At 59.8% G+C, this 55,160-nt stretch carries 50 protein-coding genes and 3 pseudogenes (2 of these 53 only partly in view); 34 read left to right on the forward strand and 19 right to left on the reverse strand.

The annotated features are described in order from the left end of the window. Both otnC and otnI read left to right on the forward strand, forming a co-directional pair. Positions 1-422, forward strand: the 3' portion of a protein-coding gene (gene otnC, locus PSEUDOMOFG3G_RS10255) for a 3-oxo-tetronate 4-phosphate decarboxylase (RefSeq protein ID WP_047225618.1). 217 nt of this gene lie to the left of the window's left edge; the window shows 422 of its 639 coding nt (coding positions 218-639); its start codon lies off the left edge, out of view; it ends in the stop codon at positions 420-422. Positions 423-427: 5 nt separating this feature from the next. Further along, positions 428-1,204 carry a 2-oxo-tetronate isomerase gene (gene otnI / locus PSEUDOMOFG3G_RS10260; RefSeq protein ID WP_076384251.1) on the forward strand — a complete coding sequence of 259 codons (777 nt, stop codon included), beginning with the start codon at positions 428-430 and terminating at the stop codon, positions 1,202-1,204. Positions 1,205-1,469: 265 nt separating this feature from the next. Here otnI and PSEUDOMOFG3G_RS10265 read toward each other — a convergent pair whose 3' ends face one another. Continuing rightward, complete coding sequence (locus tag PSEUDOMOFG3G_RS10265; RefSeq protein ID WP_139049855.1) at positions 1,470-2,534, reverse strand: hypothetical protein; 1,065 nt, start codon at positions 2,532-2,534, stop codon at positions 1,470-1,472. A 1,147-nt stretch (positions 2,535-3,681) separates the two neighbouring features. Here PSEUDOMOFG3G_RS10265 and PSEUDOMOFG3G_RS10270 point away from each other — a divergent pair. Then, positions 3,682-4,044 carry a DUF6124 family protein gene (locus PSEUDOMOFG3G_RS10270; RefSeq protein ID WP_139049856.1) on the forward strand — a complete coding sequence of 121 codons (363 nt, stop codon included), beginning with the start codon at positions 3,682-3,684 and terminating at the stop codon, positions 4,042-4,044. A gap of 153 nt (positions 4,045-4,197) precedes the next feature. Here PSEUDOMOFG3G_RS10270 and PSEUDOMOFG3G_RS10275 read toward each other — a convergent pair whose 3' ends face one another. The 3 genes from PSEUDOMOFG3G_RS10275 to PSEUDOMOFG3G_RS10285 form a co-directional block, all read right to left on the reverse strand. Beyond that, on the reverse strand, positions 4,198-5,421 hold the full coding sequence (locus PSEUDOMOFG3G_RS10275; protein ID WP_076384253.1) for a zinc-dependent alcohol dehydrogenase: 1,224 nt from the start codon (positions 5,419-5,421) through the stop codon (positions 4,198-4,200). A 99-nt stretch (positions 5,422-5,520) separates the two neighbouring features. After that, entirely contained in the window at positions 5,521-6,474 is a 954-nt protein-coding gene (locus tag PSEUDOMOFG3G_RS10280) for a sensor domain-containing diguanylate cyclase (protein ID WP_139049857.1), read from the reverse strand. A gap of 3 nt (positions 6,475-6,477) precedes the next feature. Continuing rightward, positions 6,478-7,488, reverse strand: a complete 1,011-nt coding sequence (locus tag PSEUDOMOFG3G_RS10285; protein WP_107323296.1) for a response regulator — start codon at positions 7,486-7,488, stop codon at positions 6,478-6,480. 115 nt (positions 7,489-7,603) lie between these two features. On the opposite strand from PSEUDOMOFG3G_RS10285, the gene PSEUDOMOFG3G_RS10290 reads away from it, so the two are divergent. From PSEUDOMOFG3G_RS10290 to PSEUDOMOFG3G_RS10305, 4 genes are all read left to right on the forward strand, one after another. Then, complete coding sequence (locus PSEUDOMOFG3G_RS10290) at positions 7,604-7,846, forward strand: hypothetical protein (RefSeq protein WP_107322806.1); 243 nt, start codon at positions 7,604-7,606, stop codon at positions 7,844-7,846. A gap of 288 nt (positions 7,847-8,134) precedes the next feature. Next, a complete protein-coding gene (locus PSEUDOMOFG3G_RS10295; protein WP_139049858.1) occupies positions 8,135-9,577 on the forward strand; it encodes a coniferyl aldehyde dehydrogenase in 1,443 nt (480 codons plus the stop codon). Between the two features lie 18 nt (positions 9,578-9,595). Further along, complete coding sequence (locus tag PSEUDOMOFG3G_RS10300) at positions 9,596-10,501, forward strand: alpha/beta hydrolase (RefSeq protein WP_076384261.1); 906 nt, start codon at positions 9,596-9,598, stop codon at positions 10,499-10,501. Between the two features lie 63 nt (positions 10,502-10,564). Next, positions 10,565-11,239, forward strand: a complete 675-nt coding sequence (locus PSEUDOMOFG3G_RS10305; protein WP_139049859.1) for a TetR/AcrR family transcriptional regulator — start codon at positions 10,565-10,567, stop codon at positions 11,237-11,239. Positions 11,240-11,246: 7 nt separating this feature from the next. Here PSEUDOMOFG3G_RS10305 and PSEUDOMOFG3G_RS10310 read toward each other — a convergent pair whose 3' ends face one another. Beyond that, a complete protein-coding gene (locus PSEUDOMOFG3G_RS10310) occupies positions 11,247-13,076 on the reverse strand; it encodes a sigma-54-dependent Fis family transcriptional regulator (protein WP_139049860.1) in 1,830 nt (609 codons plus the stop codon). 277 nt (positions 13,077-13,353) lie between these two features. On the opposite strand from PSEUDOMOFG3G_RS10310, the gene PSEUDOMOFG3G_RS10315 reads away from it, so the two are divergent. The 7 genes and pseudogenes from PSEUDOMOFG3G_RS10315 to PSEUDOMOFG3G_RS28365 all read left to right on the forward strand — a co-directional run. Next, positions 13,354-14,121 carry a coniferyl-alcohol dehydrogenase gene (locus PSEUDOMOFG3G_RS10315; protein ID WP_107322803.1) on the forward strand — a complete coding sequence of 256 codons (768 nt, stop codon included), beginning with the start codon at positions 13,354-13,356 and terminating at the stop codon, positions 14,119-14,121. Positions 14,122-14,215: 94 nt separating this feature from the next. After that, positions 14,216-15,862: a DUF1302 domain-containing protein gene (locus PSEUDOMOFG3G_RS10320; protein ID WP_076384270.1), complete on the forward strand. Its 1,647-nt coding sequence runs from the start codon at positions 14,216-14,218 to the stop codon at positions 15,860-15,862. Positions 15,863-15,880: 18 nt separating this feature from the next. After that, positions 15,881-17,242, forward strand: coding sequence for a DUF1329 domain-containing protein (locus PSEUDOMOFG3G_RS10325; protein ID WP_139049861.1), 1,362 nt, complete (start codon positions 15,881-15,883; stop codon positions 17,240-17,242). 86 nt (positions 17,243-17,328) lie between these two features. Then, positions 17,329-18,408, forward strand: coding sequence for a YCF48-related protein (locus PSEUDOMOFG3G_RS10330; RefSeq protein ID WP_076384274.1), 1,080 nt, complete (start codon positions 17,329-17,331; stop codon positions 18,406-18,408). Positions 18,409-18,528: 120 nt separating this feature from the next. Beyond that, positions 18,529-20,886: an RND family transporter gene (locus PSEUDOMOFG3G_RS10335; RefSeq protein WP_231990622.1), complete on the forward strand. Its 2,358-nt coding sequence runs from the start codon at positions 18,529-18,531 to the stop codon at positions 20,884-20,886. 308 nt (positions 20,887-21,194) lie between these two features. After that, positions 21,195-21,872 (forward strand): annotated as a pseudogene (locus tag PSEUDOMOFG3G_RS28360) (PAS domain-containing protein); the annotation flags it as partial. A gap of 111 nt (positions 21,873-21,983) precedes the next feature. Further along, positions 21,984-22,460, forward strand: a pseudogene (locus tag PSEUDOMOFG3G_RS28365) (methyl-accepting chemotaxis protein); the annotation flags it as partial. A gap of 24 nt (positions 22,461-22,484) precedes the next feature. Here the strand turns inward: PSEUDOMOFG3G_RS28365 and PSEUDOMOFG3G_RS10345 are convergent. Genes PSEUDOMOFG3G_RS10345 through napE form a run of 5 tightly spaced genes read right to left on the reverse strand, consistent with a single transcriptional unit; the run spans position 22,485 to position 26,553 of the window. Next, positions 22,485-23,081 carry a cytochrome c3 family protein gene (locus PSEUDOMOFG3G_RS10345; protein ID WP_013692861.1) on the reverse strand — a complete coding sequence of 199 codons (597 nt, stop codon included), beginning with the start codon at positions 23,079-23,081 and terminating at the stop codon, positions 22,485-22,487. 9 nt (positions 23,082-23,090) lie between these two features. Next, on the reverse strand, positions 23,091-23,576 hold the full coding sequence (locus PSEUDOMOFG3G_RS10350; protein WP_139049863.1) for a nitrate reductase cytochrome c-type subunit: 486 nt from the start codon (positions 23,574-23,576) through the stop codon (positions 23,091-23,093). A gap of 11 nt (positions 23,577-23,587) precedes the next feature. Further along, the gene (gene napA, locus PSEUDOMOFG3G_RS10355; protein ID WP_139049864.1) at positions 23,588-26,092 is read right to left on the reverse strand and encodes a nitrate reductase catalytic subunit NapA; all 2,505 of its coding nucleotides are present in this window, start codon (positions 26,090-26,092) and stop codon (positions 23,588-23,590) included. Beyond that, on the reverse strand, positions 26,089-26,349 hold the full coding sequence (locus PSEUDOMOFG3G_RS10360; protein WP_047225633.1) for a chaperone NapD: 261 nt from the start codon (positions 26,347-26,349) through the stop codon (positions 26,089-26,091). The genes napA and PSEUDOMOFG3G_RS10360 overlap by 4 nt, the downstream gene beginning before the upstream one ends. A gap of 36 nt (positions 26,350-26,385) precedes the next feature. Then, a complete protein-coding gene (gene napE, locus PSEUDOMOFG3G_RS10365; RefSeq protein ID WP_047225634.1) occupies positions 26,386-26,553 on the reverse strand; it encodes a periplasmic nitrate reductase, NapE protein in 168 nt (55 codons plus the stop codon). Positions 26,554-26,808: 255 nt separating this feature from the next. On the opposite strand from napE, the gene PSEUDOMOFG3G_RS10370 reads away from it, so the two are divergent. Both PSEUDOMOFG3G_RS10370 and PSEUDOMOFG3G_RS10375 read left to right on the forward strand, forming a co-directional pair. Continuing rightward, a complete protein-coding gene (locus PSEUDOMOFG3G_RS10370; protein WP_139050065.1) occupies positions 26,809-28,131 on the forward strand; it encodes an APC family permease in 1,323 nt (440 codons plus the stop codon). Positions 28,132-28,267: 136 nt separating this feature from the next. Further along, complete coding sequence (locus PSEUDOMOFG3G_RS10375; protein ID WP_139049865.1) at positions 28,268-29,047, forward strand: EAL domain-containing protein; 780 nt, start codon at positions 28,268-28,270, stop codon at positions 29,045-29,047. Positions 29,048-29,118: 71 nt separating this feature from the next. Here the strand turns inward: PSEUDOMOFG3G_RS10375 and PSEUDOMOFG3G_RS10380 are convergent, their stop codons facing one another. Next, entirely contained in the window at positions 29,119-30,321 is a 1,203-nt protein-coding gene (locus PSEUDOMOFG3G_RS10380; protein WP_076384288.1) for an MFS transporter, read from the reverse strand. Positions 30,322-30,466: 145 nt separating this feature from the next. Here PSEUDOMOFG3G_RS10380 and PSEUDOMOFG3G_RS10385 point away from each other — a divergent pair. Continuing rightward, positions 30,467-31,366: pseudogene (locus tag PSEUDOMOFG3G_RS10385) on the forward strand (LysR family transcriptional regulator); the annotation flags it as partial. Between the two features lie 122 nt (positions 31,367-31,488). Here PSEUDOMOFG3G_RS10385 and PSEUDOMOFG3G_RS10390 read toward each other — a convergent pair. After that, positions 31,489-32,481, reverse strand: a complete 993-nt coding sequence (locus PSEUDOMOFG3G_RS10390; RefSeq protein WP_047225638.1) for a DMT family transporter — start codon at positions 32,479-32,481, stop codon at positions 31,489-31,491. A gap of 91 nt (positions 32,482-32,572) precedes the next feature. Here PSEUDOMOFG3G_RS10390 and PSEUDOMOFG3G_RS10395 point away from each other — a divergent pair, with 91 nt between their 5' ends. Together PSEUDOMOFG3G_RS10395 and PSEUDOMOFG3G_RS10400 are read left to right on the forward strand one after the other, a co-directional pair. Next, complete coding sequence (locus PSEUDOMOFG3G_RS10395; RefSeq protein ID WP_076386626.1) at positions 32,573-33,481, forward strand: LysR substrate-binding domain-containing protein; 909 nt, start codon at positions 32,573-32,575, stop codon at positions 33,479-33,481. A gap of 149 nt (positions 33,482-33,630) precedes the next feature. Beyond that, positions 33,631-34,110, forward strand: coding sequence for a DUF488 family protein (locus PSEUDOMOFG3G_RS10400; protein ID WP_230682590.1), 480 nt, complete (start codon positions 33,631-33,633; stop codon positions 34,108-34,110). A gap of 6 nt (positions 34,111-34,116) precedes the next feature. Here the strand turns inward: PSEUDOMOFG3G_RS10400 and PSEUDOMOFG3G_RS10405 are convergent, their stop codons facing one another. Next, positions 34,117-35,064 (reverse strand): DMT family transporter, encoded by a 948-nt coding sequence (locus tag PSEUDOMOFG3G_RS10405; RefSeq protein WP_076384298.1) that lies wholly within the window; start codon positions 35,062-35,064, stop codon positions 34,117-34,119. 74 nt (positions 35,065-35,138) lie between these two features. Between PSEUDOMOFG3G_RS10405 and PSEUDOMOFG3G_RS10410 the strand changes: the two genes are divergently transcribed. Continuing rightward, positions 35,139-35,993, forward strand: a complete 855-nt coding sequence (locus tag PSEUDOMOFG3G_RS10410; RefSeq protein WP_139049867.1) for a LysR family transcriptional regulator — start codon at positions 35,139-35,141, stop codon at positions 35,991-35,993. An 87-nt stretch (positions 35,994-36,080) separates the two neighbouring features. Here PSEUDOMOFG3G_RS10410 and PSEUDOMOFG3G_RS10415 read toward each other — a convergent pair whose 3' ends face one another. The 4 genes from PSEUDOMOFG3G_RS10415 to PSEUDOMOFG3G_RS10430 form a co-directional block, all read right to left on the reverse strand. After that, entirely contained in the window at positions 36,081-37,046 is a 966-nt protein-coding gene (locus tag PSEUDOMOFG3G_RS10415; RefSeq protein WP_139050066.1) for an FAD:protein FMN transferase, read from the reverse strand. After that, the gene (locus tag PSEUDOMOFG3G_RS10420; RefSeq protein ID WP_139049868.1) at positions 37,036-39,216 is read right to left on the reverse strand and encodes a PepSY domain-containing protein; all 2,181 of its coding nucleotides are present in this window, start codon (positions 39,214-39,216) and stop codon (positions 37,036-37,038) included. Before PSEUDOMOFG3G_RS10420 ends, PSEUDOMOFG3G_RS10415 begins: the two co-directional genes overlap by 11 nt. A gap of 25 nt (positions 39,217-39,241) precedes the next feature. Continuing rightward, complete coding sequence (locus tag PSEUDOMOFG3G_RS10425; protein ID WP_139049869.1) at positions 39,242-39,718, reverse strand: DUF2271 domain-containing protein; 477 nt, start codon at positions 39,716-39,718, stop codon at positions 39,242-39,244. Positions 39,719-39,794: 76 nt separating this feature from the next. Beyond that, complete coding sequence (locus PSEUDOMOFG3G_RS10430; protein ID WP_139049870.1) at positions 39,795-40,118, reverse strand: PepSY domain-containing protein; 324 nt, start codon at positions 40,116-40,118, stop codon at positions 39,795-39,797. A 130-nt stretch (positions 40,119-40,248) separates the two neighbouring features. Here PSEUDOMOFG3G_RS10430 and PSEUDOMOFG3G_RS10435 point away from each other — a divergent pair, with 130 nt between their 5' ends. Beyond that, positions 40,249-40,908 (forward strand): response regulator transcription factor, encoded by a 660-nt coding sequence (locus PSEUDOMOFG3G_RS10435; RefSeq protein WP_139049871.1) that lies wholly within the window; start codon positions 40,249-40,251, stop codon positions 40,906-40,908. Beyond that, the gene (locus PSEUDOMOFG3G_RS10440) at positions 40,905-42,248 is read left to right on the forward strand and encodes an ATP-binding protein (RefSeq protein WP_139049872.1); all 1,344 of its coding nucleotides are present in this window, start codon (positions 40,905-40,907) and stop codon (positions 42,246-42,248) included. The genes PSEUDOMOFG3G_RS10435 and PSEUDOMOFG3G_RS10440 overlap by 4 nt, the downstream gene beginning before the upstream one ends. Before the next feature lie 75 nt (positions 42,249-42,323). On the opposite strand, the gene PSEUDOMOFG3G_RS10445 is transcribed toward PSEUDOMOFG3G_RS10440, so the two are convergent. Continuing rightward, positions 42,324-44,039: an amidase gene (locus tag PSEUDOMOFG3G_RS10445; protein WP_139049873.1), complete on the reverse strand. Its 1,716-nt coding sequence runs from the start codon at positions 44,037-44,039 to the stop codon at positions 42,324-42,326. Positions 44,040-44,305: 266 nt separating this feature from the next. Between PSEUDOMOFG3G_RS10445 and nhaA the strand changes: the two genes are divergently transcribed. Further along, a complete protein-coding gene (gene nhaA / locus PSEUDOMOFG3G_RS10450; RefSeq protein WP_139049874.1) occupies positions 44,306-45,499 on the forward strand; it encodes a Na+/H+ antiporter NhaA in 1,194 nt (397 codons plus the stop codon). A gap of 94 nt (positions 45,500-45,593) precedes the next feature. Here the strand turns inward: nhaA and arsB are convergent, their stop codons facing one another. Beyond that, positions 45,594-46,679 (reverse strand): ACR3 family arsenite efflux transporter, encoded by a 1,086-nt coding sequence (gene arsB / locus PSEUDOMOFG3G_RS10455; RefSeq protein WP_047225644.1) that lies wholly within the window; start codon positions 46,677-46,679, stop codon positions 45,594-45,596. Between the two features lie 234 nt (positions 46,680-46,913). On the opposite strand from arsB, the gene PSEUDOMOFG3G_RS10460 reads away from it, so the two are divergent. From PSEUDOMOFG3G_RS10460 to PSEUDOMOFG3G_RS10510, 11 genes are all read left to right on the forward strand, one after another. Continuing rightward, on the forward strand, positions 46,914-47,327 hold the full coding sequence (locus tag PSEUDOMOFG3G_RS10460; protein ID WP_047225645.1) for an arsenate reductase ArsC: 414 nt from the start codon (positions 46,914-46,916) through the stop codon (positions 47,325-47,327). An 8-nt stretch (positions 47,328-47,335) separates the two neighbouring features. Then, positions 47,336-47,707 (forward strand): metalloregulator ArsR/SmtB family transcription factor, encoded by a 372-nt coding sequence (locus tag PSEUDOMOFG3G_RS10465; protein ID WP_107322793.1) that lies wholly within the window; start codon positions 47,336-47,338, stop codon positions 47,705-47,707. Positions 47,708-47,772: 65 nt separating this feature from the next. Continuing rightward, positions 47,773-48,489: an arsenical resistance protein ArsH gene (gene arsH / locus PSEUDOMOFG3G_RS10470; RefSeq protein WP_139049875.1), complete on the forward strand. Its 717-nt coding sequence runs from the start codon at positions 47,773-47,775 to the stop codon at positions 48,487-48,489. Between the two features lie 68 nt (positions 48,490-48,557). Further along, complete coding sequence (locus tag PSEUDOMOFG3G_RS10475) at positions 48,558-49,562, forward strand: ArsJ-associated glyceraldehyde-3-phosphate dehydrogenase (protein ID WP_076384302.1); 1,005 nt, start codon at positions 48,558-48,560, stop codon at positions 49,560-49,562. A gap of 9 nt (positions 49,563-49,571) precedes the next feature. After that, complete coding sequence (gene arsJ / locus PSEUDOMOFG3G_RS10480; RefSeq protein ID WP_139049876.1) at positions 49,572-50,801, forward strand: organoarsenical effux MFS transporter ArsJ; 1,230 nt, start codon at positions 49,572-49,574, stop codon at positions 50,799-50,801. 69 nt (positions 50,802-50,870) lie between these two features. Beyond that, positions 50,871-51,548, forward strand: a complete 678-nt coding sequence (locus tag PSEUDOMOFG3G_RS10485) for a thermostable hemolysin (protein ID WP_139049877.1) — start codon at positions 50,871-50,873, stop codon at positions 51,546-51,548. Then, positions 51,538-53,019, forward strand: a complete 1,482-nt coding sequence (locus PSEUDOMOFG3G_RS10490; protein WP_139049878.1) for an AMP-binding protein — start codon at positions 51,538-51,540, stop codon at positions 53,017-53,019. The genes PSEUDOMOFG3G_RS10485 and PSEUDOMOFG3G_RS10490 overlap by 11 nt, the downstream gene beginning before the upstream one ends. Beyond that, positions 53,016-53,690: a TenA family transcriptional regulator gene (locus tag PSEUDOMOFG3G_RS10495; protein WP_047225652.1), complete on the forward strand. Its 675-nt coding sequence runs from the start codon at positions 53,016-53,018 to the stop codon at positions 53,688-53,690. Before PSEUDOMOFG3G_RS10490 ends, PSEUDOMOFG3G_RS10495 begins: the two co-directional genes overlap by 4 nt. After that, positions 53,677-54,486 (forward strand): SDR family oxidoreductase, encoded by an 810-nt coding sequence (locus PSEUDOMOFG3G_RS10500; protein ID WP_047225653.1) that lies wholly within the window; start codon positions 53,677-53,679, stop codon positions 54,484-54,486. Before PSEUDOMOFG3G_RS10495 ends, PSEUDOMOFG3G_RS10500 begins: the two co-directional genes overlap by 14 nt. Beyond that, positions 54,483-55,127, forward strand: a complete 645-nt coding sequence (locus PSEUDOMOFG3G_RS10505) for a tetratricopeptide repeat protein (protein WP_139049879.1) — start codon at positions 54,483-54,485, stop codon at positions 55,125-55,127. The genes PSEUDOMOFG3G_RS10500 and PSEUDOMOFG3G_RS10505 overlap by 4 nt, the downstream gene beginning before the upstream one ends. Before the next feature lie 11 nt (positions 55,128-55,138). Next, positions 55,139-55,160: the 5' portion of a response regulator gene (locus PSEUDOMOFG3G_RS10510; RefSeq protein ID WP_047225655.1), read on the forward strand. It continues 641 nt past the right edge of the window; the window shows 22 of its 663 coding nt (coding positions 1-22); it begins with the start codon at positions 55,139-55,141; its stop codon lies off the right edge, out of view.

A 55,160-nucleotide genomic window follows, 5' to 3' on the forward strand; every position in this document is an offset into this window, starting at 1 on the left:
AAGCATTCCTGCACCGTGCCGTCTATGAAGGCCGTGAAGATTCCGGTGCCATCGTGCACTTGCATTGCACGCACTCGGCGGCGGTCTCGTGCCTGGATTGCCTGGACGCGACGTCTTGCCTGCCACCGCTGACACCCTATTTCGTCATGCGTGTGGGGCGCTTGCCGCTGATTCCGTACCACCGGCCCGGTGATCCGCGGCTGGGTGAGGCGATTCGCGGGCTGGTCGGACAGCACAGTTCGGTGTTGCTGGCCAATCACGGGCCGGTCGTTTCGGGCAAGAGCCTGGAGGCGGCCACTTATGCCATCGAAGAACTCGAAGAAACCGCCAAGCTCTACCTGTTGCTGCGCCAGCAGCCGGTACGGGCGCTGGACGACGAACAAATCGAAGAACTGCGCCAGACCTTCGGCGCCCAATGGTGACTGCAATGCCACGTTTCGCTGCCAACCTCAGCATGATGTTCAACGACGCACCTTTCCTGGATCGCTTCGGCCGAGCCGCCAAGGCCGGCTTCAAGGGCGTGGAATACCTGTTCCCTTATGAGTTCGCACCGGCCGAACTGGCCGGACGTTTGGCCGAGCACGGGCTTAGCCAAGTGCTGTTCAACCTGCCACCGGGGGATTTTGCCGCGGGCGAGCGCGGCATCGCGGCGTTACCGGGGCGCGAGGCGGAATTTCGTGAAAGTGTCGACCGGGCCATCGAATACGCCCACGCCCTGGGCTGCCCCAAACTGCACGCAATGGCCGGACTGGTGAGTGACGAGAGCCAGCGTCCGCGCATGCGCGAGGTCTATCTGGAGAACCTGCGTTACGCCGCACGACGTTTGGCCGAGCACCAACTGACACTGCTGATCGAGCCGATCAACACCCGCTCGATTCCGGGTTACTTCATCAATCGCCAGACCGAGGGCCATGCAATTCTGGCCGAACTGGGCGAGCCGAATCTGCGTGTGCAACTGGACCTGTTCCATGCACAAATCATGGAAGGCGATCTGATTGCCGGTTTCCAGCGCTTCCAGGCCGGTGTCGGGCATATCCAGATTGCCGGCGTGCCGGATCGGCACGAACCGGACCTGGGAGAAGTGAACTACCCGTACCTGTTCAAACTGCTCGACGAGGCCGGCTACGATGGCTGGATCGGCTGCGAGTACAACCCTCGCGGCCTGACCGAGGATGGCCTGGGCTGGTTTGCGCCTTGGCGCTGAGCTGAGAGGGGGAGGGGCGTCCAGGCAGGGCGTGAGGGAATGCTACGAATGCAGACCCTCCCATGTTTACATGCATCGCTATTGACGCGCACCTCTGCGCCGATCTCTGGCTAGCTAACAAAAAAAGAGCTTGGCTGGAAGCGTGCGAGGCGCCTATCTAACGTGTGAGGGTAGGTTATGCAAGGTCTGATGTTCGTAATGTTAGTACGGAAGAGGCCTCGGCATCCTCTCTGCACGACATCTACTCGGCAATCTGGCTTATTATTCAAGGTGCCGAGACTGACGGGGCTGACTGTGGAGTATCTGTTATTACTTTAATGGCCTTTGAAACCTGCTCTAGGCCGCTAGGTGTTTTTATAAGTTGAAGAGTTGTTGGGCTTGAAAGGTATTCTGTTTTTAATCCAAGACTTGATGCCTCAGCACTAAGGCGCTCCTTGACGTAGGTTTCACATGCTTTCTCCAGCGGAGTGAAGTCCGTATTCGCCGCAGTCCCACTGGCAGCTCGTTCAGCTTTATCCCGAAAGGACGATGTTTGGAGTATATCCGTGCAAACGAACATTGAGTTTACACTCTCGGTGTTGTGGTTGGTTTGCTCGACCAGGCTGAGAATTGCTCCAGTTATTATCTTAACGTTTTGATCTGTCAAATTAGTTGAGTCTGATGAGCGGTTTTCCTCAACTTCAACATCACCTTGGGCCTTTACGCTTCCTCGCTGCGACGCTTTAAGATCCTTCTTTAAAGCATCAAGAGTAGCCTTTAACTCTTTGGCCTTCTCGGAGTTCTTGTCTTCAATCTCCATAAGGCTAGATTCCATATCCGTTATCTGCTGTTGCTTTTTTACAAGACTTGACGAGTATGACTCAGCAGTGGTTGTTAGCTTTATGTTTGGTGCTTTCAATACTCCGGTTAGTTGCTCAATCGCCATCAGGGCAATCGTATTCTGCTGATTCTTGGCCAGGAGAGTTTGATATGTATAAGGGGAGACCCCTTGGTTTGCATATGCTTGGCATATGCTGTAGAGCTGGTCGCGTAATAGTTGAATTGACTGGGTTCTCAAACCGATGCTGGCTGCATTTTCGGAGTATGCTGCGGCAAGGTTGACCCCGGCTTTGGTTTCACCGCTCAAGCTCGCTGCCAGGGCAGTAAGGGCGTCGGGGCTAGGTTCGGAACAGGTAATTCTTCGAGTGAGTTCTTTGTCTCCAAAAAGCTCTTTTCTTTCGGTGACGATGGCAAGTCGTTTGTCAGCTTCAAGCTCCTTGTAGTACGTGAACTGGTTGCAACCAGAGATTAGAGAGCAGAGAAGGAGCATCGAGAGCGGCGTAGAGTTCATGTGTTCGTCCTTGATTTTGCGAGGTTTGGAGCCTCGCGAGAGCTACTCGGGGAAGAGTGATGTCAATACGATGGCAAGTATTGTTGAATTTTTCATAAGCGCAAGCGAGGGGCAGTGAAAGCTCTCTGCATGAAAAAAGATGTCATAAACACGTCAGCATCCGTTATGACGAGTCTCCTGGAAGCCGTACATCATCTGACGCCATTACCTACGACCACCACAGAATCCCCCGCATCCATAGGCCACCGGTATCTTATCCCTCGTCACCGCTCGCGGTGACCGGGCGGAGCACCCTGCGGTGGTACTTAGGTGCCTCTCTTGAAGGAACAGGTCGCTCCGCCCGATGTTTGATGGCGCTGTACGCCGGGCCCCTAGGCTTTCTGCCGATGCCCAGTTCTCCGGTCTACTCCGGCGTGCAGTGGCCATCTTTTTAGCAAATCGGCTACTGTGCGAGGGTTCAGCCGACGGCATCAAGGTCGGCCTCTTTGCTGGAGACCCCGTACAGCTGCCTCCCTCCGCCAAGCATCCTTCCAAGCCCATCGAGAGCGGTCGAAGGCCGAAGCCAGTCGCCCAAGACAACCGCCTCCAACCTCAAACCCTCTGCCGAGAAAGCAGATCGTTGCTACGGTCAAATGTAGGCAAATTCCCAAAGCATCCGCCAGCGTATTATCTACGGCAGGATCTCGTTTAAGATCGATGATCCCGAAGCACCCCACAAAACACTGTATTTGCAATAATACAGCCCCAAAAAATAACGAAGAAAAATCGACCCGTTTAATTGCCGTAAACATATCCAGCGCGACACGTTTAAATACATTCCACATTACACCCCAAAGGCTACGAGACCTTGCGTCCTTGCTTACGCATGCGTCAGAATCCGCTGGCTTGTGCGCTTTGCCCCTGGCCTCTATCGTTTACCTGCCACTGCCCATCAGTGGTCGGGTTTAGTCGCCCATCAGGTTTGGTAAGGTGCTTGAACACCGTTCAGTCAGGTCATTTATATTCCTGCACTAAATGGTGGTTGTGCGCAGGGCGTCCTCGGGCGCGCCGGGTTTTACCAATTCCTACCGGTCGACTAACCTGCGTACAGCCGCCACCCTTCTTTTAGTCGAGAACGGTTGCAGCTCCAATGTAGGAATTGTTAACTATGTTCAAAGTAACTCCCAACCCCCCAGATATCGACTCGGTACTCTACGGCAACTCTCTCGACCCCGAAAAGTTGAAAGAGGCGGCAGACCGCGCGCTCAAGCACTACCTGAACCCCGGGGCAACGAAAACGCAGATACAGCCCCGCAAACCCAGCACGATCTTCACCATCGACGCAGCGGTGGATGACGAAACGTTGCTCGTTGAGGCGTGCGAATCCTTGGCATCCGCCAGTGTGATGGTCAGCGACCTCACCGATTTGACGGACGGCCCAAGACGCCAAACGATGCTGGTGCTGCAACGGGTCATCATGTTGGGTGAGTTAGCGGTCAATCGAGTACTGGATAACCACAAGCCTGGGTAGTCGCTAGGCAGGTAGCGAGGGAGCGCTTGCTCCCTTGCTACGCAAACGCCTTCAAACGTGACGCAAAAAACCTAAACCCTATTTACCTCGCCCCAGCGCCCAAGTTTTTCGCGCTCGGCATCAACTCCCATCCCAGGCGCCTGATCAGCGCGCCTACGTACTCAGCAGAACGGCCTGGTCATCATTGACCGGCAAGGCAATATCGGGCTCGCCGGGTGTCAGGATGACCTTGCGACAATCTTCCTGTTTTTTGTCGAATAGCTTGTAGCCCTCGGCGGCCTGTTCCAGGGACAGGCGATGGCTGATGATGACTTCAGGGCTAAGGCGACCGGTCTCGATATGGCCAAGCAGCTCGGGAAGATATCGCTGCACGTGGGTCTGGCCCATTTTGAAGGTCAGGCCTTTGTCGAATGCGTCGCCGAACAGGAAGCCGTGGATGAAACCGGCATACACGCCCGGTACGCTTACGACCCCACCGCGCCTGACCGCCGCAATGCATTGGCGTAACGCCTTGCCGCTGCTGCCTTCGAGTTTAAGCGTAGCCAGCACTGTTTCGGTGGTGCTGCCTTTGGCTTCAAAACCCACGGCATCCACCACGCCGTCCACGCCCCGCATGCCCTTGGTCTGGCGAATGATCGTGTCCGCCGGGTCGTCGTCTTCATCAAAATTGATGGGAATAACGCCATAGGTTTTCTGTGCATAGGCCAGACGATAGGGGTGATGATCGACCATGAAGATCTGGTCGGCGCCCAACATCCGCGCGCAGGCGGCGCTCAGTAAACCGACCGGCCCGGCGCCATAGATGGCAATACTCGAGCCGTTGCCGATCCCGGCGTTGGTCACCGCTTGAAAGGCGGTTGGCAAGATGTCCGAGAGGAACAGCACCTTCTCGTCCGAGAGGGTTCCCGGCACTTTGAAAGGCCCGGTGTTGGCCTTTGGTACCCTTACATACTCAGCTTGTCCGCCAGGGATACCGCCGTACAAATGACTGAAACCGAACAAAGCTGCCCCGGGCGGGATTGCCTTCTTGTTCAGAATCGCGCCACGACCCGTGTTGGTCGTTTCGCAAGCGGCGAACAAATCCATCTGACAGAAGAAACAGCTGCCGCAGGCGATAACGAAAGGCACCACCACTCGATCGCCGGGTTGAACGGCGGTCACCGCTGAACCGGCCTCTTCAACGATTCCCATGAACTCATGGCCGAAGATGTCGCCATGTTCGACAGCGGGAATTTTTCCGCGATAAAGGTGCAGATCGGAACCACAAATCGCCGTTGCCGTGACACGCAGAATGATGTCGTCACTGTCCTCCAGGACCGGGTCGGGGACCGTGTCGACTTTCACACTGTGTGCACCGTGGTAAGTGAGTGCTCTCATGACTTCCTGCCTCTGGGTCGCGTGGTGATATAGGGCAGAGGCGGGAGGCTGGATGGAAGTTCAGAGCATTAGCGCGGGCACGTGACTGGCGGTCATCATCTACTCATGCACCGTCACCCGATTGCGCCCGGTTTTTTTGGACGTATACAACGCCTGGTCGGCCCGGGCGATCAGTTCGGCGTGGCCGGTCGAGGGCTGGCTCAGGTCTGCCACTCCAAGGCTGATGGTGAAACGGATGCTCTGGTCGTTGTACAGCACCTGCAGTTCTTCGACGGCCTTGCGCAGGCGCTCGGCGAACATCCGGGCACCGGTCTGGTCGGTGTCCGACAGCACCACGCCGAACTCCTCGCCGCCATAACGCCCGGCCACGTCGGAGTCGCGTACGTGTTCGCGCAGAAGCCTGGCGACCTGTTCGATGACCTTGTCTCCGGCCTGATGGCCATAGGTGTCGTTGACTCGTTTGAAGTGGTCGATATCGAGCATCACCAGGCTCAAGGCATTGCCATAGCGCTGATGCCGCGCATAGGCAGCTTTCAGGTTCGCCTCCCAATGACCGCGGTTGTACAGCCCGGTCAGTCGATCGGTACTGGAGAGCTGCTGCAATTGCGCATTGGCGGCCTGTAGTTGATGCCGGTTGGTGGCGACGTCGGTGACGTCATAAATCACCAGGCAGATGTGACTGATCGTGTTGTCGGGCGAGCGCAGCGGTAACAGCGTGGTGTTCTGGTACATGAACTCTTCCTGGCCGGTGATCGGCTGGTAGCTCTTGAACCGCACCAGATAGGGACGCTGCTCCCAGACAGTGAACGCTGGGGTGCCCAGGGCCGCGACGCTTTCTACCTTGCGGCTGAACCACTGGCGATCGATTTCCGGGAACAGGCTGAAAAAATGCTGGTCGTGGGCGTCCTTTGGCTGCACCCCGGAGCGGTTCTCCATGAACGTGTTCCAGACCTGCACGCGGTAGTCGCGGTCCAGCACCACCACACCGACATCGATGCTCTGAACAATGGCCAGCAACCAGTGAAACTCGTTCAGATCAATGGAATCAGGCATGGCTCAGGTCATCAGGTAGGTGAGTTTTTGGGTCAGCCGCTCGATCGAGTCTTCCGTGAACAGTAACAATAGATCGAAACGAATATCGTGCCCTTCCAGGCTGTAGCTGATTTCCACCGCCAGGGTCTTTTTCCAGTGCTTGCGGTTGACTTGAATCAGCTCCTCGATGGCCGCGTGCTGGCCGAGAATCTGCGGATGCCCCTGAGAAAACACCACGTCGATCTGTTCGGCAATGCTGCTCAGGCAAGCGCCGATCAGAACACTGGAGAGGTCCAGCAGCATTTCCAGGTCCGAATAGTCGCTGCTTTGGCGTTGCATCAGTTGCGCTATGTCAGCAATTTCCGACTCGTGAAATATCAGCAGGGCTTCGCCGGCAATCCCGCTGCCAATAAAGCCCTGGCAGATGGCGGTGAGTTGTTCAGAGCTACCGGCATCGTTCAGCGCCATGTGCAGCTCACCCACCTCAAGGATATTCACGTTCGGTACCGGTAACTGCACAAACACACCCAGCACCTTGGCGATCAGGGCGGCGGCCTGGCCGATGGCAACGTTGACCGTCTCGCGAAACGCATCGTGAAAACTGATGGCCGTGTTCGTTGCCGGACGATTTTGCGGCGGCGTCTGGCCGGGTTTCGTCAGCAGGCCCAACTGGCTGAGCGTCTGGCGCAGTTCGTTTTCGTCGAAAGGTTTTTTCAGGAATGCCAATGCGCCCAGCTCAAGCACGCGGCGTACCGCCTGTTCCTGTACGTCACCGGAGATCACGATGACTTGCGTCTTCAAGCCTTCGGTGCGCAAGGCGCTCAACACCTGGTAACCATCCATCTCCGGCATGGTCAGGTCCAGCAGCACCACCTGGCCCAGCCCCTGGCGTATGGCGTCCATGGCCTGGCGACCATTGCTGGCCTCGGTGACCGAGACCGGCCAGTCCGCCGGCAGCGCCCGTAGCACCTGCTTACGGGCCATGTTGGAGTCGTCACATACCACTAAGGGAATCACTGACACTGGGGCGCCCATTTGAATTGAACGGCAGCCGAGGCCTTCAGGCAGGCCACGCATTGCATTGAACTAAAAACTGGACCAATAAGTCAGGCTAGTCAAATGCACTTCATCCATTTCGGGAGTCTGTCCAATGCGCAACTACACGGTGAATTACCTGTTCAACGACGCGCCTCGCACACACGCGTTCGAGCTCAAGCAGCTTCAACTGCCCGTCCATGAAGCCGCGATGCACCTGCTCCAGCTGCATTTTGGAGATGCAGAGAACGGCCTGATCATGCCCACCGCGGATGCGACGCCTGCGCAGATCCTGGAGCAGGCCGAGCGGGTAGGGCTGACGCAAATCAGGGTTGTCGATCAGCACATAATTGATTAATTAAAATAACCAGTTGTTCTGGTTTTTTGATCGTGAACCGTGTTTTACCGCCCATGAAAAACACCCACTACGGGTTTCCTTCTTTGCTGGTCTGAACCGGATATTATCGGTACTTCCGTTTGTTTATAGGGCTTATAGCCTCGCGTCTGGATATTTGTAAATTAAGAAACCTAGTGGTTTCCTTTCTGTTGTTTTTTGGCATACTCACCCAGCGAGTCGACATAGATGTCTGCTCGAAATGGTATTTAGTGCTGTCTAATAACAATATAACCAGCAGGAACCCACGCCATGCACAGTCCCGATCACGACGCTACGCCAGTCGGCGCCGAACAACTCACTGCCACGCTCGCACGGATGAAACAGGCCCACTTGGTTGACGGACCGGCCAGCCTGGAGCTGCGCCGCGACCGCCTCGATCGGGCCATTGCGCTACTGCTGGACAATCGTGACGCCATCGTCGCAGCGGTGTCGGCGGACTTCGGCAATCGTAGCCGCGAGCAGACGCTGCTTTCCGATATCGGCGGTTCGGTGGCAAGCCTCAAGCATTGCCGTGAGCATCTGGCCGAGTGGATGCAAGCGCAATCGCATCCGTCACCCTTCCCCGGCAGCGAGGCGCGGGTCGAGTACCAGCCGTTGGGCGTGGTGGGCGTGATCAGCCCCTGGAATTTTCCCATCGTACTGGCGTTCGGGCCTCTGGCGAGCATCTTCGCCGCCGGTAACCGGGCCATGCTCAAACCCTCGGAACTGACCCCACGCACCTCGGCATTGATGGGCGAATTGATCGCCCGATATTTTGACGAGAATGAACTCACCACGGTGCTGGGCGATGCCGAAGTCGGCGCGCTGTTCAGTGCCCAGCCGTTCGATCACCTGATCTTTACCGGTGGTACGGCGGTGGCTCGGCACATCATGCGTGCAGCCTCGGACAATCTGGTGCCGGTGACCCTGGAGCTGGGGGGCAAGTCGCCCGTGCTGGTGTCCCGTAGCGCCGATCTGGCGACGGTGGTGCAGCGGGTCATGACCGTGAAGACCTTCAACGCCGGGCAAATCTGCCTGGCCCCGGACTACGTGCTGCTGCCGGAAGAATGCCTGGAAGACTTCGTCGCCGAGGCGGTGCGCTTCGTCGGTGCCATGTACCCCTCCTTGCACAGCAACCCGGACTACACCTCCATCATCAACCCACGCAATTTTGACCGCCTGCAGGGTTATCTGGCCGATGCTCGCGCCAAAGGGGCGCGGCTGATCGAGATCAACCCGGCGCAGGAAGACCTGGGCGATCGCCAGACCCGCAAGATCGCTCCGACGCTAGTGCTGGATGCCACTGAACAGATGCAGGTGCTGCGCGAGGAAATCTTCGGCCCGCTGTTGCCGATCAAGACCTATCGCGATTTCGCCACGGCGATTGACTACGTCAACGGTCAACCTCGGCCCCTTGCCGCTTATTACTTCGGCGAGGACGCCGGTGAGCGCCAGCAGGTGCTGGAGCGCACGACTTCGGGCGGTGTGGTGATCAATGATGTCATGAGTCATGTGGTGTTCGAGGCGCTGCCGTTTGGCGGTGTCGGTCACTCGGGTATGGGGGCGTATCACGGTGTCTACGGTTTCCGTACGTTCAGCCATGCCAAGGCGGTGGTGGTGCAGAGCCCGCTCGGTGAGTCCAACCTGGCAATGCGCGCGCCTTACGGCGCAATGATCCATGGTTTGCTGGATCAATTGCTGACTGCCCACTGAGTCTTCAGGAGTTTGATCATGAACGTGTTGTCGACTCTCAAGGCCAAGCTGCTGCGTGCCTTTGCCAAGCGCATGAAAGCCAAGTTCACCTATGACGCGGCGCAGTATCCGTTGCGCCTGTTCGAGGAGAAGCTCATCCCCACGGCGTGGGGCCCGGCACGGGCCTTGTTCTATTGGCCCCAGGCGCCGTCCAGCGAACCTTTGCCCGTGTACCTGAACCTGCATGGCGGCGGTTTTGTGGCCGGGGTGCCGGAGCATGACGACAGCTATTGCCGGCGGTTGGCCCACAACCTGGGTTGCCTGGTGGTCAATCTGGATTATGTCCTGGCCCCCGAGTTTCCCTTTCCCGCCGGCTTGCGACAGAGCTTCGCGGTGCTTGAGTGGCTGGCCGACCAGGCCGCGACCCTGGGCATCGACCCACAACGCATCGCAGTCGGTGGGCACAGCGCCGGCGGTAACCTGGCCACCGGCGTGGCCAATCTGGCGCGGGAGCACCAACGGCTGCGGGTGGTGCATCAGGTCATCGACTATGCGGCCGTGGACTTAGCCGCGGATCCCGAACTCAAGCGCTCGACCTCTGACAAACCCTTGCTCGGCCCGGGCCTGATGCGCTTCTTCAATCGCTGTTACCTGAGCGATCCGGCGCATGCCCGCGACCCTCTGGCATCGCCGTTACTGGCGACGGTCGAGCAATTGCAGGGCATGCCCCCCGCGACGGTGATCACTGCCGAGTACGATATCCTGCTCGCCGAGGGGCAGGCCTACGCGCAGAAACTGCGTCAGGCCGGTGTGGCGGTGACCGAGAGAATGTTCACCGGGTGCGACCATATGTTCACTCACCTGGGACCGGATGCTTCGGCACAGCAGGCGTGGCAGCTCATCGAAGACTCCCTGCGCGAGGCGTTTTCGAGCAGGCTGCACTAAGCTGGGCACCTTTGTGAAACCACCATCAGGACACGCGCACCATGCTGTTCAACAGGACCCGTAATGCCTGAAACCGTAATGCCTGAAACCACCGGGCTGCCCACCCGGCGCGGTCGTCCGCCGGTGCGCAGCCGTCAGGAGCAGATGGCCTCGCTGTTGGATGCGGCGGCGCAGGCGCTTGGCAGCGGCAATTTTGCCAACGTCACCATGGATGCCATCGCCCGCGCCGCCGGGATCTCCAAGAAGACCCTGTACCTGTTGGTGGCGAGCAAGGAAGCGTTGCTCTCGCAACTGGTGGCCAGGGACTTGTCCACCCTTGAACTGCTGTTGGAAAGCGGTATTGATTGCGCCGAGGACCTGCTCAGCGAGTTGCGCATGTACCTGACGTTATGGGCGCGCCTGACCCTGTCGCCGTTGGCGCTGGGGCTCTACCTGTTGGCTGCCCAGGGACGCGAAACGGCGCCGGGCCTTGCCAGGATCTGGTATCAGGAAGGTGCCGGGCGCTGCCTGAGCTTGTTGCGCGGCTGGCTGGGCAAGGCCGCCGGCAAGGGATTGTTGGCACACGAAGATGTCGAGTCAGCGGTGGAGCTGATCGACTCGCTGTTGATTTCCCAGCCGCTCAAGCTGTTCACCCTTGGGGTCCAACAGGCCTGGTCCGACGAGCAGATCGAGCAGCGGGTCGAGGTGACCTTGGGCCTGTTCGGCCGCTGCTTTATCCATCGACCATCTACGCCATGAGATGCGCCTATTCGCTGGTCGAGCGACGCGACAGGCGATAGGACAACTGAGCACGGGTCAGACCCAGACGGCGGGCCGCTTCAGAGACGTTGCCTTTCACTTCGCCCAGGCAGTGGTCAATGATGGTGTCCTCGATCTCTTGCAACGACAGCCGGCTCGGATCCTTGCCGCCGAACAGTTCCAGACTCGCACCACTGCCGGTACTGGCTGCGGCGCTCGTTGCATGGCGGGCCGGCGGCGGGTCGTTGGGGCTCGCAGCCAGTTGGCCACGGGTGCCGATGGAGAACATGGGCTGGGCCAGGCGTTCACCACTGGTAAACAAGTGCGCCAGGTCGATGGCGCCGCCGTCCGGGGCGCTGATCACGCCGCGCTCCACCAGGTTCTGTAACTCGCGGATATTGCCCGGGAAGTCATAGGCCAGCAGCGTATCGGCCGTGCGCGGCGTGAAGCCGCTGATCTGCCGACCATGGCGCTGGGTGAAGCGATGCAGGAAGTGGGTCATCAGCAGCGGGATGTCTTCCTTGCGTTCGCGCAGCGGCGGCAGATGGATCGGAAATACATTCAAGCGAAAGAACAGATCTTCACGAAACTCGCCACGTTGCGCGGCGGCGCGAAGGTCGACGTTGGTCGCGGCGACCACCCGCACATCGACCTTCAACGTGCGGCTGCCACCGACTCGCTCGACTTCGCCCTCCTGCAAGGCGCGCAGCAGCTTGCCCTGGGCCACCAGGCTGAGGGTGGCGATCTCGTCAAGGAACAGGGTGCCGCCATCGGCGCGCTCGAAGCGCCCGGCGCGCGATTGAGTGGCACCGGTGTAGGCACCGCGCTCGACGCCGAACAGCTCCGACTCCATCAGGTTTTCCGGGATGGCAGCGCAGTTGATGGCGACGAAGGGTTCATCGTGGCGCGGGCTGATGCGGTGCAGCATCCGCGCAAACATTTCCTTGCCGACGCCGGACTCGCCGGTGAACAGCACCGTTGCCTGGGTCGGCGCGACCCGTCGCAACATGTGGCAGGCGGCGTTGAAGGCCGAGGAAATCCCCACCATGTCGCTGTCTTGTGCGGGAGTCGGATCAACCAGCAAGCTCGTCGGCAGGGCGCCTTTATCGCTGCGGCTATGGGCTGTCACGCTGCGTCCGCCGGTGCTGACGAAAGGTTCGGCGTTCAGGTCGGCCAGGTCCGCTTCGGCGTCGTCCCATTCCTCCGCGGGTTTTCCTATCAGCCGGCAAATGCTGGAACCGGTGGAGCGGCATTCGACCTCGCGGTAGAGAATCAGCCGGCCGACCATTGCCGAGGTGTACCCGGTGGCATAGCCGGTCTGCATCCAGCAGGCCGGTTCGGTGCCGATGCCGTATTGGGCGATGTGCTCATCGTCCTCACTGGAGTGATGCCAGAGGAATTCGCCGTAATAGGTGCCCAGGTTCATGTCGAATTCGAAATGCACCGGCTCGACCTTCACCGCGCCTTCGATCGCATGAATGATCGGGCCGGCGGCGAACAGCGCCAGGATGTCGGCCTCGGGGAAGCGCTCCTTGATCAGGGCGGCGTCGCGGGCGCCGCAATGGTAACCGGTGCGCAACATGATGCCTCGGGCGCGGGCCAGGCCCATGCTTTCAATCAGTTCTCGGCGTAGCGCGCCGATGCCGCTGTTGTGGATCAGCAGCATGCGCGCGCCGTTCAACCAGATGCGACCGTCGCCCGGGCTGAACATCAGGCATTCAGTCAGATCCTGCAGGGTAGGCGGCGCCCCTGGTGGCAGCTGCTCGCTGGCACCCCGCACGGGTTTGTTTGGCGTTGCGCGAGAGAGTTCGGCCAGGGAAATCAGCTTGTTCGCCATCACAAATCCTTAAACGGGATAATCATAATCCGCATAGTGCAGCATGAAATTGCTGAAATCATCACTTTTTTCACACGCCTGAATCCCCCCTCCAGATACCCACATGCCTCTGTTTGCGCTGGATGCCGCGTGCTTGAGCGGTTGCCTTGCGATTACTCAGAGATGGCATATCGCTTGCTACAACTAGTTACCGAGATTAACTAATTCGGCAATAACAATATGGCTTGGCTGTCGCCGCCTTCGAGCAGGCAGTACAAGCAAGAATCGGGAAGCCCGTATGAAGTTGACCAACAAGAGGATAGTCGTGACCGGGGTTTCCTCGGGCATCGGCGCCGAAACCGCGAGGATCCTGCGTGCCCACGGGGCCATCGTCATCGGCATGGATCGCAATGAGCCCAACCTGAGCCTGGACGATTTCATCCAGGCTGATCTCAGCCACCCGGATGTCATCGATGCGGCCGTGCAGCAGTTGCCGCAGGCGCTCGACGGCCTGTGCAACATTGCAGGAGTCCCCGGTACCGCCGATCCGCAAGCGGTTGCCCAAGTCAATTACCTGGGGGTGCGCCATCTCTGTGGGGCAGTGCTACCGCGCATTGTTGCCGGAGGCAGCATCGTCAACGTCGCCTCGATTCTGGGTGCGCAATGGCCGCAGCGCCTGGACCTGCACAAGGCCCTGGCCGATACCCAAAGCTTTGCCCATGGCCAGGCCTGGCTGGCCGAGCATCCGGTGCCTCGGCAGAGCTGCTACCAGTATTTCAAAGAGGCCTTGATCGTCTGGAATTACCAGCAGTCCCAACCCTGGTTCCTGCAGACCTCTGTGCGCATGAACTGCGTGGCGCCGGGCCCGGTGTTCACGCCCATCCTGGGTGATTTCGTCAGCATGCTCGGTCAAGAGCGCGTCGAGGCTGACGCTCATCGTATGAAGCGCCCGGCCTACGCCGATGAAGTGGCGGCTGCCATCGCCTTTCTGTGTGCCGACGAATCGCGCTGGATCAATGGCGTCAATCTGCCGGTCGATGGTGGCCTGGCGTCCACCTACATCTGAACGAGGAGCCCTGGGCGAGTGACCACCGGCCGACTACGAGCGAACGGCCAGTTCAAAAAACATGCTTCCAACAACAAGAACAATGAGGAACACCATGCACAACTCTCGATGCTATCCAGGCTTCAAGCGTTCAGCCCTGGCACTCTCGGTCTGCCTGGCCGGCTGGGCCTCCCAGCCCCAGGCTGCGCAAATAGACTTGGGCGACAGTCAATGGCGCCTGCGCTGGGATAACACCCTCAAATACAGCCAGGCGTGGCGTCTGCAAGGGGCCGACGACAATCTGGTCAACGCGCCGACGGCGGGGGGCCTGTACCCCTCGATCCAGAGTCAGGGCGACAAGAATTTCAGCAGCGGCCTGGTCTCCAACCGCCTGGACCTGTTCAGTGAGATGGACCTGAGCCGGGAAAACTATGGCCTGCGCCTCAGCGGCGCGGCCTGGTACGACGATATCTACAACAAGAACACCGACAGCAGCGAGCAACGGCACTTTCTCGACGATACCCGCGAACTGCACGGGCGCGACGCCGAATTGCTTGATGCCTTCGTGTTTGTGCGGGGTGATGTCGGCGAGTCGAGCCAGGGCACCGTGCGGCTGGGCCGGCATAGCCTGATTTATGGCGAAAGCCTGTTCTACGGGGGCAACGGCATTGCCAATGCCCAGGGGCCGAGCGATATCGTCAAGCTGCTCAGCGTACCCGGCACCCAGTTCAAGGAAATCCTGCGTCCGGTCAATCAGGTGTCCGGGCAGTTGCAGATCAACCCGCAGTTGTCTGTGGGTGCCTACTATCAGTTCGAATGGGAGCGTTCCAACCTGCCGGGGGCGGGCAGCTACCTGAGTGACAACGATGGTATCGGCGAAGGTTCCGGCGACTGGACCCAGGTGTTTGGCAACACCACCGTGCATGCCTCCGATATCGAGGCCAGGAACTCCGGCCAAGGCGGCATGCAACTGCGCTACAAGCCCGAAGGCACCGAACTGGAACTGGGCTTCTACGCTGCCAAGTATCACGACAAGGCGCCGAGCGCGCTCTATGCCTATCTGGACGGTGCAGCGGCCGCGGCCACCGGGCTGCCGATCCTGGGGTCCTATCGCCAGGTTTACGCCGAAGACATCAAAACCCTCGGCGCCAGCTTCTCCACGGCTTATGGCCCGTTCAATTTCGCCGGCGAAACCTCGGTGCGCTGGGACGCACCGCTGGTGAGCAACCTGCAGGTGGTGACACCTGCCATGGCGGCGGACAACAACGGCGATGCGCTCTACGCCAAGGGCAAGACCGCCCACGTCAACCTCTCGACCATCTATCTGCTGTCGCCCGGCCCGCTGTGGGATGGTGGTTCGGTGCTCGCCGAACTGGCCTGGAACCGCACCCTCAGCGTCACCGACAACCGCGCGGCGTTGGACGCCAACACCACCCGGGACGCCACAGCGCTGCGCGTGCTGGCCGAACCGGCTTATTTCCAGGTGGCCGACGGTCTCGACCTGAGCGTACCGATGGGTTTTGGCGTGGTCCTCGATGGGCGCTCCTCAGCGGTCAGCAAGGCCGGGTTCGGCAATACCCACGCCGGCGACTGGAGTGTCGGCGTCAAAGCCACTTACCTGCAACGCTGGGACTTCGGCATCAACTACGTGAACTTCTTCGGCAAGAAGGAGGCAGGGCTGCGCGAGGACGGCAACTTCAGCTACGGGCAATCGCTGGCCGACCGTGACTTTGTCTCCATGTACGTGAAAACCACATTCTAATAAGAGGTTTCATTCGTTATGCACAGTAACCTTTCCTTGCGTATTTCGGCCTTGGCCATTGCCTTGCTCAGTGCCGGCCTGGTGCACGCGGCCGTTTCCCCGGAGCAGGCCGCACGCCTGAACTCGGACCTCACCCCCCTTGGCGCCGAGCGCGCCGGCAACAAAGACGGCAGCATTCCGGAATGGACAGGTGGCTACACCACAGCACTGTCCGGCTACAAGAATGGCGATAAACGCGCTGATCCGTTCGCCGCCGACAAGCCACTGTACTCGGTCAGCGCGTCCAACATGGCGCAGTACGCCGACCAATTGGCCGAAGGCACCAAAGCCCTGTTGCAGAAGTATCCCGCTTACCGTCTGGACGTCTATCCCACCCGGCGCAGTGCCGCAGCGCCTCAGTGGGTGTATGACAACACCCTGAAAAACGCTACCCGCGCGAACCTTGAGGTGACCACCGAAAAGGTCAGCGGCGCCTATGGCGGGATCCCATTTCCATTGCCGCAAAACGGCGCCGAGGTGCTGTGGAACTATCGCCTGTCCTGGCAAGGCGGAGACACCTTCTATTCACCTTTTGACACCTGGCTGATGACCGCAGGCGGCAAGAAAATCCAGGCCACCCGCGCGCGCTTCTGGTACCAGCAACCCTACTACTTCAAAGACGGCAGCCTGGAAACCTTCGCGGGCAAGTTTCTGATCGGCAAACTGGCCACGGAACAACCGTCCTCCAAGGCCGGCGAGGGCCTGATGACCCACTGGGACATGGACCCCGGCAAACGTGCCGCCTGGCAGTACCTGGTCGGCCAGCGCCGGGTGCGTCGTGCGCCGAACGTTGCCTACGATACGCCGGACTTCGTCACCTCGGGCGTCGGTTTCTTCGACGAGGCCTTCATGATCTTCGGTCCGACCGACCGCCACGACCTCAAGCTGGTTGGCAAGAAAGAGTTGCTGGTGCCCTACAACAACAACCGCGCGGCAGCAGCGAGCAGCGACGAGTTGCTCAAGCCAGGCTTCCTCAACCCGGATCTGGTGCGGTGGGAGAAGCATCGGGTGTGGGTCGTGAGCGCGACACTCAAGGATGGCAAACGTCATGTGGTGCCCAAGCGCACCTATTACGTGGACGAGGACTCCTGGCAAGTGCTGCTGCTCGACGGCTATGACGCCCAAGGCAAGTTGGGGCGGCATAACTATTCGCTGACGTTGCTGGCGCCTGAAATGCCCGCGCTGACCGCTCAGATGATGTGGGGCAGCTACAACCTGGAGACCGGCGCCTACTTCCTGAACTCCTCGGCCAACGACCTGGATGTGCAGTACCAGAGCTATCCGCGTCCGCCGTCCGCGTTCTTCACCCCTGACGCCATGGCCAGCGACAGTATGCGCTAAGCGATTGTGCAAGGCGCCGGAGCCCAGGCATCGGCGCGTTGTGCGATCAGCGGTTGGATAATTCTTATGCGGCGGTTGGAGCGGACATGATCGGTAATTTTTCACTCATGCGGGCGCTACCGGTGGCCTTGCTGCTGGCTGCGTTATCAGTGTCAGGCTGGGCGACGGCCAGCCCGGGCATAGCACTACTCAACCAGCCGGCCTTGCAAAGTGCCAAGGCACCCCGTGCGGTGCTGCTGGCGGTAACCCGGGCGGGCGATCGGCTGGTGGCGGTCGGCGAACGCGGCATCGTGCTGCTCTCTGATGACTCCGGCCAGAGCTGGCGCCAGGCCCGTGTGCCGGTCAGCGTCAGCCTGACGGCGGTGCAGTTCGTGGATGCCGAACGGGGCTGGGCTGTCGGTCATCTGGGCGTGATTCTTCACAGCACCGACGGTGGCGAAACCTGGGTCAAGCAACTCGATGGTGTCGCAGCGGCGCACCTGGCGCTGGTTTCGGCTCAACAAGGCAACGACGCCAAGCGGCTCAAGGATGCCGAGTGGCTGGTCGCCGATGGCCCGGACAAGCCGTTTCTCGACCTGTATTTCAGCGACCGTCGCAACGGCTATGTGGTCGGCGCCTATGGCCTGATTCTGCGTACCGCTGACGGTGGCGACAGTTGGCAGCCGTGGATGCAGCAGGTGGATAACCCCGAGGGCCTCAACCTGTACGGCATTCGCCCGGCGGGCAGTGCGCTGTTCATCGTCGGCGAACGCGGTCTGCTGCTGCGTTCAACTGACAACGGGAGCCGCTTCGAGGCCCTCGATTCACCCTATGACGGCAGTTTTTTCGGTGTGCAGGGCAGTTCGGCCGGGGAGTTGCTGGCCTTCGGTCTGCGCGGCAATGCTTATTGGTCGGGCGACCAGGGTGTCAGTTGGCGGCGGATCGAGACGGGGCTGGAAGTGGCCTTGTCGGCCGGCACTCGCTCGCCTGATGGCGCGTTGATCCTGGCCAGCCAGGCCGGCGATCTGCTGCTCAGCCTCGATCGAGGCCGCAGCTTGCGGCACTTGAAAGGACCGACCGGCACCTCGCTCGCCGGGCTGGTGGCCGCCCCGGACGGCAGCTTGATTGGTGTCGGCCTCAGTGGCGTGACCCGCCTCAAGCATGACCTTTACTCGGCGCAACGTTGAAACACTTGCCAGAGCCCTATGCGGCCGTATTCGGAGTCCGATGTGAACGACCATAATCCCGCCCTCGAACAGCAAGTGGTAATCGCCCGTCTGGAGGATTTCGATCCGCGTTCCGGAAACATGGGCGAGCGGGCGATTTTCAATCATCGCCCCTGGGTGATTCTGCTCTGCCTGCTGACCACCCTGGTGCTGGGTTACCAGGCCAGCAAGATCGGTCTCAATGCCAGTTTCGAAAAAACCATTCCGACGTCGCACCCTTACGTCGCCAATTTCCTTGAGCGACGCAGCGAATTGAGCGGCCTGGGTAACTCAGTGCGCATTGCCGTGGCGGTCAAGGACGGCAACATCTTCGACAAGGATTACCTCGACGTTCTCGCCAGGCTCAACGACGAGATCTATTTGCTGCCGGGTGTCGACAAGCCTTATATGAAGTCGCTCTGGACGCCGACCACGCGCTGGACGGCCGTGACAGAGGAGGGCCTTGATGGCGGCACGGTGATCCCGGACACCTATGACGGTTCCGCCGCCAGTCTGGAGCAGGTGCGCACCAACGTTGCCCGCTCCGGCGAGATCGGCCAACTGGTGGCGGGCAACTTTCAGTCCAGCGTGATATTCGTGCCGCTGCTGGAAATCAATCCCGTGACCGGCAAGGCGCTGGATGCCGGCGAATTTTCCCGGCAGCTGGAAGCTTTGCGCGACAAATACCAGAGCGATCGAATCCAGATCCACATCACTGGGTTCACCAAGATCATCGGCGACCTGATTGCCGGACTGGTCCAGGTCATGCTGTTTTTCGTGGTTGCCGTGCTGGTGACGGTCGTGGTGCTCTACTGGTACACCCGTTGTGCCCGCAGCACCGCGCTGGTGGTGCTCTGCTCCCTGGTGGCGGTGCTCTGGCAGGTCGGGCTGCTCGCCAGCCTTGGTTACGACCTGGATCCCTATTCGGCGTTGGTGCCTTTTCTGGTGTTCGCCATCGGCATGAGCCACGGCGCGCAGAAGATGAACGGCATCATGCAGGACATCGGTCGTGGCACGCACCGGGTGGTCGCCGCGCGTTATACCTTCCGCCGCTTGTTTGCCGCCGGCATGACCGCGTTGCTTTGTGATGCGGTGGGGTTCGCGGTGCTGATGGTGATCAAGATCCGCGTGATCCAGGACCTGGCGATTACCGCCAGCATCGGAGTGGCGGTGCTGATCTTCACCAACCTGATCCTGCTGCCGATTCTGCTCAGCTATATCGGTGTCGGCGCCAAGGCGGCCGAGCGCAGCTTGCGGGCCGAAACCGCTGAGTTGAAAGCAAACGTCAAGCATCCGCTCTGGAGTTTCCTCGACCTGTTCACCCGGCGCTCCTGGGCTTACGGCGCTTGCCTGGTGGGCCTGGCGCTGGCGGTCGGCGGTTTCGCCGTCAGCCTGCACCTGAAAATCGGCGATCTGGACCCAGGCGCTCCGGAGCTGCGTCCAGACTCGCGCTACAACCGCGATGCGGCTTTCATGACGCAGAACTACGCGGCCAGTTCGGACATTTTCGTGGTCATGGTCAAAACCCCGGAAGACCAGTGCACCCGCTATCCGACCCTGGCGGCGGTGGATGCTTTGGCCTGGCAACTGGAGCAATTGCCGGGCGTCGAGTCGACCAACTCCATGGCGGCCCTGAGCAAGATCGCCGCCGCCGGGTATAACGAGGGCAACTTCAAATGGTACGAGTTGATTCCCAATGACGGGGCCCTCGGCGCGGTACAGACCCGTGCGCCGCGTGAGCTGTTCAACCAGGGCTGTTCGCTGCTCTCGCTTTACGTCTACCTGGCCGACCACAAGGCTGACACTCTGGAGCGGGTGGTGCAGACCAGCGAAGCCTTTATCGCCCAGCAGCAACTGCCGGACGTGAAGTTCATGCTCGCTGCGGGGAGCGCCGGCATCGAGGCGGCGACCAACATTGTGGTAAAGAAGGCCATGCGCGAGATGCTGTTCTGGGTCTACGGTGCCGTGATCCTGCTTTGCTGGGTGACCTTCCGTTCCTGGCGCGCGGTACTCGCCGCGGTGCTGCCGCTGATGCTCACCTCGATCCTCTGCGAGGCGCTGATGGTGGGTCTGGGCATGGGCGTGAAGGTGGCGACCTTGCCGGTGATCGCCCTCGGGGTGGGCATTGGGGTCGACTACGCGCTGTATGTGCTGAGCGTGATCCTGACCCACATGCGCGCCGGCGCCACGCTGTCCGAGGCCTATTACCGCGCGCTGCTGTTCACCGGCAAGGTGGTTCTGCTGACCGGCGTCACCCTGGCTATCGCCGTGGCGACCTGGGCTTTCTCGCCGATCAAGTTCCAGGCCGACATGGGCATCCTGCTGGCCTTCATGTTCTTGGTGAACATGCTCGGCGCGCTGATCCTGTTGCCTGCACTGGCGTACTTCCTGTTGCCACAAAGGCTGTTCGCAAAAAAGCCTGAGGCCGCCGGCGTGTTGCAGCCGGTCGGGGAGGGCTGACTGACGGTCCGCTGGCAACCGAAGGGCCAGACCAGGCAAGCCAATGCGGCTTGCCTGGTCTGGCCATTTCCACGATCCGATGGAGACAAGTCAAAACGGTTTTTCTGCCGTTTATCTGGCGTCAAAACATAATCTTTCACGCCGTATTTAGCCTTCAGCCAACTCGCCGATACCCTCAATAAGGTCCGATCGATTTGTGGGTTCGCCGAGGGTACGTCATGTTTAATTCAACGCTGAAAAGTGAATTGATGGCTAGGACAGCCGAATTGGCAACGTACAAAGGATTGGTGGGTGCTCTGGAGCGGTCGATGGCCGTTGTGGAGTTCAGCCCAGATGGCAAGGTACTGCGCGCCAATGAGAATTTCTTGCATACGATGGGGCATCGGGCAGATCAACTGGCCGGTATGTCTCATCGGGATTTCTGCACGCCCGCGCTGGTCAGCAGCGCCGAGTATCGTCAGTTCTGGGACCGCCTGCGGTCCGGTCAATTCGTGTCCGGCACTTTTCAGCGAGTCAATGGCAAGGGTGGGAATGTCTGGCTGGAGGCCAGCTATAACCCGGTAGTGGACGAACAAGGCCGCGTTGTAAAAGTGGTCAAATATGCACTCGACGTCACCGCGCGGGTAGCAAACGAGGCGCAAACCCAAGGCAAGCTGGCCGCACTCGATCGCGCTATGGCGGTGATCGAATTCGATCTGAACGGCAACATCCTGACCGCTAACGACAACTTCCTCAGTGTCATGAATTACTCGCTGGCGGAACTCAAAGGCAAGCACCACCGGCTGTTCTGCGAGCAGGAGCTGGTGAGCAGCTCCGAATACAGCGATTTCTGGCGTCGCCTCAATAGCGGTGAATTTTTCAGTGGTCAATTCAAACGTCTGGGCAAGCACGGCAAGGTTGTCTGGTTGGAGGCCAGTTACAACCCGGTCTACGATGCCGAAGGCAAGCTGAGCAAAATCATCAAGTTCGCCAGTGACATCAGCGAACGAGTCGAGAAATTCGAAGAGGATTCGCGCGGCGCTTCCCGTGCCTACCACATCTCTGCCGAGACCGAGAAAGTCGCTGAACAGGGCTCGCAAGTGATTCAGCAGACGGCCAAGGAAATGCGCCAGATCGCTGACAATATCGGAGCCTCTGCACGATTGGTCGGCCAGTTGGGCGCGCGTTCTGAAGAGATCACGGCCATCGTCAATACCATTCGCGGCATCGCCGACCAGACCAACCTGCTTGCCCTTAACGCGGCCATCGAAGCGGCGCGGGCCGGCGATCAAGGGAGAGGGTTTGCGGTGGTCGCCGATGAAGTCCGGCAACTGGCCGGGCGCACCAGCCGTTCGACGGCCGAGATTGCCGAGATGATCGGCCTGATTCTGTCTGAAACCCGTGACGCCGTCGCCAGCATGACGGTGACCCAGGAGGGCGCCCTGCGTGGCGTAACCCTGGCCGATCAGGCCGGATCGGTTATTCTGCAGATCAGAACCGGTACCAGTGACGCACTCGAAGCGGTGAGCATGTTTGCCTCCAAACTCGATGAGTCCGAGGTCATCCCGAAAACGGCCATCGGCTGGGTAGGTTGAAGCGTATGGGCGGCCCGAACCTCCTCACCAGCCTTTGACGCCGCTCATATCAGGCAACTTGTGGGCGATGCCCTTGTGGCAATCGATGCAGGTTGCCTCGCCATTGGCCAGTGAGGTCGAGTGCATGCTCGAGGCGCGCTTGCTTTGCCGGGTGAAGTCCATGAATTCGAAGTTGTGACAATTGCGGCATTCTCGCGAGTCGTTGGCCTTGAGTCGGGCCCATTCGTGCTCGGCCAGTTCACGTCGCAGGGCGAGGAACTTGTCGCGGGTGTCGATGGTACCGAAAATCTTGCCCCAGACCTCCTTGGAGGCCTGCATCTTGCGCGCGATCTTATGGGTCCACTCGTGTGGCACGTGACAGTCCGGACAACTGGCGCGTACGCCGGAGCGGTTGGTGTAGTGGATCGTGTCCTTGAGCTCGACAAACACGTTGTCACGCATTTCATGGCAGGACACGCAGAACGTCTCGGTATTGGTCGCCTCCAGGGCAGTGTTGAAGCCGCCCCAGAAAACGATCCCGGCGATAAAGCCCCCAAGCGTCAGGAAACCCAGGCTGTAATACAGGCTCGGACGACGCAGGACGCCCCAGTAGTCCTTGAGCAAGGCGAACAGTGCTTTCATGTTGCCTCCTCAAGGTTTCTTCGTGGCGTTGGCGTTGTCTTGCAGCAGTTTGTCGATTGTCTCGAAATTGTTTCCCACCAAAGGCTTCACGTCCGCCTGCGGTACATGGCACTGGTTGCAGAAGTACCGACGTGGTGAGACGGCCGCCAGCGCTTGGCCATCGCGGTCCATGTAGTGGGTGATGCTGATCATCGTTGCCTGGGTCCGTGCGCTGTTGGCACGGCTGTGACAGGACAGGCACTTGTTGCCGTTCGCGTCGACCTGATAGCCACGGATGGTGTGGGGAATGGTCGGCGGCTGATCCGGGTAATTACGCTCGCGTTTGAGGTCTTTGTTTTCTTCATCGGTAATGGGCGGGGCGGGCATGTTCTGGGACAGAGTGCCGCCGGGGCGACGCCCATCCGGAGCTGGCGCGTCGAGCGGGTAGTTGATTTCAGCCGCGATCACCACGCCAATCGCGGCAAGCAGAAACAAGGGCAGCATTCGAAAAAACATCAGGGTTCTCCTCAGGCCACGCTGACCAACTCGATGCGTATCGCGCACTTTTTGTAGTCGGTTTGCTTGGAGATCGGGTCGGTGGCATCGAGCGTGACCTTGTTGATCAGCTTGTTGGCGTCGAAAAACGGCACGAATACCAATCCTTGAGGCGGCTTGTTGCGCCCGCGGGTTTCGATGCGCGCACGGATCTCACCGCGTCGGCTGATCAGCTTCACTTCACTGCCGCGCCGTGCTTTCAAGGCCTTGGCATCCTCGGGATGCATGTACACCAGCGCATCCGGCACGGCTTTGTAGAGTTCTTCGACTCGCTGGGTCATGCTGCCCGTGTGCCAGTGTTCAAGAACGCGCCCGGTGCTCAGCCAGAACGGGTAGTCCGCATCCGGTGCCTCGGCCGGCGGTTCGTAGGGGAGGGCGAAAATGATCGCCTTCTTGTCCGGATAGCCATAGAACTGCACCTCGCTGCCTTTCTCCACATAGGGGTCCAGCCCCTCGCGATAACGCCAGCGGGTTTCCTTGCCATCCACCACCGGCCAGCGCAGGCCCCGTTCACTGTGGTAACGGTCAAACGCGGCAAGGTCATGTCCATGGCCGCGACCGAATTGGGCGTACTCCTCGAACAGCCCCTTCTGCGGGTAAAACCCAAAGGCCTTGGCTTCATCGTTTTTGTAGCCGGCTTCCAACTGCTCGACGGGGAACTGGTCCACCTGGCCATTTTTGAACAGCACCTCGAAGAGGGTCTTGCCCTTGAGCTCAGGTGCCTTGGCGAGCAATTCGGCGGGCCAGGTTTCATCGGTGGTGAAGCGCTTGGAAAATTCCATCAACTGCCACAGGTCCGACCGGGCGTCTCCCGGTGCCGTCACCAACTGATGCCAGAATTGCGTGCGTCGTTCAGCGTTACCGAAGGCGCCTTCCTTCTCCACCCACATGGCGCTGGGCAGAATCAGGTCGGCGGCCTGGGCGGAAACGGTGGGGTAGACGTCGGAGACAATCATGAAATTGTCCGGGTTGCGCCAACCCGGCAGGACTTCCTGCATGATGTTCGGTCCGGCCTGCATGTTGTTGCTGGCCTGGGTCCAGCACACGTTGAGCACACCGTCCTTGAGCATGCGGCTCTGTTCCACCGCGTGGAAGCCGGGCTTTTCCTGGATGGTGCCGGCGGGCAGCTTCCAGATTTTCTCGGCGGTGGCGCGATGCTTGGGATTGGTGACCACCAGGTCGGCCGGTAGTCGGTGGGAAAAAGTCCCCACTTCACGTGCCGTGCCACAGGCCGACGGTTGACCGGTCAACGAGAACGGGCTATTGCCCGGCTCACTGATCTTGCCGGTAAGCAGGTGGATGTTGTAGATCAGGTTGTTGGCCCAGACGCCACGCGTGTGCTGGTTGAACCCCATGGTCCAGAACGACACGACCTTACGCTTGGGGTCGGCATACAACTGCGCCAGGCTTTTCAGTCGCTCAGGTGCAACCCCCGTCTCCCTGGCGGTTCGCTCCAGCGTGTAAGGCTTGACGAAGGCGGCGTACGCCTCGAAGTCAATATCCGTCCAGGTGTTGGCCTTGCCGGCATTCTTCGCGCTGGTTTCCCGTGGGTCGTCAGGACGCAGGCCGTAGCCGATGTCGTCGGCACCCCGGGCAAAGCGAGTGTGCTTGCTGATGAAATCCTGGTTCACCGCGCCGCTTTCAATGATGTGGTTGGCGATGTAGTTAAGAATCAGCAGGTCGGTTTGCGGCTTGAACACCATGGGGATGTCGGCCAACTCGAAACTGCGATGTTCGAAGGTGGACAGCACCGCCACTTTCACATGGGGCTGGCTCAGGCGGCGATCGGTGACCCGGCTCCAGAGCACCGGGTGCATCTCGGCCATGTTCGAGCCCCAGAGCACGAAGGCATCGGTGGCTTCGATGTCGTCATAACAACCCATGGGTTCATCGGCGCCAAAGGTGCGCATGAAACCCATCACCGCCGAGGCCATACAATGGCGGGCGTTGGGGTCGATGTTGTTGGTGCGAAAGCCGGCCTTCATCAGTTTGTTGGCGGCGTAGCCTTCCCAGACCGTCCACTGTCCGGAGCCGAACATACCGACCGATTCCGGCCCCTTGCTTTTCAGGGCCTGCTTGAACTTCAGCTCCATGATGTCGAAGGCTTGCTCCCAACTGACCGGCTGGAATTCGCCCTGCTTGTCGTATTGACCGTTCTTCATGCGCAACAGCGGCTGGGTCAGGCGATCGACGCCATACATGATCTTTGAAAGAAAATAGCCTTTCACGCAGTTGAGCCCACGATTGACTTCGGCCTTCACGTCGCCATGGGTGGCGACCACCCGGTTATCCCGGGTCGCGACCATCACGCTGCACCCGGTGCCACAGAACCGGCAAGGCGCCTTGTTCCAGTCCAGGGTGACCATGTCCGCTTCGGTCACCAGGTTGCTGGCAGAGGTTACGATCGGCAGGCCCGCAGCGGCGGCTGCAATGGCGGCGGCCTGGGTCTTGACGAATGCACGGCGGGTCATGCTCATTCGATGTCTCCTTCGGGCTCGAGGAGTTCGTGATAGATCAACGCCGCGTTGAGTACGCCGGGCAGGTTGTTGATCTGGTCGATGCGTTGCAGGATCTGGTCTTCATGCACGGCTTCAAGCACTACCACCAGTTTTCCGGCGGCACTTTCCTGATGCAACTCCAGGCCATCGAGCAGGCGCAGGTTGGCCTTGACCGCGTCGAACATCTCCGGTCGGGCAAGTACGACAAGACTGGCGATATGCAGGGTTTCGTCCATGAACGGGCTCCAATAGCCTCAAGAAAAAGCCACCGGTCAGTGGGGAGGGCCAGGAGGGCCATACAGCATCTGGAAAAACCAGACGAGGAAACCGTAGCCGCCGACGATGGCGACCGACAGCAGCGGAAAGAGGAACACGACAAGGAAGAGGAACAGCCGGGTTTCCTTGCGGCGTTCAGGTTTGCGTTCTTCAGCCAACGACATTGGGGCTTCTCCAGCCGAACCTGCGTTGATACTAGATCACGATTGCTGGACTGGCCTGTTTGCCCGATTTTGCTTTCGACCAACGGTCCCACCAAGGGCCAGTAAATGACTCTGACGATTGACCCGGACGGCGCGATGATGGGGAACATTTCTGAACTTTCACTGGGCAAATACTTCCACTACTCAGAGAGTCATACCACTGCCTGGCGCAACGCGAGGTACCTAACACGTGCATGTTTGAAGCAGAGCCAGAATATGAAAGTAACGCCCCCTAAATCCCGGACCTCCTTGCGCCGGGCGGTGACAGGACCGATGCTGTTTCTTTTCATTCTTGGCGATGTACTCGGCGCCGGTGTTTATGCGCTCGCCGGCACGATCGCGGGGGAGGTGGGCGGCGCGATCTGGGTGCCGTTGCTGGTCGCATTATTCTTCGCAATGCTGACGGCCGGTTCGTATGCGGAGCTGGTCACCAAATACCCCCATGCGGGAGCGGCGTCGGTGTATGCCGAGAAGGCATTCAAGTCACCGCTTATTTCGTTTTTGGTCGGGTTCTGCATGCTGGCTGCGGCTGTCACAAGCGCTGCCGGTCTTTCGCTGGCTTTCGCGGGTGATTATCTGGGCGCATTTGTTCAGGTCTCACCGCACGTCGCGGCCCTGGTGTTTCTGGTGGTCATAGCGCTCTTGAATGCCAGGGGAATAAAAGAATCTCTGGGGGCGAATCTAGTGATGACGCTCATAGAGCTGTCAGGCCTGATTCTGGTCGTTGTGGCCGCCGCCTGGTTTTTCCGTTCCGGTGATGCTCACCTGGAAGCCGCGTTGCAATTCAAGCCGGGGGTCAGTCCGATGCTGGCGGTGTTGGGGGCGGCATTGCTGGCCTTCTATTCGTTTGTCGGCTTTGAAACATCCGCCAATCTGGCTGAGGAAATACGTGATGTTCGAAAGGTCTATCCGCGCGCCTTATTTGCGGCATTGTTGACCGCCGGGGTCGTCTACATGGCCGTTGGTGTCGCAGCCTCTTCAGTGCTGCCGATGGAGCAACTGGTAGCAACGTCGGCTCCGTTGCTGGAAGTCGTCCGGGCATCGGGATTGAACATTCCACCTCGCGTGTTTGCCTTTATCGCGCTCATTGCCGTGGCCAACGGAGCGTTGCTGACTCTGATCATGGCCAGTCGACTCGCCTATGGAATGGCGTGTCTGGGGCTGTTGCCGGAGGCCTTGGCGCAGGTACTGCCCAACAGACGTACGCCTTGGGTCGCTATCATCGCCACGACCCTTGTATCTATTGCGTTGACACTGACCGGCACCCTTGCTGCATTGGCCCAGACAGTTGTTCTGCTGTTGCTTTTCGTATTCCTCAGCACAAATCTGGCGGTATTGGTGTTAAGGCGTGACACGGTTGAGGAAGCGCATTTTCGGGTGCCTACCTGGGTGCCCGTTCTGGCTATCGTTTCGTGTTTGATATTGCTCAGTCAGCAAAGCCTGGAAACCTGGCTTCGCGGTGCAGCCTTGATGGTTGTCGGAATATTGCTTTACGCCTGCACGCGTATCGCGATGCCCGTGGCGATAAAGCCTGGCTAGCGGGCTGGAGGAGTCCCGTCGGTAATCATGGACTCAAACGTCCTCCAGAAAGCTCGGACTGTGCCGATTCAAACGGTGTCGACTACAGTTCCTTGCATGTGCAGGGGATGCCCCGTTAAGCAACGGAATATTGATCATGACCCAAGACTCCTCCGATCCAGCCTTCAAATCCCTCGGTTGCGCCGAATGCCGCAACCATGAGGCGCTGGGGTTCGACTTCACAATGGCCTTTCAACCCATCTTCAATGTACGAACGCGCACCGCGTTCGCTTATGAGGCGTTGGTGCGGGGCGTCAATGGCGAATCGGCAGGCTACATTCTTGGACTGGTCAATGACGGTAACCGCTACCGGTTCGACCAGGCGTGTCGCGTGAAGGCGATCGAGGAAGCCGCCCGGCTGGGCATTCTGAACATTGCCGATTGCCTGCTCAGCATCAATTTCCTGCCCAATGCCGTGTACAGGCCCGAGACCTGTATCCGGGCAACCCTGGAAGCCGCACGTAATACAAACTTCCCGCCAAACCGACTCATGTTCGAAGTGACGGAAGGCGAGAAAGTGGTAGATCCTGAGCACCTCAAGTCGATTTTCGTGGAGTACGAGCGCCAGGGTTTCACCACCGCCATTGACGATTTCGGCTCCGGTTACTCAGGGCTCAATCTGCTGGCCATGTTTCAGCCGCAAGTGCTGAAGATTGATATGGCGTTGACTCGCACGATTGATCAAGACACCGTCAAGCAAGCGATTGTCGAGGGTATCGTCCTGGTCGCCAAACGCCTGGGCATTACCGTCATAGCCGAGGGCATTGAGACGCGTGGGGAAAGCGCCGCGCTCCTGGAGTTGGGTATCGATCTGATGCAGGGATACCTGTTCGCAAGACCCGAGGTCGGTCGCCTCCCGCCTGGCAGTTTTGACTGAGGCGTACGGGCCGTTCAAGGGCTGTTCCGAAGACCGCTTTTTTGTTCGCTGGGTGAGATGGCAGAGACTTTTCACGATTTTTGTCGGCCGTGGTTGAGCCAGCGGGAAGCGCCCAATATATAAAAGGCTCCTCCCGCGATAATAAAGAGCGCGAGCATGTAGAAAATGCTGTGGGGCGGTTGCGTGGCCAGGACCACGCCGCAGAGCAACGGCCCGGCTGCGGCCCCCAGGTTGCCGAGGTTCTGCGCGGCGTAGTACATGCCGCGCAGATGGTTGGGCGCGATGTTGTCGATGAACATGTATTCCGCGGGGAATACGATTATTTCCCCGACAGTGAATACAGCCATGGACATCACCCAGAACATCACCGAGTTGGACAGGGCGAAACCGGCCAAGCCCATGAGGAACATTCCCAGCCCGGCCAGCAGCCAAAGATTCAGATGCCGATGGGATATTTTCTTGCCGATGGAATATTGCAGGCTGATCACCATCAGCGCATTGGTCGTGACGATAGCGCTGATGATTCGGTAGGTGTCCTCCGGCGTGGTTGTAACCACCAGATACTGCGAGAGATAGGCGGTGAACTGGCCGAAGACCACGGCGCTGAGCAGGCCGCCGAGGGTGAAACACACCAACCGGTAATCCTGGAGCAGAACCTTGCCCACCGCCAGGAAAGGCACAGGCGTCTGGCCTGCGTCGACGGGGGCGGAATGTCTGTCGCCCCAAACGAAGTAAATGAGAAAGAAGCCGGCACCGAGCCCGGCAGACAATAGAAAGGGCAAGCTGATCCCTAGCTTGGCTATCCCCGCCCCGAGAAACGGTCCGACGGCATAGCCGATGTTGGTCAGCGTATATTTGATTGAGAACACTTCGCTGCGTTCGGCGGCGGGGAGCAAGCTGCCAAATCCCGCTTTGACCGCAATATCGATGACGGCATATGCCAGATTGATCAGCACCAGGCAGATGAAAAAAAGCCAGAGTTCGCGGGTCACGACTGCCCCAAGGAACCCCAGGCTGAACAACCCACTGAACCCCAGAATGAGTCGGTAGCTGGAGAGCCTGTCCACCAGGAAACCGCCATAGAGGCTCAATAGCGATCCAATGATCAGTGTGCTGCCGATGACCACTCCGATATCCGCCACACCCATGGCGAAGTTTTCGGACAGATAGATAACCAGATAGGGCAGCGTGATCGCTCGGCTCAACGTCAGTATCGAAGACGCGCAAAGCAGCAGGTTGACGGTCGTGGGGTAGTTTCTAAGGGTAGCGAGCATCCTTGCCTCTTTGTTCAATCGATCATTGCCAGGGGCGCAGCGTGGCGCAATACGCTCGCGGCAAGTTTACTGAGGAATCCAGTTCTGATTTATGATGGATTTTCCATTGCAGGTTGAACTCAATTCATCAATAACAGGACGCCTAATGTTTTCCTCCGAGCGATTGAAGGGGATCGATGTCTTTGTCTGCGTCGCCGAATCCGGCAGCTTCAAGGCCGCCGCAGAGCGGATGAGCCTCACGGGCTCGGCCATCAGCAAAAGCGTCGCCCGTCTGGAGAGCCGTCTTGGCGCTCGATTGTTCGATCGCACCACCCGGCGGGTATCGCTGACGGACGCTGGGACGGCGTTCTATCGCACCTGCACGGGGGTGCTTGCAGACCTTGAAGAGGCCGAGCTGTCGCTGCGTGCTGAAGACGCCGAGCCACAGGGTAGGGTCCGGCTTGACCTTCCGGCAGCCTTTGGTCGTTCGCAAGTGATGCCCATCATCTTGCGGTGTATCCAGGACTATCCGCGGCTGGTGCCGCACATCTCGTTCACGGATCGTTTCATCGACCCTCTCCAGGAAGGCGTGGATATCGTCGTCACCATTGGCGGCTCACAGGTTTGGCCTGACGCGCTGGGGCATCGTTACCTGGGTCGTGAATGGCATGTCTTCTGTGCCTCACCCATGTACTTGGCCAAGCATGGCATCCCCATGACCGATCGCGATCTGGAACATCACCAGTGCATCGCCTACGGCTGGCCGGACGGCAAGCTCAGTCCGTGGAATTTTGCCGGTGAGCGTCCCGGCGAGACGGTAAGAAAACAGGTGTCGCCAGCGTTGGTCGTGGGGGACGGTGAAGGGCTGGTTGCTGCGGTATCGGCCGGGTGCGGGATTGCACAGTTACCTTCATGGTTGATCCAGCGGCAGCTTGAGGAGGGCACGTTGATTGAGGTGCTTGCCCATCTGGCAACCGACGGAATGGTGATCAACCTTGCCTGGCAGAAAAGCCGTGAGAAGCTTCCCAAGGTCAGTGCCTTGCTGGAAGCACTTGCGGCCAATTTGTGTCAGCCGGTAGAAGGCAAGCCGCGCCACGGCCATCGGCCTGAAGTCAATTCCCGCAAGGCCGTGGACGTATAGTCCAGCAGATCATGGCAGCAGCGAAACGATGATCAGTGAAAGATGCATCACCGGGTGCGCCTGGCGATGTTCTCCTCGTGTCGGGCGCGGTCGGTCGATTCGCTGGATGTCAGGATGATACGAACGGCCACAACCACGCCGACAAGAACACCGGCTAGCCCTGAGGTTTCCCAAAGAGTGGGCAGTCGCTGATGAAACATCAGGCCCAGTATCGTCGCGAAGAGTGACTCCAGGGATATCAGTTGCCCGCTAAGCACCATGGGCAGGCGACGGGACGCGGCATTCCACGCCCAGGCCCCGACGACCGATGACATCAGCGCGATAAAGAGCCCCCAGGCATACAACGGCCCAGCCACGGAAACACTGAAGCCCAGACTTGGCAGTTTCAGAAGATCAAGCACCAGTACGGCGGGTAAGGCGATCAAGGTGCCCAGCCCGGCGCCTGCCATCATCAAGCCGGTCCAGGCCCCTGATGCGTTGACGGCAAGTTTTTCCAGGCCCCTTTGATTCAACGCGGCGAATACGAGCCAGAGGATCACTGCGCTGATTGAAAAGAACAGCCCCTTGCGCCAGGCACTGTCGCCAGTTGGGAGGTGATTGAGACTGCCGACGTTCAACAGCAACAGCCCGCCTGTCATCAACGCCAGTGGTATCACGAGCTTGCGCCATTCGAGGGTTCTGCTCGTGGCGTTGCCGAGCACGGCCTGCAGAAGCGGCACCATGCCAATAAGTGCAGGGGTCAGTACCGGCCCTCCGTAAATCACTCCGGCGGCAATGCAAGTGCTATAGCCGAGGTACCCGATAATTCCCAGGCTTGCGCCAAGAAGCTGCTGTTCGCGGCTCAGGCGTCGAAGTCGAGCTCGATAGAACACCATGACGCCCATACCCAGCGTCCCGGCGATCAGAAACCGAACGATCATCAAGTCGTAGATCGAATAGGCACCGGTGACGTAGGGCGCTACGAAATTCAAGGCCCAACTCAGAGTGGCGACGACGGCGAGGGCCACGCCTGCGGTGGTGTTTGAGTCATTCCTGAGCATCGGTCTATCCATGAGATATTCAGCTCATGTTGCGCAGCGTCAGGGCTATGCTACAAACGAGTTCTCGGCCACGGATGCATTACCGGTGATTATGAATACGCTTGGAAAGTCTTTACCGCCGCTCGCCAGTTTATTGCCTTTTGAAGCGGCGGCGCGGCTGGAGAGTTTTTCGAAGGCCGCCGAGGAGCTGCACATTACCCAAGCGGCGATCAGTCGGCAGATACGGGGACTTGAAGAGAATCTTGGGCTAAAGCTCTTCAGTCGGCGCAACCGCGCAGTGTTTCTCACCCAGGAAGGACGCGAGCTAGGGCGTGTGGTGAGCAGCGCCTTGCGCAGTATCAGCGATGTCGCCGAGACCCTTCGCCAGGCGCCTGGCAAGAACCGTGTCGTTCTGCTGTGCCAATTGTGCGAGGCGTTCTACTGGCTGATGCCGCGCCTTTCGTCATTCCACCAGCAATACCCGGAGATCGAAATCCAGGTGGCCACTTCAACCCGGCCGCTGACTGAATTCAATGAGCATTTTGACGTGGCCTTGCAAAGCACCGGGCGCCCCAGTGGTGCGCATGTTCTGGTCTTTACCGCTAGCGATGAGGTGTTTCCGGTGTGCAGTCCGCAATACCTCAATGTCCAAGCGCCCATGCAGGTCAGTGAGCTTGCTCGCCACACGCTTTTGCACTATCGCACTACGCCGCCTCACTGGATGCAGTGGGAGGGTTGGCTAAAAGCGTTTGGACAGATACCGGCTGTTGATCTTCAAGGCACTGTATTTGACAGCTACCCCTTGATGCTTCAGGCGGCGGTGGAGGGGCACGGAATTGCACTGGGATGGCGCCGCACCGCCGCAAGGCTGATTGAGCGTGGGGCTTTGGTGAGGCCTTGCGCGCAAAGTGTTCCCTTGCCTGAAGCGATATCGGTTTTCAGAAATTCGCACGCAGCAGATCGCGCTGAAGTGAGCGCACTGATCGAGTGGCTTGAGGGGGAGTTGGCAAGTGAGGGCTGACGGCTGTCACCCTGGCGGATTTGCGTGAATCCACTAGAACCTGGCTTGCTTGCACAGGTCATCTGAAAGAAATCAGGTGTGGATTAGTATTTATGCAAAGTGTCTGTGTTTACACAGTGGGTCATTCGACCCGAACCCTCGAACAGTTCGTGGAGATCGTCAGCGGTTTTGGTGTCGATACCATTGTCGATATCAGGACCGTCCCGCGATCACGGACAAATCCTCAATACAATCTGGATACGCTTGCACACCGACTGGCCGAATTCGATATCGGGCATCAACAGATTCCGGAGCTTGGCGGATTACGAAAAAAATCAAAGACCGTTGCCGATGAGGTCAACGCATTCTGGGTCAATCGAAGTTTCCATAACTACGCGGACTACGCCCTTTCGCAAGAATTTGAGGTCGGTCTGAATCGCCTCCTCGCGCTCAGCAAGACTCACCACTGCGCCATCATGTGTGCGGAGGCTGTTTGGTGGCGTTGCCATCGCAGGATCGTCGCCGACTATCTGTTGCTTCGCGGTGTAGAAGTCATCCATATCATGGACAAAGATAAAGCCAATACAGCGGTGTTGAGTCCGGCTGCGAAGGTTCACGGGCTGAAATTGACTTATCCCGCTGGAGAGTGAACAGGGCTACTGAGCTGTGTCGGCCACTGGCTGCCGAGCTTCGGTGCGCACCACCATCCAGATGCCGATCCCGGACACCGCCATGCCCGACACCATTTGCCAGGAAAGAGGTTCGTTGAACATCGCCCAGGCCCACAGCATCGTAACGGGGGGGCTGAGGTACAGGACGCTGGCGACCCGGGTGGCTGACGCGCGGCGCAGGCACAGCCAGTAGAGCCCATATCCGCCAATCGTAGACAAGCCCGCGGTCCACAGGACACTCAAGATAAAACCTGTGCTGGGTATCGGTGCGAGGCTGCCCTGTAAGCCCTCGACCAAAGCGAAGGCAAAGCCCGAAACACAGCATTGCAGCCATAGGTTGGGGAGTAGGCCCAAGGACTGCGATGGCGGGAGGTGCTTTTGCCACAATGTCGCGACGGCGAGTGAAAGCATGCCAAGCAGCGGCAGCGCATAAGCCCATAAGGGCGCATCGCCCCAGGCCAGCGCGCCATGTGTCACCAGCGCGGCCCCGATCAGGCCGATGACCAGGCCGGCCCAAACCGGCCAGGCCAGTCGCTGTCCCAGGACGCCCGCGGCCAATAAAGCCAGGCCCATGGGCAGAAGGTCGGCGAACAGGGCAGCGAGCCCGGCCGGTACGCCCAAGGCAATGCCTTGGGTAATACCCGCCAGATACCCCGCCATGGCCAGCAAACCGATGCCGGCGTTTTTCAGCAGCACGGCAGCCGAGGTTCGCCTCAAGTTCCTGGCGACAAACGGGAACAGAACGAGCGTGACCAGCACGCAGCGCCAGAACACGACCAGTAACGGCGGCGCGTAATCAAGCGAGAAGCGCGCGCCGATGAAGCCTGAACTCCAGCTCAACACCAGCGCCGCCTCGAGTAAGAACAGAGGTATCGCCTGGTGCCATTGAGGTTTGGAGAGAGCAGGGCATGAGATCGATCGGTATGCATTCATGCCCACAGGCTACGAAAGCAGGCTAATCTAATAAATCAAAATATAGTGCAGCAGTCATTCACAAAGGTTGAATTATGCCGGCCATACTCGATATCGAACTGATACGGACTTTTCATGCGGTGGCGCGCATCGGCAAATTCAGTGCGGCGGCGGAGCAACTGCACAAAAGCCCGGCAGCGGTGAGCGTGCACATCCAGCGGCTGGAAGCGGTCGCCGGTGGACGATTGCTCAACCGTGACAATCAGGCGGTTTCCCTGACCGCACTGGGCAAGCGTTTGCTCCTGTCTACCACCGAGTTGCTCAGTACCCACGACCGGGTCTTGGCCGATCTGCATGGCACCCGTCTGGCGGGGCGTATCACCTTGGGCGTGCCGGATGAATATGCGGACCATGTCATCCGCGACATCCTTCCGACATTCGCAGCCGCCTGGCCGAATGTGGTACTGGAGCTCAGGACGGCGCCAAGCTACGCGCTACGTGATCAGGTTCAACGTGAAAAACTCCAGGCTGCGGTGATTGCCCGGCCGAAGGAGCTGCCGGACACAGAGTCGCTGCGGTTAACCTCCACGACACCTGTTTGGGTCGGCCCGATCAATAGCGTGATTGCCTCGACGCAGCCACTGCCACTGGCCGTGCATGCGGCGCAGTGCCCTTATCGACAAGCCATGGTGGAAGCGCTGAAGCAATGCGCTCGCAAGTCGCGCATTGTCCTGGAAAGCCCCTCCACCCAGGCCGTCAAGGCGTGTGTGGAGGCCGGCTTGGCGATCAGTCTGATAGACCGGGCCCGGGTGACGGACAAGATGCAGATCCTCGATGATCTGCCCCGGGTGCCGGAGCACGAGGTGGTGTTCATTCGAGCGCAGGCGTCCCATGCCGATGAGGCGGTGAACCTGCTCTCCTGGGCCATGCAGCAATATTTTCGGCTTTGATGAAAGGGGCGGGGGCAACCCCGCCAGGGTTGTTTTTTATCGCCCGACAACGGCGGCGTCCGGGATGGGATCACCCGTATCGCCCCGTCAGTGCGTCTGAATGCGCGTTTGCAATTGTCCGCCGACAATCGAGATTTCTTTGAACTGGTCTGCATCACGCAGAACGAACAAAGCGTCCATGCCGCGCTCTTGTGCCAGGCGAGGGCCATCGGTTTCGCCCAATACCAGCAGCGCTGTGGCCCAGGCGTCGGCGAGCATGCAGGAATTGGCCACCACCGTGACGGCCACGAGCGAGTTGCGCGCTGGAGCGCCCGTAGCCGGGTTCATAGTATGGGCGTAGGACTGCCCCTTCACATCGATCCAGTGTCGGTAATCCCCGGATGTTGCGATGGCAGCCTCGCTGAGTTCCATGACGCCCATGACTTCACGCACGCCCCGACAGGGTTTTTCGATGGCGACTTTCCAAGGTTGGGCGTCAGGTTTTAGACCCCCGGCACGCATCTCGCCGTCAATACCAACCAGATAGCAAGTGATACCAAACCTTTCCAGGCAGCGGGCCAGTTCATCGACACCAAAACCCTTGGCAATCCCATTCAGGTTGAGATGCAGCGGCCCACGTTTACGCACTTGATTACGCTGCCGGTCCACCACCAGTCCTGCGCTGGCGGATGGTCTGGCATGGAGTGGCAACGTACCGAGCACCGGTTGCGTGGCAGATTTTTCGCTGCAACCAAATCCCCAAGCCTCTACCAGGTCACCGACGGCGATATCAAAAGCGCCGCCAGATTGCTCGCTGACACGCAGCGCAGCCGCCAGCACCGTAACCAGTTCTTTGGGCGCAGGCACCCATTGGTGTTCGGGGGCGCTGTTGAGGCGGTTGAGATCGGAGTCGGGTTTCCAAATGGACATTTGCTGGTCTACCCGGGAAACGGCACATGCCAGGCTGCAGCCAACCTCGTTGGTATCCAGCTCGGCTCCAGCATAGAACAGGGCCGTGTATCGGGTGCCCATGGTCTCGCCATTGAGGCTGTAGCGTTGCAGTTCAGTAGACATCTTCACGGTAGCGTCCTTGTACCTTGAGGGCCTGCACACTCAGGTTGAGCGGCGCGAGTATTTCATCCAGTGCCTGCATCACGCCTTTGGCCATTTCACGGCCGCCACATACCAACACCTGAGCACCATTCTCAATCAACTGTCGCAGGATTTTCGTATCGTTGATCAGCCGGTCTTGCACGTAACAGGGATCCATCGCCTGGGAGAAGGCGGGGCGCAGTGCGGTGAGGCGGTGGTCGGCCAGGTAGCCGTTCAGCTCCGACTCGTAAAGGAAATCCGATGTCGGGTTGCGCCCGCCCCAATACAGATGCATGGGATGGTGGGCCGTGTTATTACGAATAAAACCGGCGAGGGGACCTATGCCAGTACCGGCGCCGATGAGAATCACGGGGTGAGCGCCCAAGGCCGGGCGAAATTGTGGGTTGGGCTGGATAAAGGCTTCTATCGGCGCGCCGATGTCCAGACTGTGGAGCAATTGTGAGCACAAGCCCCCTTTGTGTTTGCGTACGCATATCTCCAACACGCCGTCCTGTGAACCACAGGCCAGCGAGTAGAAACGCGGAACCGAGCTGCCAGGGGGCAGAATGCCAACCAGGTCACCGGCTTCAAAGGTGGGCAACCTTCCAGGCGCCTTGAAACGCAGTACGTGGGTGGGGGTGTCTACCTTTTCACCGTAGACGATGCGCTCGGCCAGCACCAGTCTATGGGTATGCGGTCGTTTTGCCGTGTGGACCAGCATCAGGTCATCCCCCAACACCTCGCCCAATGCGTGGCCCCAACGGGCAAACTCCTGAGAAGATTGGCGGTTGATGGTCTCCAGCCCCATCAAGGGTGAACCACCGGCCTGCAACAAGGCTTCCTGTACCTGCTGGGCGAACTGACAGAAACGTGGAAACTGCCGGTCACCAAAGCCCAGTACGGCGAATGGCTGACCAGGCTTGAGACCGACTTTGGCCAGCCTTGCCAGAAACTGCGCAGCCTGGGCCGGTGCGTCGCCGTCGCCGTGGGTCGCGGTGAGGATGAACAGGCGCTGGGCGTTGCCGTAGTCATTGGAATACTGGTTCATCGCCGCGCTATGGACACGGTGGCCGGCCTCATGCAAAGCAACATGCAAGGCGTTGGCGAACCCCCACGTGGTGTTGTGTTCACTGCCCACCAGGATCACGCTGTCGGCGGTTTGCGCGGTGCTGTTATTGCGGATGTTGGGTCCGGATCTGCGGCGGTCCCACCACATCAGGATGCCGGTGATGCTCATCAACGGCACACAGAGTGCACAGAGGCCTAGCAACAAGCCGAGCCACCAGAGGCCCTCACCTGTATGCAGTTGATAGATCATTTCGTAGGCGTTGTGCATGGCGTCGTGGGCCTGGTAAGACAGCAAGGCGCCTGAGGCCTGGTCCACATAGCCGTCACCCTGGGCTGTGCGTAAGGAGTACACGTCCTGCGGGTTGCTGGGACTTGGATAGACCAGTTCGCGCAGGTCATTCAGATCGGTGACCTGCAAGGCTGGCAGGTTCGCCACCGACAACGCCGGGCCGGTACTGACATAGGTGGGAAAGGTGGGCTCACTTTGGCTGCCGTCGGCAATCAAGTCGAAGGTCGTGGCGCACATATAAAGCCCGCTGAGTGCCGACAGGAGCAGCCCAGGCAAGATCAGACGGCCGACTTCAGCGTGCCAGCGCTGGTTGAAGTCGCCACGCAATGGCCGCAGAAGGTTGCGCCAGCCGCCCACCCGACGGACCAACAACAGCACTCCGGAGACTGACAGTAGCAGCATGAACAGCGTGCCGACGCCCGCTACTCCATGACCTGGTGTGCCAAGCAACAGCGACCGGTGCAGCCCCTTCATCCAGCGCGAGAAGGCGGATGGTTCATAAGCCTCCAAGCCTCGACCCGTCAGTGGGTCAACCTTTTCGGCTCCAGCCTGACCGTCCTGGTTGTAGTAGACGATGACGGTCCCCGACGCTGTGCGCTGGATCTGCTCCACGCCGGGAAAGTGCTTGGCTACGCGCCCGGCCAACTGACCGACGTTGACCTGCCCGGCGGCGGTGGCCGTGCCGGCCAGGCGCTCCAGAGCCGGGTTGACCGACAAAATCGCGCCGCTGATGGCCAACAACATGACCAGCAGGACGGCGATCAGGCCGGGCAGGGAATGAAACTGGCGAAGCATGTTCAGTCTCCGGAAACGGCAGGGGCTACAAATCGTAAGTAAAGGATTCGACGTAAGTACTGCCGGCCGCCGGCTTGCCTGCGCCTTCGGACGTCAGGGGGACACTGACATCGGAGCGGACATCACGCTTGTCTTCAACGGCACTGTCGATTCGGATCTGATACCCGGCATCGATCAGGGTATCTGCAAGCTCGACGCTGACTTTGAGTGTGCGCCCACTGCCGACACTGGCGCCGCTGACCCCGTCGAACTCACTGGGATTGAGCTTGCTTCCACGTGCCCAGTCACTCAGGTGCTTGTAATACTTGGCTTTTTTTCCGGCCACCCAAAGAGTCTTCTGGTATTGACCGTTGGCATCAGTGAGATAAATCGCCAGATACGCATCATTTCCGCTGTAGCGTTTGAGTTGGGTCGTCAGGGTGACTTCGCGGGCCTGGGCCAGCCCCGGCAGGGCGATGCTGATGGCGCCGGCGATACAGGTTGCAGCGATAAATTTTTTCATGGCCTTGTCCTTTCTTGAGCGTTGATACAGAGCCTGGACCTGCTTGCTGACAGCAACCTGAAGGGCCGCAAAATTGTCATTTGATCAACGGCTTTCCGAGGTATTCCCCGCCATCGCTGTCGGCCCGGAAGTGGATCTCCAGCTTGCGCAGGTGCAGCGATGCCGGTGAGTAGCGGGCTTCGACAACATTGCCTTGGCGGTCCAGTCCCTTGAGCTTGTAACAACCGTCGTCGACCTTGATGCGCTGCACACTCCAGCCGTATTGCCGCTCTACCTGCTGACGCAAGGTTTCGCGTGATTGCCAGTCGCTGACGGGGTCGCTGCAGTCTTCATCGGCCACCGCGTATCCGTTGAAAAGCACGCTCAATAACGCGGTACTGGCTATAAAACCTGATTTCATGATCTATCTCCTATCGAGGCGCCATCGTTGGCATAACCTACGGCGCAATCCTGACATTCACCTGAATCTTCAGATTGACCTCAGTTAAGACGGTCAAGGTTCTGCACGACACGATCACAGGAGCTGCCAGATGCGGGTTTTATTGGTTGAAGATGCGCCAGGTTTGGGGGAAGCGGTGCGAGAGCAGATAGCCGATGATGGCCATGCGATCGATTGGGTCCAGCGCCTGGACCATGCGGGTAACAGCATGCGTACCACACCGTACGATTTGATACTGCTTGACCTGATGCTTCCGGACGGTCGCGGACTTGATTTCTTGCGTCAGCAGCGTGGCGCCGGGGTCGCGACACCGGTGATCATCCTGACCGCACAGGATCAGATATCTGATCGCATCGCGGGTCTTAATGCCGGGGCCGATGATTATCTGGTCAAACCGTTCGACCTGTTCGAGCTTTCGGCACGCGTTGCAGCTGTGGCGCGCCGTTACAGCGGTAACCCCAACCCGCAGATCAAGATTGGCGAACTGCAACTGGATATGAGCGCGCGTACGGTGCTGCGCGCCGGTACCACAGTGGACCTTACGGCGCGGGAGTGGGCATTGTTCGAGGCCTTCGTGCAGCGCCCTGGCGCGCTATTGTCCAAGTCGCAGCTTGAAGAGCGCTTATACGCCTTCGGCGCCGAAATCGAGAGCAACACTATCGAGGTGTACATCAGCCGGCTGCGCAAGAAGCTAGGTCGTGACGTCATCGAAACCGTGCGTGGCATGGGCTACCGGCTGATATCCCCATGAGCGCCTCGGGCAGTCTGCAAAAACGTCTTGGCGTTGGATTGACGCTGGGCATGACCTTGCTTTGGCTGGCGGCGACCGTCGGCACATGGCGGGTGGTGCAACATGAGTTGGATGAAGTGTTCGACAGCGCCCTGGAGGAAACCGCGCAACGGATCCTGCCTCTGGCTGTTCTGGAGATCAGCAATCGCGAAGAACCGCAAAGCGCACAACTTGTGGCTACCTTGAAAATGCACAAGGAACATCTGACCTACCTGGTGCGCGATGCCAGGGGCAAGATCCTGATGCAGTCTCACGATGCCAACCCGAAGATATTTCGCAAAACACCGGCTGAAGGTTTCTCCACAACCGAAAAATATCGCCTGTATGGCGCCAGTGCGTTACGCGATTCGGTGTTCATCGAAATCGCCGAACCTCTTGACCATCGCCGAGAGGCCGCGCGGGAGGCCTTGCTGGCCTTGTTATTGCCGTTGTTGGCGCTGATTCCCATCAGTTTGGTGGGCACTTGGTTATTCGTACGTCTGAGCTTGCGCAGCGTCATGGCCTATCGGCGTGCCGTGGAGGCCCGGGGGGCGGGTGACCTTTCGCCGATCAAAGTGTTGCGATTGCCAGCAGAGATCGATCCGCTGGCTGAGGCGGTCAACCATCTGCTCAAACGTTTGCGCAAGACCCTGGAGGCCGAGCGTAGTTTCACCGCCAACAGTGCCCATGAACTGCGTACGCCACTGGCTGCGACGCTGGCGCAGGTCCAGCGACTGCGCCAAGAAGCGCCTGAAGGCCCCTTGCGGCTGCGTGCAGCGAAGATCGAAAACTCGTTGCGCGAGCTGGCCCGGCTCTCGGAAAAACTCATGCAATTGGCCAAGGCTGAGGGCGGTGGGCTGTTGGCGCAGAGGCCTCAGGACCTCATCCCGTTGTTGGCCCATGTGGTCGATGAGTGGCGTCAAAGCAGCGGTCGCCAGATCGAACTCTTGCTTCCGGCTCAGGCCGGCGTCTACTCGACCATCGATCCAGACGCTTTTGGCATCCTTTTGCGCAACCTGATCGAAAATGCCTTGAAATACGGCGCGACGGAGCCCCCCCTGGAGGTCAGCCTTTCTGACCAGGCGCAACTGCGGGTGGTCAATGGCGGCCCGGTAGTGCCGCCGGCCAGATTGCAGCGCCTGACCGAGCGTTTTGTACGCGGTCAGAGCGACGCAAGCGGGTCAGGATTGGGATTGGCGATCGCCAAAGCGATTGTGCTGGGGATCAACGGACAAATAACACTGGCATCGCCGGCGAAGGGCCGCCAGGACGGATTCGAAGTCAGCGTATGGTTACCGCTCGCCTCGACGACCCAAGGTTGAAAAGCATGTTTTGCACGTGCTGCAGCCTTGGGCTCGGTTTGGTCAGGGAAGCAGGCGGGGGGACCCCCGCCACACTTATTGCTTGCGACCCGGCAGCGGCGGCGTCCGCGGCGGGACCACCCGTTTGGAGCCCAGCGACTCAAACGCCGAAGCCAGGCGCAACAGGGTCGAATCGTCATAGGCACGTCCGGCAAACGTCAACCCTACAGGCATGCCAATGTCCGCCATCACGCCCATCGGCACCGTGACGGTGGGCACGCCCAGGTGCCGGATGGCCAGGTTGCCATTGGCGACCCAGACCCCGTTGCTCCAGGCGATATCGGCGGACGCCGGGTTGATATCTGCATCTGCGGGGCCAACGTCGGCGACTGTCGGGAATATCACCGCATCGAGCCCAAGCCGGTCCATCCAGTCTTCAAGATCGATTCGACGTGTCTGTTCAAGGCCCCGCAGTCCGTCCGCCAAGGTGGGGATCTGGTCCCACGGCGTAATGCCGCGCTCGGCCATCCTGACGTATTCATCCATGCCAGCGGCCAGGTCGTCCTCACGGTTGGGCAGGGTGCCCGGGTCATGGGGGAATATCAGTGGTCCGTCAACATCGGCCAGGCGATTGAGTTTCGGATCACCGTTGGCGCGCAGAAAGTCATCGAACGCCCAGGCTGACAGGTCCCACAACTCATGGTGCAGGAACTCCTTGGACACCAGGCCCCGAGTGAACACGGTCGGCGCGCCCGGACGATCGCCTTCGCAGTTGGACACCAGCGGGAAATCGACCTCAATCACTTGCGCGCCACAGGCTTGGAGCGCCTTGCGGGCGTCTTCCCACAGGGCCATGACCGAGGCACGGGTGTTGATTCGCTGCCCCGTCGGCCCGCCAATGCCGGGAGCCTCAGCCGTGCCCGCTTCGGGATCGGCGTTGATGTACATGCGCGGAACCCCGAAGCGGACCCCAGCGAGTGCTTCCTTATGGGCGGCAAGGCCCGGGTATGAGGCGGGGCGAACCGAGTCGACAGGCGGGAGGGGCACCCAGGGTTGCATGCGCCACAGATCGCCCCGGGTATCAGGATCGTCTGCCACCACGACGTCGAGCACTTCGAGAAGATCCGCCATCGTCCTGGCATAGGGCACGACGACGTCCATTGTTGGCGTCAACGGCCAGTTGCCGCGTACCGAAATCACCCCGCGCGAAGGTGTATAGGCACACAATCCGTTGTTCGAGGCCGGGCCCCGGCCGCTCGACCAGGTTTCTTCGGCAAGGCCGAATGCGGCGAAACTGGCTGCCGTTGCAGTGCCTGCACCGTTCGAGGAGCCCGATGCGAAAGGGGCGGTGAGGTAGTCCGCGTTATAGGGGCTTTCAGCCCGGCCATAGACACCGCGCTGCATGCCGCCATTGGCCATGGGCGGCATGTTGGTCTTGCCCAGGCAGATCGCCCCGGCGGCGCGAAGCCGTTCGATGGTGAACGCATCGCGATAAGCGATCAGGTTCGCGAACGCCGGACTGCCAGAAGCAGCCGTGAGCCCCTTCACCAGATAACTGTCCTTGGCGGTATAGGGAATGCCATCGAGCGGACCGAGGGTTTGCCCCTTGGCCCGACGGGCATCGGACGCCTGTGCTTCTTCCAGGGCATCGGGGTTTCGCACGACCACAGCGTTGAGGGCGGTGGACGTGTCGGCGCCGTCATAGGCATCGATCCTGGCAAGGTAGGCCTGGACGAGTTCGACCGCGGTCGTCTGACCGGACTGGAGCGCTGCGCGCAGTTGTGCGATGGAGACTTCGGTAATTTCGATCATGCTGTTACCGTTGCGGCTGACTGGGGGTGTGACGCGCGGGGCCATTCAAACTGGGTCTTGGGCACTTCAGACATCTCAAAGTGGGTTCTCATGTCGGTTGCATGCACTTTACTACGGGATAACCGCCAGAGGGCCTAATTAGAAAACCGCCCACACTCGGGCAGTACCTTTTGTATAGAATACGGCCCAAGGGTGTCACCGCAAAACGCGGCAGGGCAGGTTTAATCAAGCGCAGGTCGGGCCGCCAGCGCGGAGTCGCTGTGCCTATGAGCCCGGAACCGTTGCGCCTGAATAATAAAAGTGAGTCACCTTCCGCCATGGCTTTCCTCTCCCGTTTTTTCGCCGCTGAATCCGCTGGCGGCCTGATCCTGATGGCTTCCGCCCTGGCCGCGCTGATCGTAGCCAATTCGCCCTGGTCAGAAGTGTACTTCTCCACGCTGCACATCAAAGCCCTGGGGCTTTCGGTGGGGCACTGGATCAATGATGGCCTGATGGCTCTGTTCTTTTTACTGGTCGGCCTTGAGATCAAGCGTGAAATGCTTGAAGGCCAGTTGTCGAGTTGGGGCCAGCGGGCCCTTCCGGGATTTGCGGCGCTGGGAGGCATGCTGCTGCCGGGCCTGATCTACGTGGCGATCAACTGGGGTAATGCACAGACTTTGGGCGGCTGGGCGATTCCCACCGCAACTGACATCGCGTTTGCTTTGGGGGTGTTGTCGCTGCTGGGCAAGCGTGTGCCCATTTCCTTGAAAATCTTTCTCTCCGCGCTGGCGATTCTGGATGACCTGGGGGCCGTCCTCATCATCGCGATCTTCTACACCAGCGATTTGTCGACGAACATGCTGCTGGCGTCCCTGGGCGTTACGGCACTGCTGGTGGTACTCAACCGTTGCGGCGTCAAGCGGCTGTTTCCCTATGTGATAGCCGGCGCACTGCTCTGGTACTTCATGCTGCAATCGGGCATCCATGCGACCTTGGCCGGGGTCATTCTTGCCCTCTGTATCCCCCTTGGAGATTCCAACGAAGGCGGGTGGTCGCCGCTGCTCTACCTCGAAGAAAAGATGCATCCATGGGTGGCTTTTGCGGTAGTGCCCATCTTCGGCTTCGCCAATGCCGGCGTGTCCCTGGCCGGTATTTCGCCGAATAATCTGCTTGATCCGGTACCGATGGGCGTGGCGATGGGGCTGTTGCTGGGCAAACAGCTCGGGGTGTTCGGGCTGGCGGCACTGGCCATCCGTTTCGGCCTGGCCAAACTGCCTGAAGGGGCCAGATGGTCGCAGATGTACGGCGTGGCGCTGTTGTGCGGGATCGGGTTCACCATGAGCCTGTTCATCGGTGCGCTGGCATTTCCCAATGCGCCGCATCTGGTCGATGAGGTCAAAGTCGGTGTGCTGCTGGGCTCGACCCTGTCGGCCATCATCGGCGTCATGTTGCTGATGAAAGTAGGTCCCAAGAAAAACTGATGTGAGACGCGGCAGGGGCATTGTCCATGCCGCGTTATCCAGTTCGTCTCGCCTGGGTTAACCACAGTATTTCTCGTTCGCAGCGATGCTGTGGTCATGGCGAGGCGGTTGGCGTCATCCCTACGCCTTCTTTCGGGAACCAGGCCTGGGTCCGGTTGGCAAAAGCCACCAGCGACAGCATCACCGGCACTTCCACCAGCACCCCGACCACGGTGACCAGGGCCGCCCCGGAGTTAAGGCCGAACAAACCAATTGCCACCGCCACCGCCAGCTCGAAGAAATTCGAGGTGCCGATCAGGGCGCAGGGTGCCGCCACGTTAAAGGGTACTTTCCATAGCCGCGCCGCCGCGTAAGCAATGGCAAAAATGCCGTAGGACTGGATCAGCAAGGGCACGGCAATCAAAGCAATCAGCAGTGGTTTATCCAGAATGATCTGCCCCTGAAACCCGAAAAGCAGCACCACGGTGCCCAGCAGACCGAGTATCGACAGGGGTTTGACCCGAGCGTTGAAGCGCGTGACCGCATACTCGGCCTCGCCGGCGTTTTGCGCCGAGGCACTGAGCTTCAGCCGGGTGAGTACCCCGGCAATCAGCGGGATCAACACATACAGCCCGACCGAAAGGATCAGGGTTGCCCAAGGCACCTCAATGTCAGTCACGCCGAGCAACAGCGCCACCAGCGGCGCGAAGGCGAAGATCATGATCACGTCATTCAGTGCCACCTGCGCCAGGGTGTAGGTGGCGTCGCCGCGTGTCAGCTGCGACCAGACGAACACCATGGCGGTACACGGCGCGGCGCCGAGCAGGATCAGACCGGCGATGTATTGGCCGGCATCGCGAGGATCGATCAGGTCGATAAAGAAATAATGAAAGAACAACACCCCCAGCCCGGCCATGGTGAACGGTTTGATCAACCAGTTGACCACCAGGGTGATGATCAGCCCCTTGGGCCGTTCGTGAATGCGCTTGAGGCTGGAGAAGTCCACCGACACCATCATCGGATAGACCATCAGCCAGATCAGTACCGCGACAATGAAATTGACCGAACCGTATTCATAATCGGCCATGGTCTGGAACAGCCGTGGGAACAGACTGCCCAGACCAATGCCGGCGGCGATACAGAGGGCGACCCACACTGACAGGTAGCGCTCGAAAAAGCCGATGGGCTGGCGGGTGCTCATACTCAAACCTCTTCTTTGTACGTCTGCGCGCACAGGTTCCGGATGCAGAGCGTATATGGAAAAAAACATATATTTCTGAACTGAGCGCGATCCTGTTCAGAGAATACCCCCAAGAGGATTCTATCTCGTTCTGATTGTAGACGTTGCGTGGCAGGGAAAATAAACGGCGGGGGCTTTACCTTATATTCGGATAATCATATATTCGGTTTTCCGTATATCGGATGAGGCTTCATCATGACTGGAAAAGCCCGCGTTCTCTTCGTCTGCACCGCCAACGCTGCTCGTTCCCAGTTAGCCCAAGCGCTGCTCAGGCACACGGATTCGGAACATTTCGAGGCGTTCAGCGCCGGCACGGTTCCGACCGCGGTCGACCCGCGCACCTTCGAGGTCTTGTCGCACCTTGGAATCAGTACTGACGGGTTACGCAGCAAGTCGATTGATGAGTTTCAGGGAGAGCGTTTCGATTACGTGATTACCCTGTGCGATAAAGCAACTGCGCAGTGCCAGTCGCTCCCCGATGCTGGCGAGGCCTTGACCTGGAGCTTTGAAGATCCGGTCACCAGCACCAAGCCCGACGCGTTCCGTCACACGCTTCACGAAATTCATGAGCGCATCAAGATGTTTGTCTTGGTGAAAACCAAACACTGAGAACTGAAATGGCTGACCATCTGACCCCGACCACTGTCTTCAAATGCCTGGCCGACGACAATCGGGTGCGCATGATGCTGCTGATCACCCGAGAGGGGGAGTTGTGCGTCTGCGAGCTGACCTGTGCGTTGAACGAGAGTCAGCCCAAAGTCTCCAGGCACTTGGCGCAGTTGCGCACCTGCGGTTTGCTCTCGGACCGTCGGCAAGGTCAATGGGTTTACTACCGACTGCACCCCAATCTTCCTGACTGGGTGCTGCAGGTACTGACCGTGGTACTCGAAACCAACAAGCACTGGTTAAGCCCCGATGCCAAGCGTCTGCAAGCAATGGGGGACCGTCCTGAACGGGTCGCCATTTGTTGTGAGAGCAAAATTGCCTGACGAGCCCCGGTAGGCCATGCCGCTGGTTCGATGATTCCCAAAGCGCCGTCGCGCAGGAAAAGACTATGTTTGATGACTCTATTCCCCAACTCGAAACCGAACTGGCCGATCTTCCGTCGACAGACAAACTCGGTATCGAAACCACATCCAGCCACAAGCCACGCATTTTGCTGCTGTACGGATCGACGCGCGAGCGTTCCTTCAGTCGCCTGTTGGTAGAGGAGGCCGCTCGGTTGTTGGAGCACTTCGGCGCCGAGGCGCGGATTTTCAATCCGTCGGGTCTGCCGCTGCCGGATGACGCACCGGTCGATCACCCCCGGGTCCAGGAACTGCGCAAGCTGATGCAGTGGTCCGAAGGCCAGGTCTGGTGCTCGCCGGAACGCCACGGGTCCATGAGCGCGGTGTTCAAGGCGCAGATTGATTGGGTGCCGCTGGCCATGGGCGCGGTACGCCCGACCCAGGGCAAAACCCTCGCTGTCATGCAGGTATGCGGTGGCTCGCAGTCGTTCAACGTGGTCAATCAACTGCGGGTGCTGGGGCGCTGGATGCGCATGTTCACCATCCCCAACCAATCCTCCGTGCCGAAGGCCTATATGGAGTTTGACGACAGCGGCCGGATGAAGCCTTCGCCGTTCTATGACCGCGTGGTGGATGTGATGGAGGAATTGGTGAAGTTCACGCTGCTGCTTCGCGACCGCCAGGATTACCTGGTCGACCGCTATTCCGAGCGCAAGGAGTCGGCGCAAGAATTGATGAATCGAGTCAATCAGCGCTCCATTTGAGTCAAGCCCAACGCCTGGTTCGACCGGCAGTCGAACTCCATAGACACCAGCCACAGGAGCACAACAACATGACGATCAAAGTGGGTATCAACGGTTTTGGGCGTATTGGTCGCCTGGCATTGCGGGCCGCCTGGCATTGGCCGGAGTTCGACTTTGTGCAGATCAACGACCCGGCGGGTGACGCCGCGACCCATGCGCATCTGTTGAACTTCGATTCGGTGCATGGTCGCTGGAATGCAGAGGCTGGCTCCGAGGGCGACAACATCGTCATCGATGGCAAGCGGATCAAGGTCACGGCCAATAAAGCGATTGCCGACACCGATTGGTCGGGCTGCGATCTGGTGATCGAAGCCAGCGGAAAAATGAAGACGGTTGCCGTGCTTCAGGGCTATCTCGACCAGGGTGTGAAGCGCGTGGTGGTCAGCGCCCCGGTGAAGGAAAAAGGTGCATTGAACGTCGTCATGGGCGTCAATCATCAGCTGTTCAAACCCGACGACCATGCCATCGTCACCGCCGCTTCATGCACCACCAACTGCCTGGCGCCGGTGGTGAAAGTCATCCACGAGAAGCTCGGCATACGCCACGGTTCGATCACCACCATTCATGACCTGACCAACACCCAGAGCATCCTCGATCAACCCCACAAGGACCTGCGCCGTGCGCGGGCTTCGGGCATGAGTCTGATTCCCACCAGCACCGGCTCGGCCACCGCCATCGCGGAAATCTTCCCGGAGCTGCGCGGGCGCCTCAATGGTCACGCCGTGCGCGTGCCACTGGCCAACGCTTCGCTGACCGATTGTGTCTTCGAGGTCGAGCGAGCCACCACCGTCGAAGAAGTGAATCAGTTCCTCAAGGACGCTTCCGAGAACGAACTCAAGGACATTCTCGGTTTTGAGGAGCGCCCATTGGTGTCCATCGACTACCGAACCGACCCGCGCTCGTCGATCATTGATGCGCTGTCGACCATGGTCATCAATGGCACCCAGGTCAAACTCTACGCCTGGTACGACAATGAGTGGGGCTATGCCAACCGCACCGTGGAACTGGCCCGGATGGTCGGTCGGACAGTCTGAGGAACGGTCATGAAAGCGTTGTCAGCCCTCGCTCCGCAAGTGCGGCAGTACCTGCTCGTCACCGGCAATTACTGGGCCTTCACCCTCACCGATGGCGCCTTGCGCATGTTGGTGGTGCTGCATTTTCATGCGTTGGGCTACAGCCCGCTGCAAATCGCCGCGTTGTTTTTGTTCTACGAAATCTTTGGCGTGATCACCAACCTGGTGGGCGGCTACCTCGGTGCCCGGCTTGGCCTGAACCGAACCATGAATATCGGCCTGGGGATGCAGGTCGTGGCGCTGTTGATGCTGACAGTTCCCTTGGCCTGGTTGACCATCCCCTGGGTGATGGGCGCTCAGGCGCTGTCCGGGATCGCCAAAGACCTGAACAAGATGAGCGCGAAAAGCTCGATCAAGCTGCTGGTTCCCGATGGTCAACATGGGCAACTGTACAAGTGGGTGGCGATTCTCACCGGCTCCAAGAATGCCCTCAAGGGCGTTGGTTTCTTCCTCGGGGGCGCCTTGCTGGCCCTCATCGGTTTCAAAGGTGCGCTGCTGGCGATGGCCGGCGTACTGGCGTTGATCTGGATCGCCAGCCTGATCCTGTTGAAGAAAGACTTGGGTAAAGCGAAAGCCAAGCCCAGGTTTCGCGACATCCTCTCCAAGAGCCGCGCGATCAACATTTTGTCGGCGGCACGGATGTTCTTGTTCGGTGCCCGCGACGTCTGGTTTGTGGTGGCCCTGCCGGTTTACCTGAGCAGCGTTTTCGGTTGGGACTTCTGGAAGGTCGGCGGTTTCCTCGCGGCCTGGGTGATCGGCTACGGCATCGTGCAGTCTTTTGCGCCCAACATCACTGGCAAGAAACGTGGGCACGTGCCGGATGGTCGCGCGGCGTGTCTGTGGGCAATGGCATTGGCAGGTCTGCCCGCGGCCATTGCGCTAGGACTCGACAGCGGGTTGGCACCACAGACGGTGCTGCTGGGTGGGCTCATGGTCTTTGGAGCGCTGTTCGCGGTGAACTCTTCGTTGCACAGCTACTTGATCGTGTCTTACGCCAAGGAAGACGGCGTGTCGCTGGATGTGGGTTTTTACTACATGTCCAACGCCATGGGACGGCTGATCGGAACGGTGCTTTCTGGCTGGGTTTATCAAGTGTACGGGCTGCAGGCGTGCTTATGGATATCCAGCGCCTTCGTGCTGCTCGCCGCTTTGATTTCCATTGGCTTGCCTCGTCACGCCACTCCGGCGGTCGATCTTTAACCACCTTCAGACTTCGTTAAGAAACGGCCTCGATACTTTCTCCCCATACCCAAGGGAGAACGTTGACCCATGCCCGATTCTGACTGGAACATCCATCTACCGCTGGCTTTCGGCAATGCCGGCCAGCCGGTTCGCCACTTGCACCGGGCTATGCCGGGAGAGCCCCGCCGGGATGAGTTCGAAGCCTTCATCCACCGGCGTTTCCACCAGGCGCACGGCGCCGAGATTCGTCACTTCATGCCCGAACTGTTCGGGCTCGATGATGCTGACGGCAGGCTTTGCGCCGTGGCAGGCGTGCGTCTGGCCGCCCAGGGACCGCTGTTTCTCGAGCATTATCTGGACGATCCCATCGAGCCTTTGATCAAGGCCGATGCAGACTGCGCAGTGGATCGCGCCGGCATTGTCGAAGTTGGCAATCTGGCCGCCAGCGACACCGGCAGCGCTCGCCTGAGCATTATCGCGATCACCTATCTGTTGGCGATGGGCGGGCTGGAGTGGGTGGCGTTCACCGGCAATATCGGCCTGGTCAACAGTTTCCATCGCCTTGGCCTCAAGCCCGTGACCCTGTGTCCGGCCGACCCGCAGCGCCTGGGGGAAGACCGTCACCTCTGGGGCCGCTACTACGAGAGTCAGCCATGGATTCATGTCGGCAACATCCGTGCAGGCTTCGTTCATCTGCGCGACGCCGGTCTGTTCGACCGCCTGGGGTTCTCACAGACTTACGGGGAGGCGTGCCATGTTGCCTGAAGTGGAGCGCTTCAAACTCACCCTGCGTGAGCATGCCCAACGCAAGGGCTACGCCGTGGCGCTGTGGGGCGATAACTTGCGGCTGGACTACGCCACGCTTTATTCCGAAGTGGTGTACCGCCAGCAACGCCTGCGCGATGAACACATAAAGGTTGTTGCCCTGGCCCTGGATAACGGTGTCGAAGCCATGCTTTGGGACCTGGCGGCTTTGTTCGAAGGTCTGGCTTGCGTCATCCTGCCGGGCTTTTTCAGTCCGGCTCAACGCTTGCACTGCCTGGAGCAGAGCCAGGCGCAGCGGGTGATTGCCGAGCCGGGACTGGCCACCGAACTCCAGGCCGCCGGTTACCACTACAGCGGCGAGTTCTGGCACAAAGATTACCTCGGACCGAGCCGCCTGCCGGCGGGCACCGCCAAGCTGACCTTTACCTCGGGCACCACCGGCACGCCAAAAGGTGTCTGCCTGAGTGCCGACAGCCTGCTGCGGGTCGCCCGTGAGCTGGAACAGGCCAGTCAGCCGGTCAACCCAAGGCATCATCTGGCGCTGCTGCCCCTGGCGGTGCTTCTGGAAAACCTCGGGTGCTACGCGGCGCTGTATGCCGGGGCGATGCTCAGCCTGCCTGGCCAGAAAACCCTTGGCATCCAGGGCGCCAGTGGCGTCGACCCGGCGCGCCTGTTGGCGTGCCTGACCGAGCGCCGGGCGCAGAGTCTGATCCTGGTTCCACAATTGCTGCTGATGCTGGTCACGGCCGCCGAGCAGAAAGCGTTCTACCCACACGCTTTGCGGTTCGCCGCCGTGGGCGGTGCGCGGGTATCCCATGATCTTCTGCAACGAGCCCAGCGTGCTGGCGTGCCGGTATTCGAAGGCTACGGGCTGTCGGAATGCGCTTCGGTGGTGTGCCTCAACCGCCCACAGGCCAACCGCGCCGGCAGTGTCGGTCAGCCGTTGCCCCATGTGCAGGTTCGTCTGGCCGAAGACGGCGAAGTCATGATCAAGGGCTCGACCTTGCTCGGATACCTGGGGGAGCCTCCGCCGCCCGACGACTGGTGGCCCAGCGGCGACTTGGGGGAGTTCGACGCCGACGGGTTCCTGTACCTGCGCGGGCGCAAGAAGCACCAATTCGTCACCAGCTTCGGTCGCAACGTTAACCCTGAGTGGGTCGAAGCCGAACTTACCCAAGGCGGCACCATCAGTCAGGCCTTCGTCTATGGCGAAGCCTTGCCGCGCAACCATGCATTGCTGTGGCCCACCCGCGCTGACTGCTCTGATCAAGCGCTGGATCTGGCGGTGAGCAAGGCCAACGAGGCGTTGCCCGATTACGCGCAGGTCCATCACTGGACGCGACTGGCGCACCCCTTCACCGCAGCCAACGGCCTGCTCACCGCCAACGGCCGACCGCGCCGTGAAGCGATTGTCGAGCATTACCGCGGGTTGTTCAGCGAATCCATTCTGTCCGAGGAATATCCGTCATGAGTTTTTTCGACACGTTGCAAGAAGCCACCCATCAGGAACGTCAGACGCTGTTCAACCTGCCGATCATCCGTGACGCCCTCGACGGCCAGGTCAGCCTGGCCAGTTACCGGGCGTTTCTGATCCAGGCCTACTACCACGTGCGCCACACCGTACCGTTGATGATGGCTTGCGGTGCACGCCTGCCAGCGCACCTGGAATGGCTGCGCAAGGCCGTGTGCGAGTACATCGACGAGGAATACGGTCATGAGCAATGGGTGCTGGATGACATCGCCGTGTGTGGAGGCGACAAGGATGCGGTGCGTGATGGTCAGCCGTCGCTGCCTATCGAGTTGATGGTCAGTTACCTGTATGACTTGATCGCCCGGGGCAATCCGGTGGGGCTGTTCGGCATGGTCAACGTGCTCGAGGGCACCAGCATCGCTCTGGCGACCCACGCCGCCGACGCCATTCGTGAACACCTGGAACTGCCGCCCACCGCTTTCAGCTACCTCAGCTCCCACGGGTCGCTGGATATCGAGCACATGCAGACCTATCGCGGCCTGATGAACAAGCTGGAGGATCCGGCCGACCAGGCGGCGGTGATCCACGCCTCCAAAGTGGTGTACACGCTCTACACCGAGATGTTCCGGGGCCTGCCCCGTGACGAGGGGGACCAGCATGCGCCTGTGTGACGCCCGGATCGTCTTGACCGGTGCCAGTGGCGGAATTGGCCTGGCCATCGCCCAGGCCCTATGCGCCAGTGGCGCTCGGGTGTTGGCCGTGGCCAGGCATCGCGAAGCGCTGGAACCCTTGATCGAACGCTACCCGCAGCAGTTGTACTGGGTTGGCGCAGACCTGACTGTGCCAGGTGATCGGCGCAAGGTGCTGGCCGCCGCCGAGGCCTTGGGCGGCATCAACCTGCTGATCAATGCCGCCGGTGTTAACCACTTTGCCATGCTCGAACAACTCGAGGACAGTGAGATCGACGCCATGCTGGCGTTGAACATCAGCGCGCCGATCTGTTTGAGCAAACTGTTGCTGCCACTGCTTAAACAGGCCGCCAGCGCCATGGTGGTCAATGTCGGCTCGACCTACGGCTCGATCGGCTACCCAGGCTACGCCAGTTACTGTGCCAGCAAGTTCGCCCTGCGCGGGTTCTCCGAAGCACTGCGCCGGGAATTGGCGGACACCCGTGTCGGCGTGCTCTACGTGGCGCCCCGGGCTACACGTACGTCGATGAACAGCCCGGCGGCCCAAGCCCTCAACCAGGCGCTCAAGGCCAACGTCGATGACCCACACGCCGTGGCGTCGGCGGTCATACATGCCATTACCGGCGACCGTCGCGAGCTGTATCTGGGCTGGCCCGAGCGTTTTTTCGTCGGCCTCAACAGCCTGCTGCCCAACCTGGTGGACCGTGGCCTGCGCAAGCAACTGCCACTGGTTCGCCGTCTGAGCCATAAACCTGAGAACGAGCACCTCAAACCATGAAAAAAATTCTGATCTGTTTGCTGTTCGGCGCCCTGGCTCAAAGCGCCTGGGCCTTGGATGACGCCGACCAGCAGCGTCTCACAGGCATCCAGCAAAGCTGGGCGCATATTCAATATGAGTTGCCTGAGGGGCAGCGTGCCGATGCCTTTGAAAAACTCGCCGCCCAGGCTTCGGCGTTCAAGCAGCAACGCCCGTCAGTGGCCGAGGCCTGGATCTGGTCGGGCATTGTCAAAAGCAGTTGGGCAGGGGCCGCAGGCGGGATCGGTGCGCTGGGCAAGGTCAAGGACGCCAAGGCCGATCTGGAACAGGCCCTGGCCCTGGATCCCAAAGCCTTGCAAGGCTCGGCCTACACCAGCCTCGGCGCACTCTATGATCGGGTTCCCGGCTGGCCCTTGGGGTTTGGCGACTCGGACAAGGCCGAGCAACTGCTCCAGCAGGCGCTGCAACTGAACCCAAACGGCATTGACAGTCTGTACTTCTGGGGCGATCACCTCTACCGTCAGAAACGCTACGCTGAAGCCCGGGTTGCCCTGCAAAAAGCCTTGCAGGCAGCGCCACGGCCCGGCCGGGAAACCGCTGACGCGGGGCGCCGCAAGGAAATCGAAGCGTTGCTGGTGGATGTGAACAAAAAACTTGGCTGAGAGGAGTGTGCGTGCGCTTATTACTGATCGAGG

It is taken from the genome of Pseudomonas sp. FG-3G (assembly GCF_901007645.1).
GTDB lineage: Bacteria > Pseudomonadota > Gammaproteobacteria > Pseudomonadales > Pseudomonadaceae > Aquipseudomonas > Aquipseudomonas rhizophila.

Excerpts from the sequence above, each read along its gene's own strand:
- otnI (WP_076384251.1), top strand. The coding sequence starts at position 428 with ATGCCACGTTTCGCTGCCAACCTCAGCATGATGTTCAACGACGCACCT.
- PSEUDOMOFG3G_RS10265 (WP_139049855.1), bottom strand. The coding sequence starts at position 2,534 with ATGAACTCTACGCCGCTCTCGATGCTCCTTCTCTGCTCTCTAATCTCT.
- PSEUDOMOFG3G_RS10270 (WP_139049856.1), top strand. The coding sequence starts at position 3,682 with ATGTTCAAAGTAACTCCCAACCCCCCAGATATCGACTCGGTACTCTAC.
- PSEUDOMOFG3G_RS10275 (WP_076384253.1), bottom strand. The coding sequence starts at position 5,421 with ATGAGAGCACTCACTTACCACGGTGCACACAGTGTGAAAGTCGACACG.
- PSEUDOMOFG3G_RS10280 (WP_139049857.1), bottom strand. The coding sequence starts at position 6,474 with ATGCCTGATTCCATTGATCTGAACGAGTTTCACTGGTTGCTGGCCATT.
- PSEUDOMOFG3G_RS10285 (WP_107323296.1), bottom strand. The coding sequence starts at position 7,488 with ATGGGCGCCCCAGTGTCAGTGATTCCCTTAGTGGTATGTGACGACTCC.
- PSEUDOMOFG3G_RS10290 (WP_107322806.1), top strand. The coding sequence starts at position 7,604 with ATGCGCAACTACACGGTGAATTACCTGTTCAACGACGCGCCTCGCACA.
- PSEUDOMOFG3G_RS10295 (WP_139049858.1), top strand. The coding sequence starts at position 8,135 with ATGCACAGTCCCGATCACGACGCTACGCCAGTCGGCGCCGAACAACTC.
- PSEUDOMOFG3G_RS10300 (WP_076384261.1), top strand. The coding sequence starts at position 9,596 with ATGAACGTGTTGTCGACTCTCAAGGCCAAGCTGCTGCGTGCCTTTGCC.
- PSEUDOMOFG3G_RS10305 (WP_139049859.1), top strand. The coding sequence starts at position 10,565 with ATGCCTGAAACCGTAATGCCTGAAACCACCGGGCTGCCCACCCGGCGC.
- PSEUDOMOFG3G_RS10310 (WP_139049860.1), bottom strand. The coding sequence starts at position 13,076 with ATGGCGAACAAGCTGATTTCCCTGGCCGAACTCTCTCGCGCAACGCCA.
- PSEUDOMOFG3G_RS10315 (WP_107322803.1), top strand. The coding sequence starts at position 13,354 with ATGAAGTTGACCAACAAGAGGATAGTCGTGACCGGGGTTTCCTCGGGC.
- PSEUDOMOFG3G_RS10320 (WP_076384270.1), top strand. The coding sequence starts at position 14,216 with ATGCACAACTCTCGATGCTATCCAGGCTTCAAGCGTTCAGCCCTGGCA.
- PSEUDOMOFG3G_RS10325 (WP_139049861.1), top strand. The coding sequence starts at position 15,881 with ATGCACAGTAACCTTTCCTTGCGTATTTCGGCCTTGGCCATTGCCTTG.
- PSEUDOMOFG3G_RS10330 (WP_076384274.1), top strand. The coding sequence starts at position 17,329 with ATGATCGGTAATTTTTCACTCATGCGGGCGCTACCGGTGGCCTTGCTG.
- PSEUDOMOFG3G_RS10335 (WP_231990622.1), top strand. The coding sequence starts at position 18,529 with ATGGGCGAGCGGGCGATTTTCAATCATCGCCCCTGGGTGATTCTGCTC.
- PSEUDOMOFG3G_RS10345 (WP_013692861.1), bottom strand. The coding sequence starts at position 23,081 with ATGAAAGCACTGTTCGCCTTGCTCAAGGACTACTGGGGCGTCCTGCGT.
- PSEUDOMOFG3G_RS10350 (WP_139049863.1), bottom strand. The coding sequence starts at position 23,576 with ATGTTTTTTCGAATGCTGCCCTTGTTTCTGCTTGCCGCGATTGGCGTG.
- napA (WP_139049864.1), bottom strand. The coding sequence starts at position 26,092 with ATGAGCATGACCCGCCGTGCATTCGTCAAGACCCAGGCCGCCGCCATT.
- PSEUDOMOFG3G_RS10360 (WP_047225633.1), bottom strand. The coding sequence starts at position 26,349 with ATGGACGAAACCCTGCATATCGCCAGTCTTGTCGTACTTGCCCGACCG.
- napE (WP_047225634.1), bottom strand. The coding sequence starts at position 26,553 with ATGTCGTTGGCTGAAGAACGCAAACCTGAACGCCGCAAGGAAACCCGG.
- PSEUDOMOFG3G_RS10370 (WP_139050065.1), top strand. The coding sequence starts at position 26,809 with ATGAAAGTAACGCCCCCTAAATCCCGGACCTCCTTGCGCCGGGCGGTG.
- PSEUDOMOFG3G_RS10375 (WP_139049865.1), top strand. The coding sequence starts at position 28,268 with ATGACCCAAGACTCCTCCGATCCAGCCTTCAAATCCCTCGGTTGCGCC.
- PSEUDOMOFG3G_RS10380 (WP_076384288.1), bottom strand. The coding sequence starts at position 30,321 with ATGCTCGCTACCCTTAGAAACTACCCCACGACCGTCAACCTGCTGCTT.
- PSEUDOMOFG3G_RS10390 (WP_047225638.1), bottom strand. The coding sequence starts at position 32,481 with ATGCTCAGGAATGACTCAAACACCACCGCAGGCGTGGCCCTCGCCGTC.
- PSEUDOMOFG3G_RS10395 (WP_076386626.1), top strand. The coding sequence starts at position 32,573 with ATGAATACGCTTGGAAAGTCTTTACCGCCGCTCGCCAGTTTATTGCCT.
- PSEUDOMOFG3G_RS10405 (WP_076384298.1), bottom strand. The coding sequence starts at position 35,064 with ATGAATGCATACCGATCGATCTCATGCCCTGCTCTCTCCAAACCTCAA.
- PSEUDOMOFG3G_RS10410 (WP_139049867.1), top strand. The coding sequence starts at position 35,139 with ATGCCGGCCATACTCGATATCGAACTGATACGGACTTTTCATGCGGTG.
- PSEUDOMOFG3G_RS10415 (WP_139050066.1), bottom strand. The coding sequence starts at position 37,046 with ATGTCTACTGAACTGCAACGCTACAGCCTCAATGGCGAGACCATGGGC.
- PSEUDOMOFG3G_RS10420 (WP_139049868.1), bottom strand. The coding sequence starts at position 39,216 with ATGCTTCGCCAGTTTCATTCCCTGCCCGGCCTGATCGCCGTCCTGCTG.
- PSEUDOMOFG3G_RS10425 (WP_139049869.1), bottom strand. The coding sequence starts at position 39,718 with ATGAAAAAATTTATCGCTGCAACCTGTATCGCCGGCGCCATCAGCATC.
- PSEUDOMOFG3G_RS10430 (WP_139049870.1), bottom strand. The coding sequence starts at position 40,118 with ATGAAATCAGGTTTTATAGCCAGTACCGCGTTATTGAGCGTGCTTTTC.
- PSEUDOMOFG3G_RS10435 (WP_139049871.1), top strand. The coding sequence starts at position 40,249 with ATGCGGGTTTTATTGGTTGAAGATGCGCCAGGTTTGGGGGAAGCGGTG.
- PSEUDOMOFG3G_RS10440 (WP_139049872.1), top strand. The coding sequence starts at position 40,905 with ATGAGCGCCTCGGGCAGTCTGCAAAAACGTCTTGGCGTTGGATTGACG.
- PSEUDOMOFG3G_RS10445 (WP_139049873.1), bottom strand. The coding sequence starts at position 44,039 with ATGATCGAAATTACCGAAGTCTCCATCGCACAACTGCGCGCAGCGCTC.
- nhaA (WP_139049874.1), top strand. The coding sequence starts at position 44,306 with ATGAGCCCGGAACCGTTGCGCCTGAATAATAAAAGTGAGTCACCTTCC.
- arsB (WP_047225644.1), bottom strand. The coding sequence starts at position 46,679 with ATGAGCACCCGCCAGCCCATCGGCTTTTTCGAGCGCTACCTGTCAGTG.
- PSEUDOMOFG3G_RS10460 (WP_047225645.1), top strand. The coding sequence starts at position 46,914 with ATGACTGGAAAAGCCCGCGTTCTCTTCGTCTGCACCGCCAACGCTGCT.
- PSEUDOMOFG3G_RS10465 (WP_107322793.1), top strand. The coding sequence starts at position 47,336 with ATGGCTGACCATCTGACCCCGACCACTGTCTTCAAATGCCTGGCCGAC.
- arsH (WP_139049875.1), top strand. The coding sequence starts at position 47,773 with ATGTTTGATGACTCTATTCCCCAACTCGAAACCGAACTGGCCGATCTT.
- PSEUDOMOFG3G_RS10475 (WP_076384302.1), top strand. The coding sequence starts at position 48,558 with ATGACGATCAAAGTGGGTATCAACGGTTTTGGGCGTATTGGTCGCCTG.
- arsJ (WP_139049876.1), top strand. The coding sequence starts at position 49,572 with ATGAAAGCGTTGTCAGCCCTCGCTCCGCAAGTGCGGCAGTACCTGCTC.
- PSEUDOMOFG3G_RS10485 (WP_139049877.1), top strand. The coding sequence starts at position 50,871 with ATGCCCGATTCTGACTGGAACATCCATCTACCGCTGGCTTTCGGCAAT.
- PSEUDOMOFG3G_RS10490 (WP_139049878.1), top strand. The coding sequence starts at position 51,538 with ATGTTGCCTGAAGTGGAGCGCTTCAAACTCACCCTGCGTGAGCATGCC.
- PSEUDOMOFG3G_RS10495 (WP_047225652.1), top strand. The coding sequence starts at position 53,016 with ATGAGTTTTTTCGACACGTTGCAAGAAGCCACCCATCAGGAACGTCAG.
- PSEUDOMOFG3G_RS10500 (WP_047225653.1), top strand. The coding sequence starts at position 53,677 with ATGCGCCTGTGTGACGCCCGGATCGTCTTGACCGGTGCCAGTGGCGGA.
- PSEUDOMOFG3G_RS10505 (WP_139049879.1), top strand. The coding sequence starts at position 54,483 with ATGAAAAAAATTCTGATCTGTTTGCTGTTCGGCGCCCTGGCTCAAAGC.